Raw genomic sequence first — 56101 nt, 5'->3', positions numbered from 1 at the left:
CCGGGCGGCGGCCGTGCCGGCGGCGCTGTCCCGACGTCGGCGGCTGCTCGGCTTCGGCCTCGCGGTGCTGGGCATGCCGCTGCTCACCCTGCTGCTCAGGACCCTGCCCGACCTGACGCTCACCAACGACATCCTGCTGTTCCTCGCCGGGGTCGTCGGGGTCGCGCTTGTCGGCGGGGTGTGGCCGGCCCTGGTCGCCGCGCTCGGCGGAAGCCTGCTGCTCAACTGGTTCTTCACCCCGCCCTACCGGACGCTCACCATCGCCGAGGCCGACAACCTGCTCGCCCTGGCCGTCTTCGTCGGCGTGGCCCTCGCGGTGAGCTGGATCGTCGACGTGGCCGCCCGGCGTACCCGGGAGGCAGCGCGGGCAGCCGCCGACGCGCAGACCCTCGCCGCCGTCGCCGGTGGCGTCCTGCGCGGCGAACGTCCGCTACCGGCCCTGCTGGACCAGCTCCGGGAGACGTTCGGGCTGCGCGCGGTGAGTGTGCTGGAGCTGGCCGAGGAGGCTGGGGGTCGCCCAGAGCGGGCACGCGAGGAGCACGCCTGGTGCGTCGTGGCGAGCGTCGGCGACCAGCCGGCCTGCACACCCGACGGCGGTGAGACGGCGGTACCCGTCGACGACCGGATCACCGTCGTGCTCAGTGGTCGACGACTGGAGGCCGCCGACCGGCGGATCGTCGAGGCGTTCGCCGCCCAGGCCGCAGTCGCGCTGCGCCAGGAACGCCTCGCCGAGGAGGCCGCCACCGCCCGGCCCCTCGCGGCGGCGGACCGGATGCGCACCGCGCTGCTCGCCGCGGTCAGCCACGACCTGCGTACGCCGCTCGCCTCGGCCAAGGCGGCGGTGACCAGCCTGCGCAGTCACGATATCGAGTTCGACGAGTCCGACCGTGAGGAGCTGCTGGAGACCGCCGAGGAGTCGCTGGACCGGCTCGCCCGGCTGGTCGGCAACCTGCTGGACATGAGCCGGCTCCAGGCGGGCGTCCTGGGCATCTCGGCGACGGCCATCGGCCTGGAGGACGCCGTACCCCTGGCGCTTGACGAACTTGGCCCGTCGGCCGCGACGGTCGCCACGGACATCCCGGCCGACCTGCCGGCCGCCACCGCCGACCCGGGCCTGCTGGAACGGGTGCTCGTCAACATCGTGGCAAACGCGCTGCGGTACAGCCCGCCCGACCAGCCACCGACGATCACCGCAAGCGCCCACGCCGGCCAGGTGGAGCTGCGCGTCATCGACCGGGGGCCGGGCATCCCGGAGGACCAGTGGGAGCACGTCTTCCTGCCGTTCCAGCGCCTCGGCGACCGGGACAACCAGACAGGTGTCGGTCTCGGGCTCGCCCTGTCCCGGGGGCTGGCCGAGGCGATGGGTGGCAGCATCACCCCGGAGACCACGCCCGGGGGTGGGCTCACCATGGTGCTGCGGCTGCCCGCTGCCGCGCAGACCAGCTCGGAGGGGCCGCAGGAATGACGCGCATCCTGGTCGTCGACGACGAACCGCAGATCCTGCGCGCTCTGCGGATCAACCTGCGTGCCCGCCGGTACGACGTGGAGGTCGCCGCGACGGGTGCCGCCGCGTTGAAGGCCGCGGCGAGCCACCCACCGGACCTGGTGGTGCTGGACCTCGGTCTGCCCGACATCGACGGCGTGGAGGTGATCCGGGGCCTGCGCGGCTGGACGACCGTGCCGATCATCGTGCTGTCCGGCCGGGCCGGCAGCGAGGACAAGGTGGCCGCGCTCGACGCCGGTGCGGACGACTACGTCACGAAGCCGTTCGGGGTGGAGGAGTTGCTGGCCCGCATCCGCGCCGTCACCCGGCGGCTGGGCGCGCCAAGCGAGGCCGTGCCCGCCCTGCGGATCGGCCGGCACACAGTCGACCTGGCCGACCACCGGGTGCTGCGCGACGACGGCGCCGAGGTCAAGCTGACCCCCACCCAGTGGAGTGTGCTGGAGAAGCTGCTGCGGCACCCCGGCAAGCTGGTCAGCCAGCGCCAGCTCCTGCAGGACGTGTGGGGGCCGGAGTACCAGAACGAGACCAACTACCTGCGGCAGTACCTGGCGCAACTGCGGCGAAAGCTGGAGGACGACCCGGCCCGCCCCCGGCACCTCATCACCGAGCCGGGAATGGGTTACCGCTACCGCCCCTGAGCCCGTCAGTCCGGGGGCCCTACCCGTTCACGGCGGGGACCGACGGGAGCGTGCCTATCCGTACCGGGGACGCCAGCGGCCACGTGATCGTCGACGCGGTGCGCTTCGTCCGCGCCTGAGCGACGCGGGGCGCCGGGTCGAGCGGCGGTGCGACCAGCAGCGGGTCGACCTGGATCATGTCGATGCCGAGGGGGCGGAGCATGCCGCGCAACGCGGACTCGCACAGCTCCTCCCACAGCTGGTCCGCGCCCATCGCGGCGACCAGCAGGTCCGCTCGGGTGAAGGCGATGCCCACCCGCTGGCCCTGCGGCGAACGGCCGGTCCGCACCGTCCGCACCAGCCGTCCCGGGATGTCGCGCACCGGAACGGCGTAGATGATCGGGGCCTCGGCCATGGTCGGGTCGGTCCTCTCCACTCGTGCCGCCCGTGCGGCGGTCGTCGGCAGGTGCCTCATGCAGCTCATGCGGCGGGCTCCGCCCACGCCGGTGCGCTGCCGCGTGCCGTGTCCAGATCGAGCGCGCGGAGGATGTGATGCGCCACCACCACCTCCACACCGGCACGACGGCGCAGATCCGCCACGGCGCGGTGCAGCACGGTGATGCTGTCGGCGGAGAGTCGCACCACCGCGTCGACGTCGGCGGCGATCCACCACGCGGCGACGGCGCACGGCTCGTGCCGCAGGTACTCCACCAGGTGGCTGCCCGGCGCGGACGGGCCGAGCCGGACGCTGACCAGCGCCTCGTGCCGGCGTTCCGGCCCGGCTGGGATGGTGACGGGCTCGTCCGGGCCGCCCGCCGGTTCGTCGCCGGTCGGAAGGTTCCCGCGTTCCCAGCGCGTCGACCGCCAAGGACTCATGGACCCATCGTCACCACCGGAGGGCGGTCCGGCCCCCGTCGATACGCCGTTTCGACGGCCCACCGCCGATTCTTGACGCCCCGTTCACACGGCTGCCGGCCGGGCACACCGGCACGGCGGGTAACGTGCCAGACGGACCAAGATCGGCGTACGAGGAGGCTCGGTGCAGACGACGATTGTGGACATCCCCACCAGCGACGGAGCGGCGGACGCGTGCCTCACCCGGCCCGACGGCGACGGCCCGTTCCCGGCGGTGCTGCTGTTCATGGACGCCTTCGGACCCCGACCCCGCCTCGTGGAGATGGCGGAGCGGATCGCCGCCCAGGGCTACCTGGTGCTGACGCCCCACCTGTTCTACCGGGCCGGCCGGGCACCCCTGTTCGACCTGTCCCGCCTCGGTGACGCCGACCAGCGCGGCGCGCTCTTCCAGAAGATCATGCCTCTGGTCGGCGCGTTGACCCCCGAGGTGATCAGCCGGGACACCGCCGCGTTCCTGGACTTCCTGGCCGCCCGCGACGACGTCCGGCCCGGCCCGGTCGCGATCACCGGCTACTGCATGGGCGGCACGAACGGGTTGCGGGCCATCGAGGCCCATCCGGACCGCATCGCCGCGGTGGCGAGCTTCCACGGCGGGTGGATCGTCACCGACGCGCCGGACAGCCCGCACCTGGGTGTCGGCCCGATCACCGGTGAGCTGTACTTCGGTCACGCCGACGCCGACCAGTCGATGACGCCCGAGCAGATCGCCACGCTGGAGAAGGCGCTCGACGCCGCAGGTGTGCGCTACCGCTCCGAGGTGTACGCGGGCGCCCACCACGGCTACACCATGTCCGACACCCCGGCCTACGACGAGCAGGCCACCGAGCGTCACTGGGCGGCGCTGTTCGACCTGCTGGGCCGCGCCCTGCCGGTCGACTGACACCGACCCGGGCCGCCCGTCAGCCGAGGTGGCCCGGGTCGTCCAGGTCGTCCCGAGGGCGGCCGGGCGTACGGGTGGTGACGCTGAAGGCGCCGTCGGACTCCATCCGCACCTCGCGGACCCTCGCGAGGTCGGCGATGCCCTGCTTGCGGAGCAGGGCGTGCAGCTCCTCGTTCGTGATCAGCTCCCGGCGCATGTGGTGGCGCAGGATCTGCCCGTCCCGCACCAGCACCAGCGACCCGGGCCGGATCAGTCGGGCCGCGGCCTGCCAGCGGTAGGCGATCGCGTTGAGCAGGTACGACCAACCGACGATCACCCCGACCAGCAGCACACCGTCGGTGATCGAGTTGTAGCCGCCGGACATGCCGTTCTGGGCGGCGTCCGCGAGCAGCACGATGACCAGCAGGTCGGTGACGCCTGTGGTGCCGCTCTCCCGCTTGAGGATGACCCGCAGCAGCGTGAAGAGCGCCAGGTACATGACGCTGCCCCGGACCACGATCTCCAGCAGCGGCGTGTCCGGGACGAACACCTCTTGCCAGTCGGCCACCTGAGGGGCTACCCGCCGCCCGGCCGGCCATGCCTACCGGGTCAGCGCAGCAGCACCGGTCCGGCGTCGATGCGGGTGCGGAACAGCGCGTACGGGCGGCGCCGCAGGTCCTGGCCCCGCTGGTACTGCGCCTGCCGGTGCAGCTGGTTGGCGGTGACGTAGAGGTAACCGTCGGTCGCCACCGACATGGTGTCCGGCCAGAGCAGTCGCGGATCGTGGACCAGCGTCTCGTACCCGCCGTCGGGCAGTCGCCGCAGCACCGCGTTGTGCTCGTACGAGGTGAGGTAGAGCCGCCCCGCGTCGTCGCTCTCCAACCCGTCCGAGGCGGTGCCCTTGTCGCCCTCGTCGACCACCGTCGCGGCGACCGCCTCCTGGGTGGCCGACGGGTCGGCCAGCGCCTCGGCGGAGACGCTGTACCAGTGCCGGGACGCCAGCGGGCAGTAGTACAGCCGGCTGCCGTCGGCCGAGATGGCGATGCCGTCGGAGCCCATGGAGACCGGCTTCGGCGGCCCGTCCGCCGGGCGTTCGAGGAACGGGCGGCCCTCGACCACGGGGCGGAACGTCGTCAGCGGCTCCGCCTTGGTCGACGGGTGGTCGTGCAGCCGCCGCCAGGAGGCCCCGCTGGCCAGGTCCACCACGATGATCCCGTTCGGTCCGGCGTTCGCCGAGTCGGTGATGTACGCGACCCCCGACTCGCCGCGCCGCAGGTCGAAGCGGACGTCGTTGAGGTACGTCGTCGGCAGCGCCACGTCCGGCGGGAAGGTGATCACCTGGGCGACCGTGTCGGTGTCCAGGTCGACCCGGACCAGCTTCGGGCCGCCCGGCTTCGTCGGCTGGAACATCGGACTGCCGGTGTCCAGCACCCAGAGCCGGTCCGCCGGGTCGACCACGATGCTCTGCACCGACACGAACGCGCCCGCGTCGTCGTCACCCGACGGGTCGTTCCACGCCTGGTCGGGGAAGGGCACCTCCCGGCCGTCGCGCAGCTCGACGACCGTGGCGGGCACCTCGTCGCCCCACTTGGGGAAGTTGACGAAGATCCGACCGGAGTGCGAGACGCTCACCCCGGTCGGCATCGGGCCGGTGAAGGTGTGCACCAGCTCCAGCTCGCCTACCGGTTCGTCGCCTACCGGCCCGTTCATGACGCCCGTCCCACGGTGCTCATCGTCCCGCCCCCTGCCGGTCGGCTGCCGTCCTTGGGCGGACTATTCCCGCCCCGACGTCCGATATGCCTCCGGTCAGCTCGCGTCGGGTGCGGTGGCGTACGCGGCGGGCAGGCCGGGGGCCTCGACGTCCACGGCGAGCAGCGCGCCGTCCGCCTCGCCCGGGGCGTCCAGGCCCACTCGGGCGGTGCCGATGAAGAGTCGGCGCAGGTCGGGGCCGCCGAGGCAGATGCCGGCCGGCTGGGTGGCGGGTAGCCGGATCTCCCGGTCGAGGGTGCCGTCGGGCCGGTAGCGGCGTACCGCCGAGCCACCCCACAGCGCGACCCAGAGGTGACCCGCCGCGTCGACAGTCATCCCGTCGGGGCCGCCGTCGGCCGGGGAGAGCCGCACGAACGGTTCCCGCCCGCCCAGGGCGCCGGTGGCGGGGTCGACGGTGAACCTGTCGATCTCGCCGCGTGGTGTGTCGGCCAGGTACATGGTGGTGCCGGAGGCGTCGAACGCCGGCCCGTTCGGGATGGTCAGCCCGGTCACCGCGGGCACCGGCTCGGCGCCCGGGGTCAGCCGGTACAGCGTGCCTCCGCCGGGCACCGCGGCGTACGTCATGCTGCCGGCCCAGAAGCGGCCGTGCCTGTCGGCGACCGCGTCGTTCATCCGGGTCGGCTCGGGCGCGTCACCGACGAGGTCGGCGACCGGTCGGGGGTCGCCGGCGGCGGGCAGCACCGTGACGCCGGTCCCGGCGGCGGCCAGCCATTCGCCCGGGCGGTCGGCCACCGGGGCGACGGCGCCGAGCGGGACGTCGAGGCGGCGCAGCTCGCGCAGTGTGCCGGGGGCGTCGCCGCCGGTCTCCAGCAGGTGCCCGGCGAGCAGGTCGACCAGGACCAGCCGGTCGTCGACCCAGCGCAGCCCTTCGCCCAGCTCAAGCCTGTCGGTGCTCCAGACGGTCGGCTCGGTCAGCTCCATGGTGCTCCTCCAAAGGGGATCGTCAGCGGACCGTACCGCCGGGGCCGTGGTCGAGCAGCCCCAGTTCGGCACGGTCGGGCAGGCCCTCCCAGTCGCCCCTCGTGGCGACCGCGAACGCGCCAGTGGTGACCGCGCGGTCCAGTCGCGCCGGGCCGTGGAGGCCGTCCAACCAGCCGGAGAGCAGGCCGGCCACGAACGCGTCACCGGCGCCGACGGTATCCACCACGGGCACGGTCCGGGCCGGCCGGTGCACCGCGCCGGTCCCGCTGTGGCTGGTCGCCCCGTCGGCGCCGTGCTTCACGACGACCTCGCGGACGCCTGCCGAGAGCAGCGCCGCCACCGGGTCGGCGGCGTCGGTGAGCACGGCGAGTTCGTCGTCGGAGGCGACGACCAGGTCGATCGAGGGCAGCAGCGGTCGTAGCGCGGCGGCGGCCTCGGTGACCGACCAGAGCCGACTGCGGTGGTTGACGTCCAGACAGACGGTGCCGCCGGCCGCCCGGGCACGCCGCACGGCCTGCGCCACCGCCGCGTACGGCTCGGCGCCAAGCGCGCAGGTGATGCCCGTGACGTGCAGCAGCCGAGGTGGAGCGTCGAGCGCGTCGAAGGCGTGGGTGACGTCGGATGGGCGCAGCCGGGAGCCTGCGGAGCCGGCACGGTGGTAGGTGACCCGGTTGATGTCGGCGACCCGGGCCTCGAAGAGGATCAGCCCGGTGGGCGCGGCCGGGTCGACCCGGGCCCAGGTCAGGTCGACGCCCTCGGCGCGCAGCGTACGACGGACCAGCTCACCGGGCTCGTCCGCGCCTGTCACCCCGACCCAGGCCGCCCGGTGGCCGAGCCGGGCTAGGCCGATGGCCACAGTCGACTCGGACCCGGCGACGGAGATCCCGGCGGTGCCGCCCAGCCGCAGCGGCCCGGTGGTGCGGAAGGCAGCCATCGTCTCGCCGAGGGTGAGCAGGTCGGTCACTGCCGTACCGCCGCGAGGAAGGCCGCGGCGCGCTCGCGCAGCGCCGCCTGGTCGCCGCCGCGGACGGCGTCGCCGAGCAGCGGGGAACCGACGCCCACCGCCACCGCCCCCCGGTCCAGGTAGCGCCGTGCGCCGTCCGCGTCGACCCCGCCGACAGGTACGAAGGCGGTGCCGGGGAACGGGTCGCGCAGCGCGCCGAGGTAGTCGGGGCCGCCGAGGGAGGCCGGGAAGAGCTTGACGGCGGCGGCCCCACCGCTTGTCGCCTGCACCACCTCGGTGGGGGTGAGCGCGCCGGCGAGCACCGGCAGCCCGAGACGGCCGCCCTCGGCGAGGCTCGGCGCGAGCGCCGGGGTGACCAGGAATCCGGCGCCCGCGTCGGCCGCCGCCCGGGCGTCCTCGGCGCTGAGCACGGTGCCGGCGCCCAGGGCGTAGTCGGCCCCGAGGGCCGCCCGGGCGCGCCGGATGACGCCGAGCGCGTCGGCGCTGGTCAGGGAGACCTCGACAAGGGCCACGCCGCTCTCGGCGAGGGCGAGCACGGCGGTCAGGGCGGCGGCCGGGTCCGGGCCGCGCACGATGGCGAGCAGTCGATGGGTACGCAGCTCGTCGAGCAGGTTCATCCGGGTGTCCTCAATGGAAGCGGTGGGCGGAGATGACGAGTCGCCAGGCGACCTCACCGGTGGGCGGGACGACCGCCGCGTCGGCGGGGCCGGCGTCGGCCAGGTCGAAGGCGGCGCCGAGCATCGGCTCGATCCCGAGGCTGCGGTACGGGGCGTCGGCCGGCCAGCCGCCCAGGTTGCGCCAGAGGGCGGTGCTGCGGGGCTGGCCGTCGCACTCCAGCTCCAGGGTCAGCCGGTCGGCCTCGTCGACCACCTGGACGCGGGGGCAGTCGAGCAGCACCGCGCCGACCGCCGTGCCGTCATCCGCGCCGAGGGTGTCCAGGGTCAGGCCGGCCGGGGACGGCCACGGCCCGGTGAGCCACGGGGCGCCGACCGGCCAGGTGCCCGGTGGCAGCAGCGCGGCGGCCTCCGGGTGCAGCCGGGTCGGCGTGCCGGTGGGCGCGACGAGGCGAGCCTCGGGGGAGAGGCCGAACAGGGCGTGCGCGGCCCACACGAACCGGTACCCCGGGTCTGCGGACAGCCGGTAGTCGGCGACCACCACGCCGTGGGAGTCGCTGATCCGGCGGGTCAGGACGAACGTCGGCCGCTCGATGACGACGGTGCCGGGGCCGGTGCTGTGCCAGGGGCGCGACCACACCTCGCCGTGGTCGGGGAGGCCACGCACGGTGGGCAGGCACTCCTCCAGACCGCCGGCGTCGACGAACGTGTCGTCGGGGCGTACCTCGTTGCGGCCGGGCTGCGGGCCGCGCCAGAGCCACTGGCGGTCACCACCGCGCAGGCTCGTCCACCGGCCGCCGTGCGCGGCGTCGTACGCCACGCGCAGCGGCACCGCCTCCGCACCGGTCACCATTCGGCGAACGATCCGTCGGCGTGCTGCCAGACCGGGTTGCGCCAGGCGTGCGGGGTCTGCGCGGCCTCGCGGACCGCCGTCTCGTCCACCGTGATGCCCAGGCCGGGCCTGTCGAAGCGGACGATGTGCCCGTCGACGAACCGGAACGGCTCCCGGTCGACGAGGTAGTCCAGCAACTCGGAACCCACGTTGTAGTGGATGCCGATGCTCTGCTCCTGGATCAGGAAGTTCGGCGTCGCGAAGGCCACCTGGAGGCTGGCCGCCAGGGAGATGGGCCCGAGCGGGCAGTGCGGGGCGAGCAGCGCGCCGTACGTCTCGGCAAGCGCGGCGATCCGGCGGACCTCGGAGATCCCACCGGCGTGGGACAGGTCCGGCTGGACGACGGCGACCCCCGCCTGCAACGGGGTGAGGAACTCGGAGCGGCCGTAGAGGCGTTCGCCGGTGGCCACCGGGATCGGCGTGCTGGCGACGATGTCGTGCAGGTGGTGGGCCTGGTCGGGCAGGACCGGCTCCTCCACGAAGAACGGGCGCAGCGGTGCCAGTTCGGGCAGGATCCGGCGTACGGCGGCCAGCCCGGCACGGCCGTGGAAGTCCAGCGCGATGTCCCGGTCGGGGCCGAGGACCTCCCGGGCGGCGGCGACCCGACCGACGACCGCGTCGACCTCGGCGGAGGTGGGGATCGGCGAGAGCCGCCCGCAGGCGTTCATCTTGACGCCGGTGAGGCCGGCGGCGACCTGCGCGGCGGCGGCGTCGGCCACCTCGTCGGGCTCGTCCCCGCCGATCCACGAGTAGATCCGCACCCTGTCGCGTACCGGCCCACCGAGCAGGGCGTGCACCGGCGCGCCGTACGCCTGTCCGGCGATGTCCCAGAGGGCCTGGTCGAGGCCGGCGACGGCGCTGGAGAGGATCGGGCCGCCCCGGTAGAAGCCGCCCTTGGTGAGCACCTGCCAGTGCTGCTCGATGCGCAGCGGGTCCGCGCCGATCAGGTATTCGGAGAGCACCTCGACGGCGCTGCGCACCACCTCGGCGCGCCCCTCCACCACCGGTTCACCCCACCCGACGAGTCCGTCGTCGGTCTCCACCCGGCAGAACAACCACCGTGGTGCGACGAGGAAGGTCTCGATCCTCGTGATCTTCACTGACTGCCCCTTCGTCCCCGTGCCTTCTCGACGTCGCGGACGGCCTTGTCCAGCAACTCGCGCATCGCGGTCTCGGCCGCCGACTCGTCCCGCTCGCGCAGCGCGTCGACCACCGCGCGGTGACTCGGCACCGGGTCGTCGTGCGCGGCACCGCCGTGCACCAGCCGGTCCCGTTCGGCGAGCCCGGTCTCCATCACCACCTCCATCCGCTCCAGCAACTCGTTGTGCGTGGCGGCGAGCAGCGCACGGTGGAAGGCGAGGTCGGCCGCGACGGCGGCGGCCGGGTCGCCGTCCGCCTCGGCCATTTCGGCGAGCGCCCGGTCGAGCGCGGCCACGTCGTCGTCGGTGGCGCGGCTGGCGGCCAGTCGGGCGGCGGCGGGCTCGATGATGGCGCGTACCTCGTGCAGTTGGTCGAGCAACCGCTGGTCGGCGCCCTCGGCGAACTGCCACCGGATCACGTCGCCGTCGAGCAGGTTCCAGTCGGCGCGGGGGCGGACGAAGGTGCCGCGTTTCTGCCGCGCGTCGACGATGCCCTTGGCCGAGAGGACCTTCAGCGCCTCGCGGAGCGCCGTCAGGCTGACGTCGAACTCCTCCTGCAACGCGACGATGTTCAGTGTCGCGCCGGCGGGGATCTCACCGGTGAGGATGCGACGGGCGATCGCTTCGACTGTCTGCCCGTGGACGCCGCGGCGTGCGTACTGTGCCAATGCTCTCCTGGCCTTCTCGCTGGTCGGTATCGATCTCTCAGGCCGAGGCTTTCACCGCGGTCCATCCACCGTCCACCACGAGGCTCGCGCCGGTGACGTAGGAGGCGTCCGGGGAGGCGAGGAAGGCGACGGCGGCGGCCACCTCGTCGGGCGTGCCGAAGCGCTTCGCCACCGTCTCGGCGACACTGCGCCCACGGTCCTCTTCGGACACGTCGGCCCAGGCGGCGGTGAGGATCGGGCCGGGCAGCACGGTGTTGACCCGCACCTGCGGGCCGTACTCGACGGCGAGCTGACGGCCGAGCGCGACCAGGCCGCCCTTGGCCGCGGCGTACGCCGGTCGGCCGGGCAACCCGACGAGCGCGTGCACCGAGGAGATCAGCACCACCGCGCCCGCGCGCTCGCGCAGGTCGTCGAGGCAGGCGCGGACACCGAGGAAGGTGCCGGTGAGGCTGACGCCGAGCTGGTGGTCCCAGGACCGCCTGGTGGTCTCGTGGGCCGGGGCGACCTGCACGGCGTACGCGGTGCTGACCAGGATGTCGACAGGGCCGAGGCTCGCCCGTACGGCGGTGACGGCAGCGGTCCAGTCGGCCTCGTCGCTGACATCGCCCATTACGGACAGTGCTCGGTCGCCGCGTGCAGTCAGTTCCTCGGCCAGCGGGGCCGGGTCGATCACGTCGAGTAGTGCGACGGCGGCGCCCTCGGCGGCGAGCCGCCGGGCGATGGCCGCGCCGATCCCGCCCATCGCGCCGGTGACCAGCGCGTTCTTGCCTTCAAGCCGGCGCATAGGCTGATCCACGTGACCCTCGCCTTGATCTCGTCTAATCATTAATTACGAAGATATCTTGACAGCCGGCGACGGCCGATGCAACCTTCTCGTCACAGCATTCACATGGACGACACATCGCGCGGTGACGCTGCGTGTCGTAAAGGAAGGGATACCTCCGTGAGCGACTTCGACCCCGGTCGCCGGCGATTCCTTGGCCACCTCGGGCTCGCCGGCCTGGGCGCGCTCGGCGCCAGCTCGTTCCTCAGCGCGTGCGCCAGCTCCGCCAGCGGACCGACGACGGGCAACGGCTCGGGCGCGGTCACCATCCAGTCGAACCTCTCCTCGCCGCAGGCCAAGGCGGCGATGGAGAAGCTGATCGCGAACTTCAACGCGCAGGGCAAGGGCACGGCGAGTCTCAACACGATCGCCTCGGAGACCTTCCGCACCCAGCTGCCGACGTACCTCACCTCGGCCAACCCGCCGGACCTCTACACCTGGTACGCGGGCTCGGTCGCCAACGACTACGCCAGCAAGAACCTGCTGCTGGACGTCTCCGAGGTCTGGAAGTCGATGGGCGACTACCCCCAGTCGCTGCGCACCCTCTCCACCGACGGCAGCGGCAAGCAGGTCTTCGTGCCGATGAACAACTACTGGTGGGGCTTCTTCTACCGCAAGTCCAACTTCGCCAGGTGGGGCGTGCAGGAGCCGAAGACCTGGACCGACTTCCTGGCGCTGTGCGAGACGCTGAAGAGCAAGGGCGTACCGCCGATCGGCATCGGCCTCGGCGACACCCCGTGGGTGGCGTCGGCCTGGTTCGACTACCTCAACATCCGGATCAACGGCGCGCCGTTCCACCGCGAGCTGCTCGCCGGCAAGCAGCGCTTCGACGATCCGAAGATCAAGGCGGTCTTCACCCGCTGGCGCGAGGCCCTGCCCTACTTCGACCCGAAGGGCAAGGCGTACCCGTTCCAGGAGGCGACCACAGCCCTGCTGGCGGGCAAGACCGGCATGTTCCTGATCGGCACGTTTTTCGCCGACGCCGCCCCGAAGGACGCCCTCGGTGACCTGGACTTCTTCAGGTTCCCGATCATCGACCCGGCGGTGCCGCTGGCCGAGGAGGCGCCCACCGACGGCTTCTTCGCCAGTGCGAAGACCGCCAACCCGACAGGTACGAAGGCGCTGCTCACCTACCTGGCTGGCGTCGAGGCCCAGGAGGCGTACGTCAAGGCCAGCTCCGGCATCGTGCTGCCGGCCAACCCGAAGGCCAAGGCGTCCGACTCGCCGCTGGTGGCCAAGGGCAAGGCGATGCTCGACGAGGCCAAGGAGCTGACCCAGTTCTTCAACCGCGACTCCAGCGACGCGCTCCAGCCGACCGCGGACACCGCGCTCACCAAGTTCCTCGACAAGCCGGACCAGATCGACGCGATCCTGCGGGAGTGGCAGGCCGGCGCCGAGAAGGTCTTCAAGGGCTGACGTGACAGCAACGATCTCCACGACTTCGGTCACCCCCACCCGGCGGCGGCGACGGTCGGCCCGACTGTCGCCGCTGCTTGTGGCGTTCGTCCTGGTGCCGTTCGCGGTCGAGAGCATCTGGGTGTTCTGGCCGGCGCTCCAGGGCTTCTGGTTTTCCCTCACCCGCTGGGACGGCATGTCGTCGCCGGCCTTCGTCGGTGCTGACAACTACGTCGCGCTGGCCGGTGACGCCACCTTCCGGGGCGCGCTGGTCAACACGGTGATCTGGCTTGTGCTCTTCGGCGGCCTCTCCGTGCTGGGCGGCTTCGGCATGGCGCTGGTCCTGCAGAAGGAGCGACGCGGTGTCGGCTTCTACCGCGCCGCCCTGTTCACACCCGTGGTGTTCTCGCTCGTGGTGACCGCGCTGGTCTGGCGGGTCTTCTACCAGCCTGACGGCATCGCCGACACGCTGCTGCGGGCCGTCGGCCTGGAGCAGCTGATCCGGCCGTGGCTCGCCGATCCGCATACCGCCCTGTACGCGGTGATCCTGCCGGCCCTGTGGCGGCAGATCGGCTACGTGATGGTGCTGTTCCTGGCCGGGTTGAAGGCGATCGACCCGGCGCTGCACGAGGCGGCGCGGATGGACGGCGCCAACTCCTGGCAGCGGCTGCGGCACGTCACCATTCCCCAGCTCAGGGGGGTGAACGCCGTGGTCCTGTCGGTCATCGTGATCGACTCGCTGCGCTCGTTCGACATCGTCTGGTCGCTGACCAAGGGCGGCCCGTACCACTCGTCGGAGCTGCTCAGCACGTACATGTACTCGACGGCGTTCCAGAGCCTGCGGCTGGGCTACGCCTCCGCCATCGCCGTTGTGATCTTCGTGCTCGCGCTTGCCGTCATCCTCGGCTACCTGGTCCGCGCGTTCCGGGAGGAGGCGTGATGAACAAGCTCCGTACCGGGGCCTTCCACACCTGCATGGTCCTGCTCTCGCTGCTCTGGCTCGGGCCGGTGATCTGGGTCGTGCTGATGTCCACCCGGTCGTTCGACGACATCGCCGCGCACGGGGTGGGCAGCCTGCCCCGCTCGTTCACGCTCGACACCTACCGGCAGGCGTGGACCGACGGCGGTGAGCTGCGCGCGCTGATCAACAGCATGCTCGTCACCGTCCCGTCGGTGCTGTTGAGCCTGGGGCTGGCCGCGATGGCCGCGTTCGCGCTGAGTCGCTTCCGGATCCCCGGTCGGCGGACCATCCTGCTGCTGATGCTCGCCGGCAACCTGCTGCCACCGCAGATCCTGCTGATCCCGGTGGCCAAGTTCAGCGAGCTGACCGGCCTGTACGACACGCTCTGGGCGTTGATCGCGGTGCAGGTCGGCTTCGGGCTCGGCTTCTACACGTTCGTCCTGCACGGCTTCATGCGGGATCTGCCGGGCGAGATCCAGGAGGCGGCCACCATCGACGGCGCCGGCACGGCGCAGATCTTCACCCGGGTGATGCTGCCGCTGACCCGTCCCGCGCTTGCCGCTCTCGGCGCGCTGTCCTTCACCTGGATCTTCAACGACCTGCTCTGGGCGATCACCGTGCTGCGGACCGACGACCACATGCCTGTCACCCCGGCGCTGCTCGGCCTCCAGGGCCAGTTCGTGTCGTCGTGGAACGTCATCGCCGCCGGCACGGTCATCGCGGCAGTCCCCACCGTCGCGGTGTTCCTGCGCTTCCAGCGGCACTTCGTCTCCGGCCTGGCGCTCGGAGCGGTCAAGTGACCGGGCGTCGGTGGACGCTGCGCGGCGCGCACACGGAGTACACGGTGACCGTGCCGGCGCACGGCCGCTGGCTGGAACTCGTCGCGTGGGGGCCGCACGGCGTCTCCGACGGGCCGTCGCCTGTCGCCTACGACGGCCCGGTCCCGTTCCTCACCCCCGGCGACGCGGCCCCCGTCGAGTACGCCACCGACGCGGATCGCCCGTTCACCGGCGCGGACCTGCTGGTGGAGACCGCGAACGGGCAGCGCCGGGTGGGCTTCACCAGCACCGGCGTACGTGCCGACGCCGACGGGCGGGAGCTGGCAGTCGACTTCGCCGACCCGGTCACCGGTCTGCGGGCCACTGTGCACTACCGGGTGCCCGCCGGCACGGACGTGGTGCAGCGCTGGGTCGAGCTGACAAACGACGGCACCGGCCCGCTACGTGTGGTCCGCGCCGGCTCGGGTGGTTTCTGCGTACCGACGCCGCACGGTGCCCTGCTCAGCCACCAGTGGGGGCAGTGGGCGCAGGAGTTCCAGCTGTCCCACGTCGAGCTGGGTCACGGCACGTTCACCATCGGCAGCTCCCAGGGCGTACCCGGGCATCTGCACGTGCCCTGGCTGGCAGTGCGGGACGCCGCCGACCCGGCCGGCGCGGCCTGGGGAATGGCTCTGGCCTGGACCGGCTCGTGGGAGATCAGCGCCGAGCGGGACACCGGCGGCCTGACCCGGGTCCGGGCCGGCCGCCACCTGGCCGACGGCCCGCTGGAACTGGCCGCCGGCGAGCACCTCAGCCTGCCGGTGGTCACAGGGGCCTACAGCCCGGACGGCCTGGACGGGCTGGCCCGGGTCTGGCACACCCACCAGCGGCTGCTCGCCGGGGACCGGCTCACCCCTCGCCCGGTGCTCTACAACTCCTGGGAGGCGACCTACTTCGCCGTCGAGGCGCAGAGCCAGTTGGCGCTGGTCCGGGTCGCCGCCGAGCTGGGCGTGGAGACGTTCGTGGTCGACGACGGCTGGTTCGTCGGCCGTGACGACGACACCGCCGGGCTGGGGGACTGGACGCCCGACCCGGCGAAGTTCCCGGCCGGCTTCGACGCGTTCATCGCCGACGTCCGCGCCCTCGGGCTGAACTTCGGACTCTGGGTCGAGCCGGAGTGCGTCAACCCGAAGTCGGCCCTCTACGCGGAACACCCGGAGTGGGTCTACTCCGTCGACGGCCGGCCGATCACCCCGGTGCGCAACCAGTACCTGCTCGACCTGGGCCGGCCCGAGGTGGCCGAGTTCGTGCACTCCACTGTCGACGGTCTGCTGCGCCGGTACGACATCGACTACCTGAAGTGGGACTTCAACAGGCCGCGTACCGAGCCGGGACGCCCGGGCGGCGTCGGCCCGCTCGACCTGGACGGCGCGCACGTGGCAAACCTGCACCGGATCTACGAGCGGCTGCGCCACGACCACCCGGGCGTGCTCGTCGAGGCGTGTGCCGGTGGTGGCGCGCGGACCGACCTGGCCATGGCCGCCCGCGCCGACGTGTTCTGGCCCAGCGACAACACCGGCCCACTGGACCGACTGGCCATCCAGTACGGCTTCCTGCACGCCAACGCCCCGCACCTGCTCAGCTCCTGGGTCACCGACTCGCCAGGCCTGTTCGATCCCCGGCCCCGGACGCTGGCGTTCCGGTTCGTCCTGGCGATGGCCGGCGTGCTCGGCATCGGCGCGGACATCCGCGCGTGGACCCCCGCCGAGCGGGCCGAGGCGGCCGGCTGGATCGCCCGTTACAAGGAGATCCGGGATGTCGTCACGACCGGTCAGGTGCACCTGATCGGTGGCCCCGACCAGGCCCGCTGCGCGGTGCAGTACACCGCGCCGGACGACAGCCGGGTGGTCGTGCTGGCCTGGCACACTGGCCGGCTCGACGGCGCCGGGCTGCTTCCGTCCCGCCCGGTCCGGTTGCCGCTGCGCGGCCTCGACCCGGCAGCCCGCTACGCGCACGGCGAGCGGCACTACTCCGGCAGCCACCTCGCCGCCGTCGGCCTGCCCGTGCAATGGAGCCCGACCCACGACGCCGACCTCATCGTGCTGTACCGCGGCTGAGGCCGGAGCACCACCGCCCCCACCCCCGAAGGGACAGGAGTACCTCCATGCGCCTGAACCGACAGCTGACCGCCACCCTGGCCGTTCTCGGCCTGGGCCTGGCCAGCCCTCTGCCGGCCATGGCCGGCCCGCCGCATGCCGACCCATCCCCGGTCGGTCGTGGTCCCGGCCGCCCCGGCCACGCCCCGGCGGCCGGCGGCGCGGAGGACCAGGGCGCGCCCACGTTCTACGACAGTGGGCTCGCCCCGACGCCCTACCAGGGCTGGAACACGTACTTCGGCCTCGGTGGCGATCCCACCGAGGCCGAAGTGCGGTCGGTCACCGACTTCATGGTCCACAGTGGCCTCCGGGACGCCGGCTACACCTACGTCTGGATCGACGGCAACTGGGCCGCGCCCACCCCGCGCAACGAGGCCGGCAACCTCGTCGCCGATCCGGCCCGCTTTCCCGGCGGGATGGCCGCGCTTGCCGCGTACATCCACAGCAGGGGCATGAAGGCAGGTATCTACACCGACGCCGGGCCGTACCTGCCGGGGCAGTGCGGCCTCGGCAGCAACGGCCACTACGCGGCGGACGTCGCCCAGTTCGCCGGCTGGGGCTTCGACGCTCTCAAGGCCGACTGGCTCTGTGGACGGGCCGCCGGCCTGGACCCGGAGGCCACCTTCCGGGAGCTGGCTGAGGCGGTACGACAGTCACCTCGACCGATGCTGCTGAACATCTGCAACCCGGTCAGCTCCGACTGGGGTGGCGGCCCGTACACCCCGGAGCAGCTCTCCACCTGGAGCTACACGTACGCGCCCACCATCGCCGACTCATGGCGGACGTACACCGACGTGGGCCTGACCGACCCGACGCCGCAGTGGGCGTACCAGTGGGTGCTGCGCAACATGGACGTCAACGCGTACCACCCGGCGGCCACCGGGCCGGGGCACTACAACGACCCGGACTACCTGCTGCCGATGCGTCCGCTGCCCGACGGCGGGTACGAGCTGAGCCTTGACGAGTCGAAGACGCAGCTCGGCATGTGGGCCATCATGGCCGCGCCGCTGGTGATCGGCTCCGACCCGCGTGGCCTACCGACCGAGATGATCTCGGCGCTGACCAACCCGGAGATCATCGCGGTCGACCAGGACCCGCTGGTCCGCCAGGGCGTCAAGGTCGCCGACACCGGCACCGACGCGCAGGTCTGGAGCAAGGTGCTCGCTGGCTCCGGCAAGCGGGCCGTCGCGCTGCTCAACAGGCACGACACCGCCCAGCAGATCACCGTCACCTTCGCCGACGTCGCGCTCGGCGGCCAGGTCCGGGTCCGTGACCTGTGGGCCCGGGCCGACGTGGACGCCCAGCCCGGCACCGCCGGAGTCCAGCCGTTCACCGGCTCGTACACAGTCGAGGTCCCGGCGCACGGGGTGGCCATGCTCGCCCTGACCGGCACCGACCAGGTCGCCGGGGCCGACCTCGGCGGCACCCCGAGCGCCAGCCCGGCGCTGGTCCGGGTGGACGACACGCACGCCACCGCCTTCGTCCGCGACGCGCAGGGCGCGCTGGCGGTCAACACCCGCACGGGTACGACGTGGGGAACCAACTGGACCGCGCTCGGCGGCCCGGTCGGCGGCCGCATCCTCGGTCAGCCGGCGGCGTACGGCTCGGCGGACGGGCGGATCGACGTCTTCGTCAGGGGCACGGACAACGCGGCCTGGCAGCGCAGCTTCGTCGCCGGGAAGTGGGGACCGTGGCGCAGCCTCGGCGGCACGCTCACCGACGCGCCAACTGTTGCCTGGGCGAGCCCTACACAGTGGACGCTCGTCGCCCGTGGCACCGACGGCAAGCTCTGGTCGCGTACGCCCACCGGCGGCTGGACCGGCGTCGGCACGCCCGACGACCGGCCGTTCTACGGTCGGCCGAGCGCTGTCGTCGACGACGCGGGCGTGCTGCACGTGGCCGTCCGCGGCCGTACCGACGAGGTGTGGTGGCGCAGCCGGACCGGCACCACCTGGTCGGCCTGGACCAACCTGGGCGGCACCACAAGTGGCAGCCCGACCCTGCTCGCCACGTCCGGCCGGGTCTACCTGTTCGCGTTGGCAGCCGACAACCGGCTGTGGCAGCGCAACCTGAGCGACGGCGCGTGGGGCGGCTGGTTCCGTCGCGGTGAGTTCGCCACCGACGCGTTCCGGGGCGCGCCCGGTGCCGCCGCCGGCGCCAACGGCAGCGCGTGGCTGGCGGTACGCGGCCTGGACGACCGGGTGCACCAGATCGTCCTCTGACCTGAGGTGGCGGGCCGTCGACCGGCGGCCCGCCACCGCACCATCCCGGCCCGCCACCGCACCGGCCAAGATCCGCGCAACTTCAGGGATGTTGCTGTCTCGCGTCGTCGGGAGCCGGCACTTTCCCGGAAGTTGCGCCATCGCGGGTCCGGCGCGTGGCGTCAGGCGCGGCGGATCAGGCCCGGGCCGGCGGTGATGTCGATGTCGCCGCTCTCGACGTCGTGCCCGGCCTCGCAGCGGAGCACCGCCCGGACCGGCTCACCGCAGTCGTGGTGACGCGCGATGATGGCGGGGCCCGCGTCGTCGGCGCTCCAGGTGTCGCCCCAGTTGCGCAGCGCGGTGATGACGGGCAGCAGTTCGCGGCCCTTGCGGGTGAGTTGGTACTCGTGCCGGGTGCGCTGGCCCGGCTCCCGGTACGGGATCCGTTCGAGCAGGCCGGCGGCGACCATCTCCTTGAGCCGGGCCGCCATGGCGGGCTCGCCGATGCCGACCCTGCGGACGAACTCGTCGAAGCGGCGCGTGCCGAGCAGCGCGTCTCGCATGATCAGGATCGTCGACCGGCTGCCCACGACGTCCATCGCCCGTGCCACCGAGCAGTTCGTCATCGACCAGGATTCGCGGTCTTCGCGGAGGTCCTCCATGCCGTCCAGCGTACCTGGCTTGCGTTGCAGCTAGCCAGGTGATTCACTGGGCGGCTGCTGGCTTGCTCTAACCAAAGTCAGCCGACCTCATACCTCAAGGACGCCCCGTGACCACCGACACCACCGCGCCGGCCGCAGCCGGATCGCCAGTCACCGCCCGCACGCCCCTTCGCGGCTCCCGGCCAGTGACTCTGCTCGCCATGTGCCTGGGCGCGATGATCACGTTTCTCCAGATCACCGCCACGGTCTCCGCCCTGACCACCATCCAGCGCGACCTCCGGGTCGACCCGACGACCGTGATCTGGATCCCCAGCGCCTACACCCTGGTCGTGGCGAGCGTGGTGCTGTCCGCCGCCACGCTGGGCAACCGCTACGGGCGCAGGCGGGTGTTCGGCGCCGGTGTCGTCGCCATGATCATCGGCGGCGCCGTCGTGGCCGGTGCCCCCACCGTCGCCTGGGTGATCGCCGGGCAGCTGGTCGCCGGCCTCGGCGGCGCGCTGATCCTGCCGAACAGCCTGGCGATCCTGGGCGCCACATTCACCGACCCGCACCGCCGCACCGAGGTCATCACCGCCTGGTCGGCCGCCTCCGGCGTCGGGCTCGCCGTCGGCCCGCTCATCGCCGGTGCGCTGCTGCGGCACCACCAGTGGCACAGCGTCTACGTGTCGACAATCGTCCTGGGCGTTGTCACCCTCGTCGTCACCGCCGTCGGGGTGGCCGAGTCCCGGCCGGACGCGGGCCGGCTCGACCTGCCCGGCCTGCTGCTCGGCACCGTCGCCATCGCCGCCGCCGTCTACGCCATGATCCAGGGCGGACGGGACGGCTACACAAGCCCCGTCGTGGCGACCACCTGGGTCGTCTCGGCCGTGGCGCTCGTCGCGTTCGTGCTCGTCGAGTTGCGCACCAGCGCGCCGATGCTCGACGTACGGCTGCTCCGGTCGCCGTCGTTCAGCGCCGTCCTGGTGGTCGCCGCGGTGTCACTGTTCGGCTTCACAGGCGTGGCGATCCTGCTCGTCCTCTTCCACGAACGAGCCCAGGCGCTCAGCCCGCTGGACACCGGCTGGCGGATGCTCGTGCTCTTCGGCACGTACGCGCTCGTGGCGTTCGCCGCCGGGCGGACGATCCGCCGTACCGGATTCAAGGCACCCTCTCACCCTCGGCCTGGTCCTCGGCGCGGTGGCCAGCTTCGGGCTGGCAGCCCAGGGGCCGACCACGACGTTCGCGCACCGGTGGGCGCTGTTCGTGCTGTTCGGTGCCGCCTCCGCCCTGGTGGTGGCCCCGGCCACGGCGGCGGCGATGGCAAGTGTCGCGCCCACCCAGGCCGGCATGGCCTCCGGCGCGGTCAACGCGGCCCGCCAGGTGGGCTCCGTGCTCGGCTCGTCCCTGCTGGGCACCCTGCTCACGACCACGATGCTTGCCGACCTGCCCGACCGCCTCGCCGCACACCAGGTCGGCGAACCGACCCGCAGCGCCGTGCGGACGGCGGTGGCCGCCGGCGCGACGGGCGACCAGCCGCTGCCCGATCCGGTCCGGTCGGCGATCGCCGAGGCCATGACCTCAGGTGTCCAGGCAGGTCTGCGGGTCAACGGCATCGTCTTCCTGGTCACCGCAGTCCTCGCGCTCGCGCTCATCCGCAACCGGCCGCACCAGCCCTAGGCTCACCCGCCGATGGCGTTCAACTCCTCGATCGCGTCGGCCGGAAGCTGCAGGTCGGCCGCGGCCATGTTGTCCCGCAGGTGCGCCACGCTCGACGTGCCGGGGATCAGCACTGTGGTGGGGGAACGCTGGAGCAGCCAGGCGAGGGCGACCTGCTGCGGCGAGGCTTTGAGCCGTGCGGCGACGTCGTTGAGCGTGTCAGACTGCAACGGCGTGAACCCGCCGAGCGGGAAGAACGCCGCGAACGCGATGTTCTCCGCGGCGCACCTGTCGACCAGGGCGTCGTCCTTCCGGTTGGCCAGGTTGTAGAGGTTCTGCACGGTGACCACGGGCGCGATGGCCTGTGCCTCGGTGAGCTGCTCGGGCGTGACGTTGCTGAGCCCGAGGTGCCGGATGAGCCCCTCCTGCCGCAGTTCGGCGAGGGCGCCGAACTGCTCGGAGAGGGGATCGTCGCCGGTGCCCTCCGCCACACCGACCCGCAGGTTGACCACGTCGAGGACGTCCAGGCCGAGGTGCTTGAGGTTGTCCCGGACCTGGGCCTTCAGTTCGTCCGGCTCCAGCGCCGGGATCCAGGACCCGTCGGCGCCGCGTCGCGCGCCGACCTTGGTGACCAGGTGCAGATCCTCGGGGTACGGGTGTAGGGCCTCGCGGATCAGCTCATTGACCACCACCGGCCCGTAGAAGTCGCTGGTGTCGATGTGCCGGATGCCCCTGTCGACCGCCTCGCGCAGCACGGCGAGGGCGCCGTCGCGGTCGACGGGCGGGCCGAAGACGCCCGGACCGGCCAACTGCATCGCCCCGTAGCCCATCCGGCTCAGGGTGAGGCCGTCGGCGGGGGTCACGGCGCCGCCGGGCAGGTTCTCGCTCATGTCGTCCTCTATCCGAATTCGGAGTTGGTATGCGTCTCCGAACGACTGTGCGCGGTGCCCGGCCGGCGCGGCAGGGCGAGCCGTTCCTGGTAGTGACACGACCAGTCACCGGCTGGCGAAGCGGCATACCGTCGTGGGCATGGACGCGACGAACCCGCTCGGCGACTTCCTGCGTGCCCGCCGGGAGCAGACCAGGCCCGAGGACGTCGGGCTCGGCCCCGGTGTGGGCCTGCGCCGGGTGCCCGGTCTGCGGCGCGAGGAGGTGGCGATGCTGGCCGGTATCAGCGCCGACTACTACCTCCGGTTGGAGCAGGGCCGCGAACGGCACCCCTCGGTGCAGGTCCTCGATGCCCTCGCCGGGGTGCTGGGACTGGACCCGGAGGCGACCGCGTACATGATCGGGCTGAGCCGTGCGCGGTCGCGGCGGGCGGCCCGACCGGCCGCCGACCGGGTGCCGGCCAGCATCCTGCACCTGCTGCGGCAGCTCGACATGCCGGCCTTCGTGCAGAACCGCTACCTCGACATCCTGGCTTCGAACCCGATGGCGAGGGCACTGTCTCCGAATCTCGCACCGGGGTCCAACCGACTCCGCGCGGTGTTCCTGGACCCGGCTGAGCGGGAGCTGTTCCGCGACTGGCGGCAGGCGATGCAGAAAGTGGTGGGGCAGATGCGTGCCGACTCGGGCGGGGCTGCCGACGACCCACGGTTGACGGCGCTGGTGGGGGAGCTGTCACTCAAGAGCGATTGCTTCCGCCAGCTGTGGGCGCGGCACGAGGTGCGTCGGCGGGAGGGCGTGATCAGCCGGCTGCGCCATCCCGAGGTGGGTGATCTCGACCTGTACTGCGACAAGCTCGCTGTCGCCGGCGCCGACGGGCAGCTCCTGGTGATCTACCACGCCGAGCCCGGTACGGAGTCGGCGCGTTCGCTGGCCCTGCTCGGCTCGATCGCCGCGAGCACGCGGGACGATGTCCCGGACAGTGTCCGGCCAGCCGATCCGGCCCGTCTCTATCCGTCGGAGTGAGCAGTGCGGATGCGCTCGTAGCGTCTGCGCATGGTCTCGCTCGCGGCCGGACCGGCGGCGAAGACGAAGTCGCTGTCGCCGAGGCGCGCAGCCGGGCGGGCAAGGTCGTGCTGGAGCCCTGACCTCGGCCGGGTCGAGGGCGCTGGCGCGGCGGCCCACCCCGAGGGCGTACGGTGGGCATGTCGCCCGGGGCTGCCGACGCCGTCGCCACCAGCCCGTCCGGGGCGTTGCCGATCGTCGTGTTGATCTCTCCACGCCGCCGTTCATCGCGTACGACCGCACGCCCAACCAGGGGAGCACCCACGTGACAATCGCCAGACACAGGATCGTCAGCGCACTTCGCGACCGCGGCCAGCAGGCCAGGGCCGACTGGGTCGAGCGGGAGTTGCCGGAGCGGGTCGACCCGGCCAAGCACTCCGGTCTGCTCGCCACCCTGCACCTCGACCCGGCTGACCTCGCCGACGCGCCGTCCGCGTGAGGGTGGCGCTGCCCGGCCCGCCGATCGGGTGAGCACGCCGCGCCGACCCGCTGTGGCGGGGGTGCCGTCATGCTCCTACGGTGGTGAGGCCCGGTCTGCTCGTCTCCGTTGCCGGAGAAAGCGGGAGGTGGAGTGTGGTTGACGCCGCCAGCGCGGTGCGGTCGTTGCAGCTCAACGCACCCCAGGGCGGGCCGGACGACCTGCCTCTGCTGATCACCGGTGCCGCGTCGGCGATCAACGCCACCGAGATCGTGGTCTATCTGGCCGACTACACGCAGTCCCTGCTCGTGCCGCTGCTCGACGCGGGTCTCGTCCGGGACGAGCAGCCGATCGAGACGACCCTCGCCGGCCGGGCGTTCACCACCCTCGACATCCAGCGCGCTCCGGACAAACCCGACCGGATCTGGGTGCCGCTGCTGCTCGGTTGTGAGCGGATGGGCGTGCTCGAGGTCGTCACGCCGGCCGCCGCCGACCCCGCCATGGAGGGGCCGGCCTGGGAGGTGGCGGTCACGGTCGCCCAGCTCCTGGTGAACCGCCGGCTCTACGGCGACGTGGTCGAACGGATGCGCCGTCGGCTGCCGATGCAGGTCGCCGCCGAGATCGTGTGGGGGCTGCTGCCGCCGCTGACCTTCGCGACCGACGACATGGTGGTCACCGCCATCCTGGAGCCCTGTTACGACGTCGGCGGGGACATCTTCGACTACGCGTTGAACGGTGACGTGCTCAGCGTCGGGCTCTTCGACACGTGTGGGCACGGCATCAAGGCGAGCACGCTGGCCTCGCTTGTGGTCAGCGCGTACCGCAACGCCCGCCGGTGCGGCCTCGACCTGGTCGACACCGCCATCAGCATCGACAGGTGGGTGCGGTCGGAGCATCCGAACCTCTTCGCGACGGGGCTGCTCGCCGAGTTGGACCGGACCACCGGGCGACTACGGATGATCAACGCTGGTCATCCCGGGGCGATGCTGCTGCGCGACGGCAAGGCCATCCGCGAGCTGCCGGGGCCGACCGCGCTGCCGCTGGGCCTGGGTCACCTGTCGGGCCGACGCCCCCGGGTGCACGTGGAGGACCTGCACCCCGGCGACCGGATCCTCGCGTACACCGACGGCATCACCGATGCGCGGAGCGCCGAGGGCGAGCAGTTCGGGCTGGACCGGCTCGTCGACTTCGTCAACCGCGCGCTCAACGACGGTCTGCCCAGCCCGGAGACGATGCGCCGGCTGGTGCGTGCCGTCGTCGCGTACCAGAAGGACGAACTGGACGACGACGCCACTGCGGTGTTCCTGGAATGGCGGCCCCCACACACCCCGCTGGCCCACCTGCGGGATCTCAGCGCGCTGACCACCGGGTCACCGTAACGAGTGGGATTTTGCACTCCCAGTGCACTTGTCTGCGTACCCGGGGCTGTCTAGCGTCAGGCCATGGCTCCCTCCTGGACGTTCGCCGTGGCCCGCGCGGACCTCAGCCGATGCACGCTCGCCGACGGCGCGACCGCCGACCCGTCCGAGGGGGAGGCCCTCCTGCGGGTCGACCGCGTCGGCCTCACCGCCAACAACGTCACCTACGCGGTGCTCGGCGACGCGATGCGCTACTGGGAGTTCTTCCCGCCAGGCCCGCGCGGACTCGCGCCGGAGTGGGGGCTTCCCCCGCTCTGGGGCTTCGCCGAGGTGGTCGCGTCGACAGTCGCGGGCGTCGAGGTGGGCCAGCGGGTGTACGGATACCTGCCGCCCGCCGGCCACCTGCTGGTGCGGCCGGACCGGGTGGACGCGTCCGGATTCCGCGACGCGAGCCCACACCGGGCCGAGCTGCCCTCGCCGTACAACGCGTACCGCTCGACTGGCGGTGACCCGGCGTACCGGCCGGACCAGGAGGACCTGCTGATCCTGTTCCGACCGCTGTTCTTCACCTCGTTCATGCTTGCCGACCAGGTCGTCGACAACGGCTTCTACGGCGCGGAGTCGTTGCTGCTGTCGTCGGCGTCGAGCAAGACCGCGTACGCCGCGGCCTCCGAACTGCACGGCCGTGGCCCGCGCCTGGTCGGGCTCACCTCACCCGGCAACCTCGAGTTCACCAGGTCGCTCGGCTGCTACGACCAGGTCGTCGCGTACGACGACATCGGCTCGCTCGACACCGTCCCGAGCGTCTACCTCGACCTGTCCGGAGCGCCGTCGACCCGCGCCGCCCTGCGTCAGCACCTCGGTGACCACCTGATCCGGGACATCGCCGTCGGCCTCACCAACCAGACGCCGAACGCCGAGGCCGCCGAGGAGGTGTTCTTCGCGCCCGTCCAGATGCGCAAACGCAGTAAGGACTGGGGGCGCGACGGTCTCGACAAGCGGTTCACCGAGGCGTGGCGGAGGTTCACCGCAGTGGTGGACGGGTGGCTCGACGTCCAGGTCGGCACCGGGCCGCAGGCCCTACGGGAGGCGTGGCTCGATGTCCTCGCCGGCCGTACGCCGCCACGGGTGGGTCACGTCGTGCAGTTCTGACGACCAGCCGTCACGGGACTATCGCGTCGACGTACCCGCCGTCGACACGGACGGCGGCGCCTGTGGTGGCGGAGGCGAGCGGCGAGGCCAGGTACGTGACCATGTTGGCGATCTCCTCGGGCTCGATCAGCCGCTGGAGCAGCGACTGTGGCCGGTGCAGCCGCATGAACTCCCGCTGCGCCTCCTCCCACGGGAGGCTGTCGCCCACGAGTTCGGCGACGAAGTCCTCGACGCCGCCGGTGTGGGTCGGCCCGGCGAGGACCGAGTTGACTGTCACGCCGGTGCCGGCGGCGGCCTTCGCGAAGCCACGGGAGACGCCGAGCAGGGCGGTCTTCGAGACGCCGTAATGGATCATCTCGGTCGGGGTGACGACCGCCGAGTCACTGCCGATGAACTGCACCCGCCCCCAGCCGCGTTCCATCATGGCGGGCAGGTACGCGCGGGTCAGCCGGACGCCGGCCAGCACGTTCACCTCGAAGTAGCGACGCCACTCGTCGTCGGAGATCTCCAGCGCGGGGGTGGGTCCGAAGATGCCGAGATTGTTGACCAGGATGTCGACGGTGGGCAGCAGGTCGAGGGTCCGCGCCGCCCCCTCCTCGGTCGAGACGTCCGCGTCCACCTCGACCACGTCCGCGCCGGTGACCTCCGTGCGCAACGCGTCCGCCGCGCGTGTGACGCTGGCGGCGGTACGACCGTTGACTGCCACCCGCGCGCCGGCGCGGGCGAGGCCGGCGGCGATGGCCGCCCCGATCCCCTGGGTCGACCCGGTGACCAGGGCGGTCCTGCCGGAGAGGTCGAGGTGCAGGGTCATTCGTCGTCCTGTTCCTAGGAGGCGCTGTCGTCGGAGAGGTGGCGTCGCAGGGTAGCCAACGATCGGGTGATCAGCCGGGAGACGTGCATCTGCGAGACGCCGATCTTATCGGCGATCTGGGCCTGGGTCAGGTTGCCGTGGAAGCGCAGGCTGAGGATCTCCTGTTCGCGCTCCGGCAGCGTGGCGAGGGCGGGACCGAGGGCCACGCGGATGTCGACGAGGTCGAACTCGTGGTCGTCGCCGCCGAGGGTGTCGCCGAGTTCCCGGTTGCCGTCGGTCCCGATCGGGGTGGACAGCGACGTGGCCCGGTAGGCGCGCGCGCCCTCCAGCCCTTCCAGGACGGTCTCTTCGGACACGTCGAGGTAGGACGCGATGTCCGCCACCGTGGGCAGGCGGCCGAGGGAGTGGGTGAGGGTGCTGTTCGCCGCGCTTATCGAGATGCGCAGCTCCTGGAGGCGGCGGGGCACCCGTACGGCCCAGGTGCGGTCCCGGAAGTACCGCTTGATCTCGCCGATGATCGTGGGGATGGCGTACCCGCTGAAGTCGACGCCCCGGGTGGGGTCGAAGTTGTCCACGGCCTTGATGAGCCCGACCGCGGCGGTCTGGATCAGGTCGTCGTCGGGTGCGCCGCGGCCGGCGTAGCGGCGTGCCAGGTGCCGGGCGAGCGGCAGCCACGCCTCGATGGTGCGGTCCCGCAGGGCCGGTCGGCGTGGATCGTCGGAAGGGGTAGCCGCCAGGGAGGCCAGGAGGTCCTCCGGGCTCTGGCTGGTGCTTCGCTGGCCGACGCGTGTGCTGATCGTCGATCCGAAGGTGGTGGACATCAGGTGGTCCCTCCCGCACGTGCCCGTCGATCGTGTCGACCGGAGGATCTCCGAACCGGCTGTCGCCGGGGCGCACGGACGGGCAGATGCGCTGTCGCAAGGCCACGAACACGGGCCTCACCACCGCGTCATGTCGTTCACCTAACGACCTCGACACTACCCAAAATATTGAGTTATTACTAGCCGAAAGTACGATGTCGCGCTGGTGGGGAGGCCCACATGTGCCAGCGGGGCGCCGTGGTCAGTCGCGGTGATCCGCGTCGTCGCCGGTGGCGCTGATCGGCCCGGCCGGCGTCACCGCGAACGGATGGCGGAGTCGGCGCATGGCCTCCTCGCTGCCGTCGACTGTCACCGCCGACCCCTCGGTCCCGTCGCCGTTCGACGTGGCGAGAAACAACGCGGACCGATCGTGGTCATTCGAAGTCATGCAGGAGTCCTGTCTTCCGCGAAGGGAGTGTGTGTCCGGGTCTCGGCAACTCGCCGCACGACCTGGTGACGAAGGTGTGCACACCGGCGCCCGATCTGGGTGTCTCGTTCACGGGCGAGCGCCCGGCGACACCGACACACCGCACCATACCCGGCGTCGGCAACCGTCATGCGTCGCCGCCGGAGGGACCTGACGACCGCCCGGGGTCGCACCCGGCCCACGGCGACCCGGAGAATTTCGTAATCCGCCCGGCCCGCCCGCGTCTCCGATCAGGGGCGACCAGCACGCACCCCTCCCACCCTCGACGATGAGCGCAGAAGGAGTGAGGCCCATGTCGTCAGCCGGTCGGCAACTACCCGACGTCAGGTCGGTCGTCGCCGCCCGCCAGGGCGACCAGCGCGCTCTCGACGACGTCGTAGCGGCCTCGCTCCCGCTGGTCTACAACATCGTCGGGCGTGCGCTGCGCGGCCACGCCGACGTCGACGACGTGGTCCAGGAGACGCTGGTACGGGTCATCAGGCACCTGCCCGGGCTCAACGACCCGGCCGCGTTCCGGTCCTGGCTGGTGGCGATCACCATCCGCCAGGTGCGCGACTGGGAGCAGCGCAGACGTGTCGCGCTCAGTCGCGACGCCGGGCTGGACGCGATCCACAACGTGCCCGACCCGGGCTCCGACTTCGCGGCGATGACGATCCTCCGGCTGGGTCTCACCGACCAGCGGCGTGAGGTCGCCGAGGCGACCCGCTGGCTCGACCCGGACGATCAGGAACTGCTCTCGCTCTGGTGGCTGGAGGAGACAGGCGAGCTCGACCGCACCGAGGTCGCCGACGCGCTCGGGCTCTCCCCGGGACACGTCGCGGTGCGGGTGCACCGGATGAAGGACCAGATCCAGACGGCCCGCGCCGTGGTCCGTGCGTTACGGGCGCGCCCGGGCTGCCCGGACCTGCGTACCGTGACCGACGAGTGGGACGGCGTCCCCAATCCACTGTGGCGCAAACGGCTGGCCCGGCACGTGCGGGACTGCGCGGTCTGCGCACGGCTCGGCACGAGTCTCCTGCCGATCGACCGGCTGCTCGCCGGCCTGCCGATGCTGCCGCTGCCGGCCGGCCTTGGCGCGCACCTGCCGGGTGCCGCCCTTTCCCCGGACGCGTCGCCGGTCGCCGCGTACCAGCCTCCGGACCCGGCGACCGGGGGCGTCGCCGGAACGGCGCCGGCCGGTGGTGTGCCCACCGACGGCGACGGCGGGAACGCCCTTGTCGACCTCGCGTTGAACCGCCCCCGCGGCCTGCTCCCGGCGCTCGCCGTCGGGGCCGCCGCCGTCGTCCTCGCCATCACCACGCTCGTGGTGGTCCGGCCGGACGACCCGCAGGCACCCTCGTGGGCCGCCCCGCCGTCGGCGGCACCCGCCGCCGTCGCCACTCCGGGCGTCACGCCCACGCCGGGCGCGCGGCCGTCGTCACGGGTCCCTGTCGCGCCCGCGGTCAGCTCGGCGCGCAAGGGCGTCGGGGTGTGGGCCTTCGACGGGGTCAACCGGGCGCTGGCCGGTTCGAGGGCCGGCTGGTACTACACCTGGGGCACGGAACATCAGGGCATCACCACCCCGCCGGGGGTGGCCTTCGTGCCGATGATCCGGGGCGCGGAGAACGTCACCGCGCCCGAGTTGGCCCGGGCCCGAGCGGCCGGGCCGTACCTGCTCACGTTCAACGAGCCGGACCTGCCCGACCAGTCCAACCTGACAGTGGAGCAGGCGCTGGACCTGTGGCCACGGCTGATGGCCACGGGCAGCAGGCTGGGCAGCCCGGCCGTGGCCTGGGGCGGTGACGATCCGCAGGGCTGGCTTGGTCGTTTCATGTCCGGCGCGCAGGCCCGTAAGCATCGGGTCGACTTCGTCACCCTGCACTGGTTCGGCGCCGACTTCACCACCAGCACCGCCGTCGACCAGCTCCGGCGGTATCTCCAGGACGTGTACCAGCGGTACCGCAAGCCGATCTGGCTCACCGAGTTCGCGCTGATCCGCTTCGGTGGTGGCGGCCAGCAGTTCCCCAGCCAGGAGCAGCAGGCCGCCTTCCTCACGGCGGCCACCACCATGTTGGGTCAACTCCCGTACGTGCAGCGCTACGCCTGGTTCGGTCTGCCCGCCACCGACAAGGACCGGTCCGGGCTGTTCCGCGGTGGTGCCGACGTGACAGCGGTCGGCCGCGCCTTCCAGGCGGCGCGGTGACAGTTCCCCGGCGGGTCGCCGGCGTCGTCGCGATCCTGGTGGTGACGGCGCGCTGACATCGGCCACCGCTGTGGTGCGGCGGTCCGAGAGTTCGCCCGACGTACGCTGGCCGGCGGCGGTTCGTCCGTCGGCCACATAGGGTGAGCGGGATCATCGGCGTGGGGAGGCTGTTGTGGAGCTGTCGTTGTCGGTCCGTCCGGGCCGCGGCTGCACAGTGCTCGAGGTGCGCGGCGAGTTGGACATGGCGACGTCCCCGCAGCTGCGCGAGGGGCTGCAACGGCTTGTCGACGCCGGTGACCGTCAGGTGGTCGTGGACCTGGCCGGGGTGGGTTTCATGGACTCCAGCGCGCTGGGCATGCTGGTGGTGATGTTCAAGGCGCTTCGGGAGGCCGGCGGCCGGCTGAGCCTCGCCTCGGCGCAGCCCGCCGTGCAGAATGTCCTGACCGTCACATCTGTGGACCGGGTCATCCGCGTCTATGAGAGTGCGGAGGCGGCCGAAGCCGATGTGGCGGACGACCCGGCAGGCAGGTGATCAGTCGGGCAGTGCGAGGCTGGCGCGCGCCTGGTCGGCGCCGGCACTGGTACGCCGGTCCTCGCTGTGTCCGTCGTACCAGTCGAGGATGAACAGGGTGGCGTCATCGGCCAGGGTCGGTCCGCTGACCTCGAGCACTGCGTCGGCCAATGCCCGGACGGCCTCGCGCGGGTGCAGACCGCCTGTCGACCGCAACACGTCTGGCAGATCCAGGCTGGCGGCGTTGCGTTCCCGTACGCCGTCGGTCACCACCACCAGGCGGTCGCCGGGTCGTAGCGTGATCTCGCCCGCGCGGTAGTCGGCCTCGGCGAACATCCCCAGGGGGAAGCCTGCCGGCAGCGGCAGTGCCTCGGTGCCCCCGTCGCGCATCAGCATCGGCGGTACGTGCCCGGCGTTGAGCAGTGCGCACACCCCGGTGCGGAGGTCGAGGCGACCGAGGACCGCGGTGATGTAGCTGCCGGGCACCGGGGCGTTGTGCACCAGGTCGGCGTTGGCGGCGTCGGCCTGCTCCGCCAGCCCAGCCCCGCGGCGGCGGCTGTTGCGCAGGCTGCCCACGCCCAGGGTTGCCGTCAGCGCGCTGGCCACCCCGTGGCCCATCGCGTCGGTGACGCTGAAGTGCAGCACGTCGCGGGCGAGGCTGTAGTCGAAGGTGTCGCCGCCGATGCTGGCGGCTGGTTCGAGCCAGCCGGACAGGGTGAACGCACTGCCCTCGCACGTGAACGAGCCCGGCAGCAGGCGGCGCTGAATCTCCCCGGACAGGGTGAACGGGGTCGTGCGCTGCCCCCACTCGAACAGGTCGGTGTACCGCCGGTTGGCGATCACCACGAACGCCAACGCGTGCGCCGTGCGGCCGATCTCCTCAAGCGTGGGCGCGGTGGGTTCGTCCGGCAGGATCATCTCGAGCAGGCCGATCGCCTCGCCGCGGTCGGTCACCGGCGCCAACACCACCCACCCGTCGGGTTGCGGGACGACCTGCGTCGTCTGGGTCCGGAGCGCCTGCTCGGCGGGGCCGCCGTCGAACGGCATCACCATGGCGACCTCGTCAGCGGCGCGGCGTCCCTCACCGGTGCCGTCGGCCGGCACGTGGGCCAACCGGACCAGCGCCCGGCCGCTGAGGTCCGCGATCAGGAACGCGACGCTACGCGCGCCCAGCGTCCTGCCGAGCGCACGGGTGACCGCCTCAACCGCCTCGACCGGCGAGGCGTTTTCCGCTGCTTCCAGGACATCAGCCATGATCCGCCCTCGACCACTCGTCACTGGTGAAGCCTACGAGACCTGGACGATCACCGCTGGGTACGAGGGCCAGAGTCCCCGACAACCGCCAGTGCCGTGTTAGCGCGAACTGCTTTCGCCGAGCCGCCACAGCCCTTCCTGCTGATCGGGCATGAATCGGCGTGTTATCGATAACCTGCTATGTTTGCCCGGGGAGTGAAGGGCACACTCCCGGTCACCCGAGCCTGCCGGCGAAGACGTGTCGAGGGACGCCGACCCTCCACCGCCTACCGGTCGGTGACCAGTCCGGGCCACTCCGTCGATGCCGGCGACCCCCTCGGTCGCCGGACGACGTCGCTTCGGCCGCATGCCCAGCTTCCGACGCCCCGCCGTGGGGCAGCACTCCTCGGCGTGACCAGGCATCCGGGTCCAGGTGGCCGCAGGCGACAGGCATCGCACCCCCACCACCGGCACCTGACGCCCAATCGCAAGGAGTCACGCAATGCCGAAACGAAGGCATCTCCTCACATCCATCGCTGCCGCGGCGGTCCTGCTCGCGGCCACCACCGGCGGAGCGCTGAACGGCGGCCTCCGCGAGGCGGTCGCGGCGACGAACGGCACCCTCGCGGCGACCGCCGGCTGCGGCAAGGCCCCCACGCTGGCCAGCGGCACACGCACGATCCAGAGCAGCGGACAGAGCCGTACCTACAACCTGCGGATCCCCGACGGGTACGACCGCAACCACCCGTACCGCCTGGTCTTCGCCTTCCACTGGCTGAACGGCTCGGCCAACAACGTCACCTCGGCGGGCTACTACGGGCTCCAGCCGCTGTCGAACAACAGCACGATCTTCGTTGCGCCGCAGGGTCTCAACGCCGGCTGGGCCAACACCAACGGTCGGGACCTGACCCTCTTCGACGACATCTCCCGGCAGATCGAGAACGACCTCTGCGTGGACACGACCCAGCGTTTCGCCCTGGGCTGGAGCTACGGCGGAGCCATGAGCTACGCGGTGGCCTGCGCCCGGCCCGACATCATCCGCGCGGTGACAGTCCTGTCCGGCGCAAACCTCAGCGGGTGCAACGGCGGTACGCAGCCGGTTGCCTACTTCGGCATCCACGGCATCTACGACAGCGTGCTGAACATCTCCCAGGGCCGGCAGCTGCGCGACACGTTCGTCCGGAACAACGGCTGCACCGCACAGAGCCCGCGCGAGCCGAGCCGGGGCAGCCTGACCCACATCACCACTACCTACTCGGGCTGCCGGGCCGGTTACCCGGTGCAGTGGGCGGCGTTCGACGGCGACCACACGCCAAGCCCGGTCGACGGGTCCGGCAGCCCCAACGACTCGCGGACCTGGACCTCGGGGGAGATCTGGAGGTTCTTCAGCCAGTTCCAGTCGACCACGCCTCCGACGACCCCGCCGCCGACCACTCCGCCGCCCACGACCCCGCCGCCGACTGGTGAGCCGGGCACCTGCGCCGCCACCTACCGGACGATCAACACCTGGCCCGGGGGCTTCCAGGGCGAGGTGACAGTGGCCAATAACACGGCCACGACCCTGAGCGGCTGGACGGTGGGTCTGACCCTCGCCAGCGGCCAGGCCATCAGCAGCCTCTGGAGTGGAACCAACACGGGCACCACCGGCAGCGTCACCGTCCGCAACGCCGCGTACAACGGCAACCTGGCGCCGAACGCCTCGACGACGTTCGGTTTCACCGCCACCGGCGACGGCGCGACCTCACCGGGCAACGTCACCTGCACGAGCCCCTGAGTCAGGCGGGATCAGGGCCCGGAGCCAACGGCTCCGGGCTCTGCGCGCCGTCTCTCAGCTCATCGTGGCCAGCAGGTCCCCGGCAGACCTGCTCGCACGCCCGGCACGCCTCGGCGCAGACCCGGCAGTGCTCGTGCTTGTCCGCGTGCGCGGCGCATTCGTCCCCACACGACCTGCATGCGGTGGCACACGCCTCCAGCAGGCTGCGGCTGACATTCGCGTCGTAGCCTGTGTGCCGGGACAGCACCCGAGCGGTGGTGGTGCAGATGTCGGCGCAGTCCAGGTCCGTCCGTACGCACTTGGTCAACTCGGCGACCATGTCCTCGCTCAGGCAGGCGTCCGCGCACGCCGTGCAGGCCTGGGCGCAGTCGTTGAGCGCGTCGATCGCAGCCGCCAGCTTCGCGCGGTCCAGGTTGATCGACTCGGGGTACGTCTCCAGCATCCGCATGGTGATGTCAGCCATCAGGGAGGCCTCTCTCTCGACTCCCGCTGCCCTACCCGAACCGCCCCGACACACACCGCCAGGTGCGCGAAAGCGTCCTCATGCTGCCGAAAAGGGGTGTTTGGTGTTGCGGCCGGGCGGGCACGTCGTCGACAGACGCCGATGAGAGGAGCGACGATGCCGACTCGGAAGGACATGCCCGGCACCCTGAAGCGATCGCCCAAGAAGGCACAGGACACCTACGCGGAGGCACACGACTCGGCGGTCGACTCGTACGGTGAGGGCGAACGCGCCCACCGTACGGCGCTCGCCGCCGTCAAGCACTCCTTCGAGAAGGTGGGCGACCACTGGGAGCCGAAGAGCCGGAAGGGGCCGAGCGACAAGAAGGCCTCCGGCGGTCGGGGCTCCTCGGGTAGGACGGCCGGTGGGGTCGACGCGAACGCCAGCAAGGAGCATCTGATGGACGTGGCGAAGAGGCTCGAGATCCGTGGTCGGTCACGGATGACGAAGGCCGATCTCGTCGAGGCGATTCAGAAGGCCAACAAGAGCAGCACCCGCAAGGCTGGCGGGAAGTAGCGCGGTCGGTCAGTCGGTGACGACGAGCGCCTGGGGTGCGGCGGCCTTCATCCGCGTACGCAGCCATGTGAGCTGGATCGCGGTCTCTCCCTCGCCGCACGACCGCGAGCAGCTCGTCGTCGCGGGCGCCGTAGGCGGCCTGGCCGACGACGGTCCAGGTGATGTCGCACTCGGCCGCCATCAGGTAGAGGTCCTGGAGGTCCCGAAGGAGGCCGATATCGCCGGTGCGGGTGCACGTCCGCCTTGGTGTGGTCACCGTCGAGGAAACGGTCCACCCGCACCGGCCACTCCTGCCCCGGCCCGTACGGCGTCCGGGCACCCCACGGGTCGGCGATCCGGTCCGCCATGCGCCCTCCCTCCGGCGACTGCCTCGATGCTGCTCCTGGCGGCATCGGCTGGCCCGACACGCCGCCGGTACAACCAGTCAACGACGGTACGCAGCAGGCTGGCTCGTCTCGGAGTTATTTCTCCAAGCGCCGGCCCTTGACACCTTCCACGTCTCTGGAGCCAGGGCCAGCGCGATGTCCTGATCATCATTGCAATGTGCCGGGGTAGGGGCCCTTAATCTGCTCGCACCGCGGCTCAACAGGTTGGGTATCTGGAGCCAATCTTGGCCCACGGCGAAAGCAACCTCGGCTTCGCGGCCTTGCGAGTCACGCTCGACTGAGCGGCTCTTCTCGCCACAAGCTACGGTGACGGATTAAGACGACAACTACATTCCCCGACAGGTGACCAATCAACTGCTTATTTGGTCCTGCTGGCTGAAGGGTGGCGAGATGGCACGTCACAGAGGGCGTCGCAGCGCCCGCGTAGCGACGCGTCGGCTTCTCGACAGCATCGCGATCGCTGCCGCCGTCAGCGGTCTCGTCTACCTCGTTCTGAGCGGGCTGATTGACGGCGTGGATGCTGCCATGATCGGTACCGCAGCGGGCCTGCTCAGCTTGTTACTCAATGTCCGGCACCAATGGCGTTCCACATCCCGGGAATCGGCTGTCGCGGCCGGTACGCTCTCGACTGCCCGCGCGGAGATTCTCCGGCTGTGGTCCGACGAGGCTCAGGATCGCAGGCTGCTCACCGGTCTACTGCTCCCGGCAACCGTGGGTAGCCAGGATGCGCAACTGTGGCCGACTCCACTGCAACCCGGCGATCTTGAAACCGCGGTCGAGGTCGCCGAGCGGTCACCACGTGGCTTCGGGAACATAGGAGTTCGCTTTCGCCGCCTCCTGCCGTGGGCGGTGAAACGTCGGCCGGACATCACCGTTCAGCCCCATCGCGAGCCTCCGCCGGAAGGGCGGGGGGACCCGGCCGCGGATCTGTGGAGTGCGGGACATTTCCAGTCGAGCTGGGCGCGGTTCATCCTTGACCGCCGGGACGAACCCATCAGGCTTGTCGTGCATGGAGCCGGCGGCACCGGCAAGACCACTCTCGCCCTAATGATCACCATCGGTATAGCGGCATGGCCGGCCACCGCAAGCACAGGCGGGGATCCCGGCGTGGACACGACGCCTCTGCCCTTGTTGGTTCCGTTGGCCGGCTACGACGGTGGGGTCCCGTTCGCCGACTGGGTCAATCGAAAGGTCCTGCGGCTGTACCCCAGTATTGATCAGGTCGTCCCAGGTTCCGGCAACAAGCGTGGCCAGGTCGGTGAACTGTTGGACCGCAAACTAGCCATCCTCATCCTCGACGGCTTTGATGAGATGCCGTCCGAGACCCGCCTGAAGGCGGCGAAGGAGATCGACGGATTCCTACGCCACAACGAACCACTTCTGCTGTTCAGCCGTGCTGACAAGCCGGCGAAGGTCCGGGCGCGAATCGGCGTGCTAGCCGCGACCATGACGCTGGCACCAGTCAACCGCCCTTTTATTCGTCATCGGCAGGCGTACCTGTTGCACCGGGCCGAGCTCGAAGACGACGACCCTGCGGCCCGAGATCGGTTGGAACGGTTCGCCGAGGCGTTGCCGGGCCTGCCGGCGCTCCGCGACGTGCTGGCGACTCCGCTCCTGCTGGAACTGGCCAGCCAGTCGATAGCCCGCGGCACCGACACGGTCGACCACCTCGCGGATCTGGCCGGCAACAACCAGGCGAACGCCTTACGGGGCCGACTGCTCGCCTCTCACATCGATTGGGCGCTGCACAAGGACCGGCCTTGGCGGACGCTGCGCGGTCGGCGGGGTGCGCGTTGGCTGACGTCGTTGGCCCGGATGATGATCGACCACGACAGCCACCAACTGGAATGGTGGCAGGTGGTCGGCACAGTGAACCGGCCCCTCCTCGCGGTGACCGCCGCACTTTCGGTGACGCCCGCGTACTACTTCGCCTTACAGATGCCGGTGGGGCTGACACGTGGGCTCGCGATCGGTTGTGTCGTCGGTGTCGGTGCCGCGTTCCTTCGTGGCCGGCGTATCCCCGCCGTGGCCGCACCAGCCGTGCTCGTGGCCACCGCTGCCCCGGTCGTGGCTATCGGAACGACCATGCGCGGTTGGCAGCAGGGCGTCACAGATGCCCTGGAGATCGGATTCGCGGTCTGCGCTGCCTTCCTGCTGCTCGACGCGCTTCTGCGTTCCGAGTACCCGCGCACGTTCCTGCGAGGTCGCGAAACCGAGGTCCGAACGCGGAGGCGAGGCCCAACCAGGATCGGAGTGCCGGTAGTCGCTGTCGCCGTGGCCGGGGTGATCGGCACCGGGCCGCCGGTGCTGTTCCGCCTGCTGACCGGATTTCCGGACCCGGAACGTTCGCCGTTCATGGTCTTCGTCGGGGTCACTTTCGGCGTCGGTCTGGCGACGGTCGCCGCCCGTGCCTACATCAGGAGCGATGAGATACAGCCGGCCGTCGTGCGTTTCACCCTTGCGGAACGCGCCGAGCCGTTGATCATTCCATTCGGTGTCGCACTGCTGTTCGTCACCTCGATCGGCCTCGGTGGCGCGATCGGTGGCGCGATGCGCTACGGCTTCGACTATGGCGTAGCTGTCTTCGGGGTATTCGCCTTCGCCGTCGGCGTGCCGGTCGGACTGGTCGGTGGAGCAGTTAAGTGGCTCTGCGCGCCGTTGGCCCCAAAGGGCTCCTTCGTGTCCGAGCAGGGAGGATCGGTTGAGGCGGGGGTTGATCGACCGGCTGACGGCCCCCGTGAGCTGGTGGACCATGATGTCGAGCCGCCGGATGGCGCTGGTGGCGCCGAGGATGGGGAGCCGGAACTGGTGCCGGCCGCGACGACGCTGCGAGCGGACCGGGCCCTGGCCGGTGGAATCCTGTTCACGACAGCTGCGGTGGCAGCACTATCGATCTGGATAATGAACACGAGATTCCCCTGCATCGTTGATACGGTGCGCGTGCATGCGCCCCTGTATTCGATCGGCCCAGAGGATGGCCTCCTAATCGCCTTCACGCTGGGCATCATCGTCACCTGCACGTACACGGCGTGGCCGGTTTTCTCCGCTGCTCATATCTGGCTGGCGGTACGCCGGCAACTTCCATGGCGGCTGCGCCTGTTGGACGAGGAACTCCAACATGCACTCATCACCATCCGCGACGGAGACGTGTACCAGTTCCGCTACGCCGGCCTGCGGACCTATCTTGGCGAGACCCTCTACCAGGCTCTGCGCAGCGGCGACAACGACCCAGTCCTGACGGACGGTGAGCCCCGGCGCCCGGAGGCGCCTGTCGCCTCCCGGTGAGGAGCGCCTCCTATCAGCCAGGAGGCGCACCCTTCTCGCGAGCCTCTGAGGACGTGTCGGCAGAGCGTGACGAATCCCGCACCTTGGAGGCGGCGCTCGTCGCGAGAACGCTGCGCGAGCCGCGATGCCTACATAGGGCGTTGGCTGAGCGACGGGTCGTCACACCTTGGCAGGGGCGAGCGCCTCCGCTACCGTCATGGGAACGCTCCCATTAACTTAGATACGTCAATGTGATCAGGAGGAAACACGTCGTGGCTATCCTCTCCCACCGGCGCCGCAGATCAACGGCCATCAGTATGTCGGCCATCGCCGGTATCGCGGCCGCAGGCGTCTGCTTCGCCGTCGGCGGCGCGTCCGCCGGCACGGTGTCCGGTTCGCTCTACCGCGACCCGAGTTCGGCAGTCGTCCGCTGGGTCGCCGCCAACCCCGGCGACTCGCGCACCGCAGTCATCCGCGACAAGATCGCGAGTCAGCCGCAGGCCCGCTGGTTCGCCAACTTCAACCCGTCCACCGTGCAGTCCGAGGTCTCCGAGTTCATCGGCGCCGCCAACGCGGCCCAGCAGATCCCGGTGCTGGCGGTGTACGAGATCACCAACCGGGACTGCGGTGGCGCCAGCGCCGGTGGAGCCCCTGACCTCAACCAGTACCAGACCTGGGTGTCGAACTTCGCCAGAGGGCTGGGCAACCGGACGGTCCTGATCATCCTGGAGACCGACTCGCTCGCCCTCCAGACGTGCCTGAGCGGAGCGGAACTCAACGCGCGCAACCAGGCGATCTCGACGGCCACCCAGACCATCAAGTCGGCCAACCCCAACGCCAAGGTGTACCTCGACGGCGGCCACTCCACCTGGAACAGCGCCAGTGAGACGGCCAACCGGCTCCGGGCAGCCGGCGTGCAGTACGCCGACGGCTTCTTCACAAACGTGTCGAACTACAACTCCACCTCCGGTGAGGCGAACTTCGGCCGCTCGGTCATCTCCGCCCTGAACGGCATGGGCATCTCGGGCAAGCGCCAGATCATCGACACCAGCCGCAACGGCGGCGCCAGCGGGGACTGGTGCGGCGACGACAACACCGACCGGCGCATCGGGCAGTACCCGACGACGAACACCGGCGATGCCAACATCGACGCGTACCTGTGGGTGAAGCCGCCGGGGGAGGCCGATGGCTGCCGCTACACGGCCGGTTCGTTCCAGCCCGACCTGGCCTTCAGCCTTGCCAACGGAGCGCCGAACCCTCCCACCACGGCACCGCCGACCACCACGCCGCCGACCACGACCCCGCCGACGACCACCCCACCGACCACCACGCCGCCGACCACGCCCCCCAACAGCTCGCCACCGGCCGGTGACGGCTGCTACGCGGACGTGGCGATCAACCAGTGGGCCGAGGGCTTCACCGCCAGCGTGACTGTCACCGCCGGAAAGTCGGATATCAGCGGCTGGACCGTCAGCATCGTGCTGCCCAGCGGTGCCGCCGTCACCGGCGTCTGGAACGCCCAGGCCACCGGCACCAGCGGAACCGTTCAGTTCCGCAATATGAGCTACAACGGACGCGTCCTCGGTCGGCAGTCGACCAACTTCGGCTTCCAGGGCACCGGCACTGGCCCGGGAGTGTTGGCCAACTGCGTGACCGCCTGACCCCACCCGATGGCGAGGCCCGGCGCGGAGAGCACTGGGCGCCGGGCCCCGCCGAGTCCGCTCGTCGTCGCGTGGCGGCGTCGCGACCGGAGGTCACTCGTGCACGGCTTTGTCGACGTCGCCACGACGCGCGCCAGGCCCGCAAGGGCCGCGACTGATTCAGGAACTGCTGTTTGTACGAGCGTTCGTCCTGGGGCAGCGGGAACCGTCGATCAGAGTCACGCCCGGACGACTCGCCGTGCTCTCTTCAGGTTGAGAGCCAGCTCCTCGCGATTCTGCTGCGCGTGTCGGATCCACGCGGGTTGGCCCGGGCCGGTGCGCCAGGATTCGCTCAGCGGGCTGTTGTCGACGGTGTCGAAACCGAACTGGTCGTACAGCCGCGTCACGAGATCAACGGCCTCGGGGTAATTGCTGGAGACAGATAGTGCAAGCCGGTCGGGGGCGCCGGCAGGTCGACCAGAGGTGAGAAGTCGGGGAGCCTGGATGTGGGTGAAGGCCTTGGCGACCTTCGAAGTGGGGAGATGTTCCTGGCGTAGCTCGTGGACCGTCTTCTCGCCCGAGTCGATGATCGGGATATTTCCGTCGCGCCAGACCATGTAGTTGTTCGTATCCAACACCACTTTGTTCGCAAGTTCCTCGACTGGCATGTTGTTGACGACTTTGAGGGGCACGGCGACAATAGCGAAATCACCGGCTGCCGCGGCGTCCCTGGCGTGCGCTGCGCGTGCCGAGGGGCCTAACTCAGCGACAAGGCCTTCCAGTGTGCCGGGCCCCCGCGAGTTGGCGATGACCACGGTGTATCCGACCGAAACTGCCGCGCGCGCGAGCTGGCTGCCGACCTCGCCTGCGCCGATGATGCCGATGGTTGTCATGGGTTGCACCTCAAGGGTTGTCGGGGTTCCATCAAGCGGCCAACTGGCGAAGCATCTCGGCCGATCTCGGACGAGGCACCGGAAGGAGGAACGCCGAGTCATTCCTTCACGGGGGTGCCGGTGTTGATCGCGCGCACAGCGATTCGATCACGCTCGAACAGCAGTTCCTTGACCTCCCAGCGAAGGTCTGGCCTGTACGCCTTGGTGGGCGTTGCGCGCTCCGGTGTAGACGGTGTGGCCCTGCTCAACGAGCTGGCTGGCGGTCGCGAAACCGATGCCCTTATTCGCGCCGGTGACCAATGTGACGGGTCATGCGTGTCCTCTCGGTTTGCGGCTCAGGCCGAGCCGCTGATCTGGCCAGGAGCGGCCACGGGTCCCGCTCGCGGTGCGAGCGGCAACCGCCGGGGCCTGGCAGCCGGACAGTCCCGCTGGATTCAATTTCTCGCCGCCGAGCGCGGAGGGCGGGCCCGGCTGGCCAGCGCCCTCCGCGCGGGTGGAGTCGATGCGAACGGTGCGAGGACGGTTGACGGGTCAGCCGGCGAGCTGCCGCCGCACCGTGTCGGTGTCCATCAGGTACGACATGACCTTGAACTTGCCGTCCTCGACCTGGTAGAAGGCGGTCTCGACGAACGACACGGACGCCCCGGTGGCGGCCAGCCCGTTCCACTCCTGGACCGGCGTTCCCGTGTCGATCAGGCGGGCGGCCACCCGGTCGCCCTCGACGACGAGGTCCTGGATCTCCCAGTGCAGGTCCGGCACCGCATCGACGTGCCGGTAGAACTCGGCGACCATGTCGGCCATCTTGACCGAGGTGCCGTTCATGATCACTTCCTCGTGGGCGAAATCGGCCATGCGGTCGAACTCGCGCTTGTTCGCCAAAGCGACGTACTGCAGGTAGAAGTCGCGCAGTTCCTCAGTCGACATACCCGAACTGGTCTTCGTGGCGCTCATGATCGATCTTTCCATTCTGCTGATGGCGGCTGGCGGCTGGCGGATCGGAGGCCGGCTGTTCGGCCGGAGCGGACGGGACGTCCGCGTTTTGTACCGCTCGGTTGCGACGTAACCGTACCACGTTCTGTACCGATCGGTTCGTGGGCTGGGTCACCTTATGTACCGAGCGGTAAGATGGGCTCATGCGCACTGAACCGCCGACGGTCGGACGACCGCAGGCCTTCGACGAGGAGACGGTCCTCGACCGGGCCGCCGAGGTCTTCTGGCGACACGGCTACGAGGGCGCCTCACTGACCACCCTCACCCGCGCGATGGGCATCAACCGGCCGAGCCTCTACGCCGCGTTCGGCAGCAAGGAGCATCTGTTCGAGCGCGCCTTCGCGCGCTACCGCGAGACCCAGGTGACAAACGTCCGCGAGGTGCTCGAGCAACCCACCGCCTACGCCGCCGTCGAGGCATTCCTGCGCACCAGCGCCGATGGTCTGAGAGCCAACGGTGACCACCTGGGCTGCCTGTCCATCCAGGGAGGTCTGGCCTGCTCGCCCGAGAACGCCCGCATCACCCAGGTCTTGGCCGCCGGCCGGGCCGCCAACGAAGCCGCCCTCGAAGAACGGCTGTCGCGTGCGGCGAGAGAAGGAGACCTCACTCCGGGCGTGGACCACCGGGCACTGGCACAGGCGGCGTTGGTCATGGTCCGATCGCCTACCGGCTACGCCCTTCGCGGCTCCAGTTGCGGCGGCGGGCCGAGAGGCGGAACGAAGACTCCGCAGCCTGCATTAGTCATTCGATCTCCGCGTCGAAGGCCTTGCGGGCGTGTTCGATCTGCGGCAGGTAGGTGTCGGCCCACTCGAGGAGGGCGTCGACCGGAGAGCGCAGGGTTTTTCCTAGCCGGGTGATCCGGTACTCCACCGCGATCGGGCGGGTCGCCACGACGGCCCGTTCGATGATCCCGTTGCGCTCGAGTCGTCGCAGGGTCGCGGTGAGCGATTTCTGCGTCACTTTTGGAACCGCCCGGCGCAGCTCGTTGAACCGGCGCGGGCGCTCGCACAGTTCGTTGAGGACGCTGAGTGACCACTTGTCCAGCACCTGGTCGAGCAACTCGCGGTGCGGCGCATCGATACGCATCTCCTCGACGAGGGCGGTGTTGGTATCGCGCATGAAACCAGGTCTCCTTGAAGTGTCCTTCAGCAACTAGGTATCAATGGTAAACCGAGTGGTTCCCGTAGAGGAGAAACGATGCCTGTCACCCGCTTCAGTCCCGACGGCCTCCAGCCGCACACGCCCTACGAGCACGTTGCGGTGGCCACCGGGTCGCGTCACATCCACGTCAGCGGTCAGATCGCCCGCTTGGGCGACGGCACGTCGGTTGCGGCGGGCGACCTGGCCGGGCAGGTTGCGCAGACGTTGCGCAATACCGGTCGGGCCCTCGCTGGAGCCGGCGCATCATTTGAAGACGTGGTCCGGTTCACCTTCTACGTCACAGACTGGGCACCCGAGAAGATTGGGCCGTTCATGGCCGGGATCGAATCGGTCGTCGAGGAACTCAATCTGCCGTGGCCCCTTCCGCCGGCGTCGCTGATCGGAGTGGACCATCTCTTCGAGCCTGACGTGCTCGTGGAACTGGAGGCGACCGCAATCTCGCAGTAATACCTCCTGCTCCATCGCGGGATTGAGGCAGCGGTCCGTACGCCACGCGTCGGTGTCGCCACCTCCCCGTCCTGTGTCATCGGGCCCAGCATCAGGCCGGCTCCGGTCTGATGCTGGGCAGGCACCGCGCCAGTTCGTCCATGCCCTCCGGGTATAGGTCCGTGAGCTGTGCCCTGAGCGTCGTACGGGACCCATGTCGAACGCTGACAACCGTTCGTCAGCTGCGTGACCGAGCCGCCGCCCAAAGCTCGCGGAGAGGGCCTAGCGCATTCCGCCTGCTGGCGAGCCCTGGCAGAGGAATTGCGAGACGATGACCATCGATGTTGTGCGCGGTGTCTGCTCTCCAGCGGGTGCCAACCCGGGTGAGCCGGTGCCAACGCGGGTCACCGCGGCCGACCCCCGGTCGCATACCGGGGCTCGTGTGCTCGGTGTGTGGTCCTGGGCTGGGAGAACAGGGGTACGGGTGACGTGGGAAACGAGGGCCACTCCCTGCCACCGCGGTCAGCGCGCAGGTCGTTACACTGACCACTCGCGCCCTCGTAGCTCAGGGGATAGAGCATCGGTTTCCTAAACCGTGTGTCGCAGGTTCGAATCCTGCCGGGGGCACCAGTCACAGTCCTGTCTTCGATCATCGCCCAGCATCACCGTGCTAGTTCCGGCGGTACGACGCCATGCCGGAACGACGGGAACCGCTAGAAGACGCGATGCGGGCCAGCGGAGCCAGTGTCGTACGGGGTGCCGCTGTCGTGCTCGATCATGTGGCGCCCAAGTTCGGGAGCGACATCGGGCCGGCAGTAAGAAGTGATGTTGACTCCGCCAGGGCCACGAATCGGAAGTCCACCTGGTGGTCTACAGCCGCGACCGCGTCCTGCCACCACGTTGCGAGTGGGGCGGCGAGTTCGATGAGGGCCGCCAGTTGTGGGCCGGTAAACCACACGACGTTTTTCGACCGATGCACCTCGATGCCGCGCATCCGCACCAAGGGTGCAGGTGTCACCCTGCCCATGGCCGGTGAGCCCTGCTCGCCCTGACCGGCGAGATATGAACTGTGCCGTCCGGGCCACGTCGATAAGACGGAGCCGCGACGGCACCGAGATCCGTACGAAGGTCATCAACAGCCCTACGGCGAGCTGGTGAGGGCACGGACGTCCGTAGGATCTGGATCGGGCGAAATGTGTCACCGGGTGCGCGGCGGATAGGCTCGAGGGCTGTTGTCATTCGGACGGAGTACATCGATGTTGACCATGCAAGACGCGCTCGCGCGGCTCTCTGAGTACTGGGCGGGGCAGGGCTGCCTGAGCGTCCAGCCGATGAACACGGAGGTCGGAGCCGGCACCTGGAACGCGGCCACCTTCCTGCGTTCTCTCGGTCCCGAGCCGTGGCGGGTCGCGTACGTGGAACCGTCGGTACGGCCAGATGACTCCCGCTACGGTGACAACCCGAACCGCCTGCAGACCCACACCCAGTTCCAGGTGGTGCTCAAGCCCGAGCCGGGCAACGCCCAGCAGCTCTACCTGGACAGCCTCGCCGCGCTCGGTATCGACGTCGCCGCCCACGACGTCCGTTTCGTCGAGGACAACTGGACCTCGCCGGCGCTCGGCATGTGGGGGCTGGGCTGGGAGGTCTGGCTGGACGGCCTGGAGATCACCCAGTTCACCTACTTCCAGCAGGCCGGTGGCATCAACCTCGAGCAGTCCGCGGTGGAGATCACCTACGGCGTCGAGCGGATCATCATGGCCCTGCAGGGGGTGACCTCCTTCAAGGACATCGAGTACGCCCCCGGCGTCAGGTACGGCGAGATGATCGGCCAGGCCGAGTACGAGATGTCGCGGTACTACCTGGACGACGCCGACATCGAGACCAACCGTTCGCTGTTCGAGCTGTACACGGCCGAGGCCAACCGGATGCTCGACGTCGGGCTGCCCGTGCCCGCCCACGGCTACCTGCTCAAGAGCTCGCACGCGTTCAATGTGCTGGACGCGCGTGGCGCGGTGGCCACCGCCGACCGGGCTGCCGCGTTCGGTCGGATGCGCCGGCTCTCCCGGCGCATCGCCGACCTGTGGATCAGCCGCCGTGAGGAGCTCGGCTACCCGCTCGGCGTTGCCCCGGTGGTCACCGCCGCCGTCCCGGTCGCGACGGAGCAGACCGAGACGTCCGGGGTCCGCCGGTTCGTGCTGGAGGTCGGCTGCGAGGAACTGCCTCCCGCCGAGGCGCCCGCCGCGGCCGCCGCCCTGGGTCGCGAGGTGGCGGCCCGACTCGATGCCACCCGGCTCGCCCACGGCGCGACGCGTGTGTACGCGACGCCCCGCCGGCTCGTCGTCGTGGTCGATGACGTCGCCGCCAGGGAGGAGGACTTCACCCGTTCGGTGAAGGGGCCCAAGCTGGCCGCCGCGTACGACAAGAACGGTGAGCCGACCGGCGCCGCTAAGGGCTTCGCCCGCTCGCAGGGCCGTGAGGTCGCCGAGCTGGACCGGATGGATCTCGACGGTGTCACCTACGTGGCGGTCACCCGGCAGGAGCAGGGCCGCACCGCCCTTGAGGTGTTGGCCGAGGTCACCGGCCGTGCGGTCGGCACCCTGCGGTCCGCCAAGAACATGCGATGGAACGACCCCGCCCTGACCTTCAGCCGCCCGATCCGCTGGCTGCTCGCGCTCTGGGGCCCCGACGTGGTGCCGATGACCGCGTCCGGTCTCGCCTCGGACCGGCAGACCCGCCTGCTCCGTACGAGCGAACAGCCGGTCGTGTCTGTCGCCACCGCCGAGGAGTACCTGGACGTGGTGGCCGCCGCCGGGATCGTGGTGGATCCGGCCGAGCGCCGGCGGATCATCAGCGAGCAGTGCGCCGAGTTGGCCGCCGCCGTCGGCGGTACCGTCGACCTGGCCGGCGAGTCACGGCTGCTGGACCAGATCACCTACCTCGTCGAGCAGCCGACGCCACTGCTTGGGGCGTTCTCCGAGGGCTACCTGGAACTGCCCGAGGCGGTGCTCACCACGGTGATGCGCAAACACCAGCGCTACCTGCCGGTCCGGGACGCCAGCGGCGGCCTGCTGCCCTCGTTCGTCGCGGTGGCCAACGGCCCGATCGACGTCGGTCTGGTCCGCGCCGGCAACGAGGCGGTCCTGCGCGCCCGGTACGAGGACGCGGCGTTCTTCTACCGTGCGGACCGCGGTACCCCGCTGCCCGCGCTGCGTGACCGTCTGGAGAACCTCACCTTCACCGAGCAACTCGGCTCGATGGCGGACCGCGCGTCCCGGGTCGGCGCGTTGGGTATGCGGCTGGCCGGCCTGGTCACCATGAGCGACGACGAGCGCAAGACACTGGAACGCGCGGCCGGCCTGGTGAAGTTCGACCAGGGCTCGCAGCTCGTCACCGAGCTGACCAGCCTGGCCGGCATCATGGCGGAGGACTACGCCAGGCACGGCGGCGAATCGGAAGAGGTCGCCGTCACGATCGCCGAGGCGGAGATGCCACGGGCCTCGGGCGATGCGCTGCCCGCGTCACTCCCCGGCGCCCTGCTCTCCGTGGCCGACCGGCTCGACCTGATAGTCGGCCTGGCCGCCACCGCGGGACTGCCCACCGGGTCCAGCGACCCGTTCGCCGTCCGGCGTGCGGTGCTCGGCGTGCTCGCCGTGCTGCGTTCCCAGTCCGCGCTTGCCGCTCTGGACCTTCGCGCGGTCCTCGCCCTGGCGGCCGAGCAGCAACCGGTGCCGGTCGCGTCGGAGAAGCTCGACGAGGTGCTCGAATTCATCAGCCGGCGTTACGAACAGAGCCTCACCGAGGCGGGCACCCCGACCCACCTGGCCCGCGCCGTCGCCGTACGGGCCGGGCGCCCATGGCTGGCCGACCTCACCCTGAGGCAGCTCGGGGCGGCCATGACCGACGAGGACTTCCAGGCCCTGGCGACAGCCCTCGGGCGGTGCAGCCGCATCGTTCCGGCCGGTCACCCCGCCGGATACCAGCCCGATGACCTCGTTGAGCCGGTCGAGCTCGACCTGCACCGGGCCGTCACCCAGGTCCGCTCCGAGCTGGACCCGGCGGCCGACCTGGACACGTTCCGGCGCGTCGCCGGCCGCCTGGTCGTACCGGTGAACGCCTTCTTCGACGAGGTGTTCGTGATGGCCGACGCGCCGCAACTCCGGGCGGCCCGGCTCGGTCTGCTCGCCTCCATCCGCGACCTGGGCGAGGGCATCCTGGACTGGTCCCAGCTGCGCGGCTGAGGCGGTGACGTGCGGGATTCCGGCTAGTCCGACGACCTGTCACGCACGACGGCCCCAGCTGAAGGCAGACAAGATCCGCGCAACGGCAGGAAAGGTGCCGCCTCACCATTGCCGGAGGCGGCACCTTTCCCGAACCGCGCGGATCTCGGAAGACGCGGCGAGCGGCGTCAGAAGTACTTGTACATCTCCTCGGCGGCCGCCTCGGTGTCCTTGGCGGGCGGGGCGGTCACGGTGACTGGTTCGCCGAAGCCGCTCATCTTCATGTCGGTGACGAGGTCCCCGAGGCTCTTCGTGGCGATCGTGTAGGAGAGCCCGGTCAGGCGGCCGTCGGCGTCGACAGTGGCCTCGAACGGAATCGCCGCCGGATCCTTCGCGAGCTTCGCGGACGACTCGAGGCCCTCGCGCATTCCGCCGTCGGTGCCGGCGGCCGTGGCTGCCTTGTTCAGGTCGGCGGTGCCCTTGTAGCGGCCGTCGCCGGTCTCCTCGGCGGAGACGATGCCGCCGACGATGCCGGTCTGCGTCTTCAGGTCGAAGGACTGCCGCAGGGAGCTGCCCGGCTTGAGTTTGGTGAGGTCGAGTTTCTGCCACGGCTTCCCGCCGTCGCCCGAGTCCATCTTGATGTAGGCGGTGTCGCCGATCAGCCGGGCCTCCATCGGCTCCGGTGCCTCGCCGGTGACCTGGAGCGCCTTGGCTGCCGGGTCCATCTTGCCGCTGAGGGTGAGGGACTTGGTGCCGGCCTTGACCGAGGCGTCCATCGTGACAGTGCCGGCGAAGCTGCGGTTCATGGCCTGCTGGATGGTGGCGACCGGGTCGAGCTTGGACGGGGTCGCGTTGGGTGCGGTCGCTGCGGAGTCGCCCGAGGTGGTGGTGCCACAGCCGGCTACGAGAGCGGCGAGGGCTATCGACAGGACAGGAATCAATCGACGCATGGGGGTGACCCTAACGGGCCCCCGCCACTTATTTTGCCCGCCGGATCGGCACGTCAGACCCCCGGCAACTGTTCGGCCCGGGCGAGCACCTGGTCGATGAGCCCGTACTCCCGGGCCTGCTCGGCCGTGAACCAGCGGTCCCGGTCCCAGTCCCGCTGGATCTCGTCAAGCGTCCGTCCACTGTGCTGGGCGATCAACTCCTGCATGGTCCGCTTCACGTGCAGCATGTTCTCGGCCTGGATGGTGATGTCCGAGGCGGTGCCGCCCATCCCGCCGGACGGCTGGTGCATCATGATCCGCGAGTGCGGCAGCGCGTACCGCTTGCCTGCCGCTCCCGCGCACAGCAGGAACTGTCCCATCGAGCCGGCGAACCCGAGGGCCAGCGTGGCCACGTCGTTGCGGACGTAGCGCATCGTGTCGTAGACGGCCAACCCCGCGCTCACCGAACCGCCAGGCGAGTTGATGTAGAGGTAGATGTCCCGATCGGCGTCCTCGGCGGCGAGCAGCAGGATCTGCGCGCAGATCTGGTTGGCCGACTCCTCGGTCACCTCGGTGCCGAGGAAGACGATCCGCTCCCGCAGCAGCCGCTCGAACACCTGATCACCGAAGGACGGCTGCCCGCCGTCAAGCATCCGCACGCCGTACCCGATCATTGTCGCCGCCCTCCACCGTGCCGGCGGGCGGGGGAACCGCCCGGGGGACCGGCTCCTCCAGCCTCCGGCGGCGGCCGGCGCCCGGCCAGGGATTCTGCCGCCGGCAGATCCGCCGACGGCAGAACCCGGCCGACCTACACCAGGGTTAGCCGCCGTCGGCCCGCCCGGGCCTGACGGCAGGCCAGCATCTTGGAGGTACGCGGGCCGGGGCGCCCGGCCGGCGCGGAGGCGATCAGCCGGACCCGCAGCCCTGCCCCGCCGACGGTCGACCCGACCGGCGATGCCGGACCGCCGACGTGCAGGATCGGCCCGCCCAGCCGCAGTACCGGCCCGGCCGGCTGCCGGACGGGGGCCGGGACGGCGGCCACGGGTGGCGTCGACCCACTCGGCTGGAAGCCGATCCGGAAGGCCGAACCGGTCTCGGTGCGCGCCGACGGCACCCGTTCGAGGTGGGTCAGCGCGGCCCGAGGGGCGCTCGGAATGCGCGGCTCGACCCGGCGCAGGTCGTCGCGGGCCTGTTCGAGCAGGTCGGAGAGGCGGATGCCGAGCGCCCGGCAGATCGCCGCGAGCACCTCCGAGGACGCCTCCTTGCGACCCCGCTCGATCTCGGACAGGTAGGGCACGGAGACCCCGGCGGACGCGGCCACCTCACGAAGGGTGCGGCCCTGGCTCTGGCGGAGTCGGCGCAGCACTCCGCCGATGACTCGTCGCAGCAACGACATGCCGGCCTCACTTTCGCGGTCGCCGTCGGGGAACACCCCCATCATGCCCGTCTCGGGCGTTCCGGACCGACCCCTGCGGCCCCGGCGTGCGATGTGCGGCGTACCCGCTATGTTGTGGGCGTGCAGGCGACGGCGGGGGAGCAGGTTCGACGGTGATCCATTTTCCCGCGCAGCGCCGGGGCCCACTGAGCGCGCTGAGCCTCCGGCTCGCCGCTGCCCTGGGCCTGGTCTTCGCCGTGGTCGCCGCGGTCTATCTGGGCCGGGACGGCTACCGTGACGTCAACGAGGACGGGCTGACCCTGCTCGACTGCTTCTACTACGCGGTCGTGTCGCTCTCCACCACCGGCTACGGCGACATCACGCCGGCCTCCCAGTCGGCCCGGATGGTCAACGTCCTCTTCGTCACGCCCGCCCGGGTGCTCTTCCTGATCATCCTGGTCGGCACCACCCTTGAAGTCCTGACCGAGCAGTACCGGACCGGCCGTCGCCTGTCGCGGTGGAGGAGAACCGTGAAGGACCACGTCATCATCTGTGGGTACGGCACCAAGGGGCGTAGCGCGGTCTCCGCCCTGCTGGAGAACGGTCTGGACCGCTCCCGCATCGTCGTGGTGGAGCGCAGCGCAGCCGCCCTGCGGCAAGCCACCTCCGCCGGTCTGGTGGCGATCGAGGGGTCGGCTACCCGGTCGTCGGTGCTGAACGAGGCGCACGTCAAGAACGCGAAGGCCGTGATCATCGCGACCGACAGCGACGACGCCTCGGTGCTGGTCGCGCTGACGGTACGGCAGCTCACCGCCGGGCAGGTCCGGATCATCGCGGCGGCGCGTGAGGCGGAGAACGCGCCGCTGCTCAAGCAGAGCGGCGCGCACCACGTGATCGTCTCCTCGGCCACCGCCGGTCGCCTGCTCGGCCTGTCCACCTCGGCGCCGCCGCTGATCGACGTGGTGGAGGACCTGCTCACTCCCGGTCAGGGCATGGCGTTGGCGATGCGCTCGGCGGAGCGGGACGAGGTGGGTCGTTCGCCCCGCGAGCTGGAGTCGCTGGTGATCGCCCTGGTACGCCGGGGCAAGGTGGTCACCCTCGCCGACCGGGCCGGTGCGGTGATCGAGACCGGCGACATGCTGGTGCACGTACGCGACGACCGCCCTCAGGCCAGCACCACGGCCTGACCTCGGCCGACGTCAGCAGGCGTCGAGGTCCCTCTGGAGCGTTTCGGTGCAGATGGCCGACGAGGTGTTGGCGGCTCGCCGGAGCAACTCGTAGAGCGTCTTCCGCTCGGCGGGATCCAGTGCTCCCAGCACCTCGTCCTCGGCGCCCGCCAGGGCGCATTCCGCCTCGTTGAGGCGTTTCATCCCATCCTCGGTGAGGTCGACGACGTGCCGGCGGCGGTCCTCGGGTGAGCGGCGTCGCTCGACCAGGTGCTCGGCTTCGAGGTCGTTGAGCAGCCCGACGATGTTCGTGCTGTCCATCGCGAGGATGGTGGCCAGTGCCTGCTGACTGGTGCCGCCGCCGTCGCGCAACACGGTGAGCGCGACGAGGTGCCGGGGGCGCAGGCCCAATGGTGCCAGCACCGACTCCGACCGCAGCCGCATCCGCCGGGCCAGATGGTCCAGCAGGGCGCCTGATCGGTGCTCTGCGGGATGAAGGGGTGGGGCGGACATGTGAGCCAGTCTACCGACACCAGGGAACATCGGCCTGCTATAAATAGTTGACCCATCGCAGACGATCCTTGAGGGAGAAACCATGCACCTGCTGCATATCGATTCGAGCATCCAGGGTGAGCTGTCGGTGAGTCGGCGGCTCACCGCCCGCGCCGCCGCCGTCTGGCGTGCGGCTCACCCGGACGGAACGGTGACCTACCGCGACCTCGGGGCCGAACCGCTGCCGCACCTGGACCCGATTGCCGCCCAGGCCCGGGTGACGCCGCCAGACCAGCACACCCCGGCGCAGCGCGAGGTCTGGCAGCTCAGCGAGCGGCTGATCGACGAGGTGAAGCAGGCCGACACGGTGCTGCTCGGCCTGCCGCTCTACAACTACGGCGCACCCAGCAGCGTCAAGGCCTGGGTCGACCACCTGATCATGGCCGGCCTGTCGTACGACCCGACGACCCAGCAAGGCCACCTCAGCAACTGCAACTTCATCGTGCTGGCCAGCCGGGGCGGCGGCTACGGCGAGGGCACCCCGCGCAACGGTTGGGACCACGCCGAGCCCTGGCTGCCACACGGCCTGTCCCTGACCGGCCTGCAGCCGCGCTTCATCACCGCCGAGCTGACCCTGGCCCCCGTCGTCCCGGCGATGGCCGAGCTGATCCCGCTGCACGAGGCGAGCCTCGCGGCAGCCGAGAAGGAGATCGACAACCTCTGGGTGCCCGCCTCCGCCCAGCGCTGACCAGCACCTGGCACAACGAAACGGCCGCCCCCGCTTTCCGGGGACGGCCGTTTCGTTGTGCCGTACGGGTCAGACGATGGTCCACGTGTCGCCGCTGCCCAGCAGACCGGCGAGCTGCTGCTCGGGAGTCTCGGTGACCTTCGCCTTCGCGGCGGCCAGCTGGCTCTGCACGACGCTGTCGTAGGACGGCCGGTCCACCGAGCGGAACACCCCGATCGGGGTGTTGCGCAGGTCCAGACCCGGCAGCCGGGACAGCGCGAACGCGTACGCCGGGTCGGTGACCGTCGCGTCGTGCACGACGATCTCCTCCGGACGGACCGAGCTGGTCTCCCGGACCTCCAGGCCGAAGCCACCGGGCGGGTGCACCACGCAGAACCGCCCATCGGCACCGAACGTGATCGGCTGGCCGTGCTCCAGACGGATCAGGTAGTCGTCCCGGGTGGTCGGGTCCTTGAGCTGGTCGAACGCGCCATCGTTGAAGATGTTGCAGTTCTGGTAGATCTCCACGAACGCCGAGCCCTGGTGCTCGGCGGCGGCCCGCAGCACCGACTGGAGGTGCTTGCGGTCGGAGTCGATGGTCCGGCCCACGAAACTTGCCTCCGCGCCGAGGGCGAGGGAGAGCGGGTTGAACGGGGCGTCCGCCGAGCCCACCGGGGTCGACTTGGTGATCTTGCCGACCTCGGAGGTGGGCGAGTACTGACCCTTGGTCAGACCGTAGATCCGGTTGTTGAACAGCAGGATCTTGAGGTTGACGTTGCGCCGCAGCGCGTGGATCAGGTGGTTGCCACCGATGGAGAGGGCGTCGCCGTCGCCGGTGACCACCCAGACCGACAGGTCCGGACGGGACACCGACAGGCCTGTCGCGATCGCCGGGGCACGCCCGTGGATCGAGTGCATCCCGTACGTGTTCATGTAGTACGGGAAGCGCGACGAGCAGCCGATCCCGGAGACGAAGACGGTCCGCTCGCGGGGGATGTTCAGCTCCGGCATGAACTGCTGGATCGCCGCCAGGATCGCGTAGTCACCGCAGCCGGGGCACCAGCGCACCTCCTGGTCGGACTTGAAGTCCTTGGCGGTGAGCTTGAGGGCGACGGGCTCAGACATTCTTCAGGACCTCTTCCAGCGTCGTCTCCAGCTCGGCGGACGTGAACGGCAGGCCGCGGACCTGGTTGTAGCTGATCGCGTCGACCAGGTAGCGGGCCCGGATGACGTGGGCGAGCTGGCCCAGGTTCATCTCCGGGATGACCACCCTGTCGTAGGAGCGCAGCACCTCGCCGAGGTTGGCAGGCATCGGGGCCAGGTGCCGCAGGTGCGCCTGGGCGATGGACAGGCCCCGCTGGCGCAGCTGCCGGCAGGCCGCGCCGATCGGCCCGTACGTCGAGCCCCAGCCGAGCACCAGCACCCGGGCGTCACCGTCCGGGTCCTCCACCTCGATGTCCGGCACCGGGATCGTCTCGATGCGGGCGGCCCGGGTACGCACCATGAAGTCGTGGTTGGCCGGGTCGTACGAGATGTCACCCGTCTTGTCGGCCTTCTCCAGACCGCCGATCCGGTGCTCCAGCCCCGGCGTGCCGGGGATCGCCCACGGGCGGGCAAGCGTCTCCGGGTCGCGCAGGTAGGGCAGGAAGGTGGTGCCGTCGTCGCCGTTGGGCCTGGTGGCGAACTCGACCCGCAGGTCGGGCAGCGACTCCACGTCCGGCAGCAGCCACGGCTCGGAGCCGTTGGCGACGTAGTTGTCGGACAGCAGGATCACCGGCGTGCGGTAGGTGAGCGCGATCCGCGCCGCCTCCAGCGCCGCGAAGAAGCAGTCCGACGGTGACTTCGGCGCGATCACCGCGATGGGCGCCTCGCCGTGGCGGCCGTAGAGCGCCATGTTGAGGTCGGCCTGCTCGGTCTTGGTCGGCATCCCTGTCGACGGGCCGGCGCGCTGCACGTCCACGATCACCAGCGGCAGCTCCAGGGCCACCGCGAGGGAGATCGTCTCGCTCTTGAGCGCGACGCCCGGGCCGCTGGTGGTGGTCACGCCCAGCGAACCGCCGTACGACGCGCCAAGGGCTGCGCCGACGGCCGCGATCTCGTCCTCGGCCTGCATGGTGAGCACGCCGAACCGCTTGTGCTTGCTCAGCTCGTGCAGGATGTCCGACGCCGGCGTGATCGGGTACGCCCCGAGGAAGACCGGCAGGCCGGAGCGGACCCCGGCGGCCACCAGACCGAGCGAGAGCGCCGCGTTCCCGGTGATGTTGCGGTAGGTGCCCGGGTGCATCTTCGCCGGCTTGACCTCGTAGCGGACCGCGAAGTCCTCGGTGGTCTCGCCGAAGTTCCAGCCGGCCTTGAACGCGGCCACGTTCGCCGCGACGAGTTCCGGACGGGACGCGAACTTGCGCTCCAGGAAGCGAAGCGTCGACTCGTACGGACGGGAGTACATCCAGGAGAGCAGGCCGAGCGCGAACATGTTCTTCGAGCGCTCGGCGTCCTTCTTGGACACCTGGTACGCGGCCAGCGCGCCGACGGTCATCGAGGTCAGCGCCACCGGGTGCACGACGTAGCCGGCCAGCGAGTCGTCGTCGAGCGGGCTGGTCTGGTAGCCGACCTTCGCCAGGTTGCGCTTGGTGAACTCGTCGGTGTTGACGATGATGTCCGCGCCGCGCGGCAGGTCGGCCAGGTTGGCCTTGAGCGCCGCCGGGTTCATCGCCACCAGCACGTTCGGCGAGTCGCCAGGGGTGAGGATGTCGTAGTCGGCGAAGTGCACCTGGAAGCTGGACACGCCGGGCAGGGTCCCGGCGGGGGCCCGGATCTCGGCGGGGAAGTTGGGCAGCGTGGAGATGTCGTTGCCGAGCTGCGCCGTCTCCGAGGTGAACCGGTCGCCGGTCAGCTGCATGCCGTCGCCGGAGTCACCGGCGAACCGGATGACCACCCGGTCGAGTTGACGGATCTGCTTGGTCACTGTGCCTGCACCTCGCTTCGCTGCGCGCGGTCGCGCGGGCGGCTGAACATGATGGTGACCTCGCCTTGCCCGGCCACGGGACCTCCTTGACGCAACGTTGCACCGCACCGCCCCAGGTGGTCCGGTCGCTGTCGTTCCTCACCTGAGAGCCTACGTCGAACAGACCCCCGAGCTTCCCCGGAGGTCCGCCGACTGGGACCGGAATGGGCCATGATTTGCGCAGTATTGCGACGTTTCGCCCGGCACGCCGTAATCCAGATCACCCGGATCCCAGGTCGAGCGACGCCCGTCAGTCCGTGGGCGTGGGGCTCGGATCCGGCGC

At 70.7% G+C, this 56101-nt stretch carries 54 protein-coding genes, 1 tRNA gene and 1 pseudogene (2 of these 56 only partly in view); 26 read left to right on the top strand and 30 right to left on the bottom strand.

What is annotated here, in order from left to right:
• Together AB0N27_RS14870 and AB0N27_RS14865 are read left to right on the top strand one after the other, a co-directional pair.
• Nucleotides 1–1465: the 3' portion of a DUF4118 domain-containing protein gene (locus tag AB0N27_RS14870; RefSeq protein WP_364368727.1), read on the top strand. 1088 nt of this gene lie to the left of the window's left edge; only the last 1465 of its 2553 coding nucleotides appear in the window; the start codon falls outside the window, past its left edge; its stop codon occupies nt 1463–1465.
• Complete coding sequence (locus tag AB0N27_RS14865) at nt 1462–2142, top strand: response regulator (RefSeq protein WP_354816600.1); 681 nt, start codon at nt 1462–1464, stop codon at nt 2140–2142. Before AB0N27_RS14870 ends, AB0N27_RS14865 begins: the two co-directional genes overlap by 4 nt.
• Nucleotides 2143–2161: 19 nt before the next feature.
• Here the strand turns inward: AB0N27_RS14865 and AB0N27_RS14860 are convergent, their stop codons facing one another.
• Nucleotides 2162–2605 (bottom strand): SAV_915 family protein, encoded by a 444-nt coding sequence (locus AB0N27_RS14860; RefSeq protein ID WP_364368724.1) that lies wholly within the window; start codon nt 2603–2605, stop codon nt 2162–2164.
• The gene (locus tag AB0N27_RS14855) at nt 2602–2997 is read right to left on the bottom strand and encodes a hypothetical protein (protein ID WP_364368721.1); all 396 of its coding nucleotides are present in this window, start codon (nt 2995–2997) and stop codon (nt 2602–2604) included. Before AB0N27_RS14855 ends, AB0N27_RS14860 begins: the two co-directional genes overlap by 4 nt.
• Before the next feature lie 163 nt (nt 2998–3160).
• Between AB0N27_RS14855 and AB0N27_RS14850 the strand changes: the two genes are divergently transcribed.
• Nucleotides 3161–3916, top strand: coding sequence for a dienelactone hydrolase family protein (locus AB0N27_RS14850; RefSeq protein ID WP_364368718.1), 756 nt, complete (start codon nt 3161–3163; stop codon nt 3914–3916).
• Between the two features lie 19 nt (nt 3917–3935).
• Here the strand turns inward: AB0N27_RS14850 and AB0N27_RS14845 are convergent, their stop codons facing one another.
• The 9 genes from AB0N27_RS14845 to AB0N27_RS14805 all read right to left on the bottom strand — a co-directional run bounded on the left by AB0N27_RS14845 (nt 3936) and on the right by AB0N27_RS14805 (nt 11647).
• Nucleotides 3936–4463 carry a YetF domain-containing protein gene (locus AB0N27_RS14845; RefSeq protein WP_364368715.1) on the bottom strand — a complete coding sequence of 176 codons (528 nt, stop codon included), beginning with the start codon at nt 4461–4463 and terminating at the stop codon, nt 3936–3938.
• A gap of 41 nt (nt 4464–4504) precedes the next feature.
• The gene (locus AB0N27_RS14840; RefSeq protein ID WP_364368712.1) at nt 4505–5605 is read right to left on the bottom strand and encodes an L-dopachrome tautomerase-related protein; all 1101 of its coding nucleotides are present in this window, start codon (nt 5603–5605) and stop codon (nt 4505–4507) included.
• Between the two features lie 96 nt (nt 5606–5701).
• On the bottom strand, nt 5702–6586 hold the full coding sequence (locus AB0N27_RS14835; protein WP_364368709.1) for an SMP-30/gluconolactonase/LRE family protein: 885 nt from the start codon (nt 6584–6586) through the stop codon (nt 5702–5704).
• Between the two features lie 22 nt (nt 6587–6608).
• A complete protein-coding gene (locus tag AB0N27_RS14830; RefSeq protein WP_364368707.1) occupies nt 6609–7550 on the bottom strand; it encodes a sugar kinase in 942 nt (313 codons plus the stop codon).
• Nucleotides 7547–8167, bottom strand: coding sequence for a bifunctional 4-hydroxy-2-oxoglutarate aldolase/2-dehydro-3-deoxy-phosphogluconate aldolase (locus AB0N27_RS14825; RefSeq protein WP_364368704.1), 621 nt, complete (start codon nt 8165–8167; stop codon nt 7547–7549). The genes AB0N27_RS14830 and AB0N27_RS14825 overlap by 4 nt, the downstream gene beginning before the upstream one ends.
• A 10-nt stretch (nt 8168–8177) precedes the next feature.
• Nucleotides 8178–9017, bottom strand: a complete 840-nt coding sequence (locus AB0N27_RS14820) for a hypothetical protein (protein ID WP_364368701.1) — start codon at nt 9015–9017, stop codon at nt 8178–8180.
• Nucleotides 9011–10156: a galactonate dehydratase gene (gene dgoD / locus AB0N27_RS14815; protein ID WP_364368699.1), complete on the bottom strand. Its 1146-nt coding sequence runs from the start codon at nt 10154–10156 to the stop codon at nt 9011–9013. The genes AB0N27_RS14820 and dgoD overlap by 7 nt, the downstream gene beginning before the upstream one ends.
• Nucleotides 10153–10863, bottom strand: a complete 711-nt coding sequence (locus tag AB0N27_RS14810; RefSeq protein WP_364368696.1) for an FCD domain-containing protein — start codon at nt 10861–10863, stop codon at nt 10153–10155. The genes dgoD and AB0N27_RS14810 overlap by 4 nt, the downstream gene beginning before the upstream one ends.
• Nucleotides 10864–10900: 37 nt before the next feature.
• Complete coding sequence (locus AB0N27_RS14805; RefSeq protein ID WP_364368693.1) at nt 10901–11647, bottom strand: SDR family oxidoreductase; 747 nt, start codon at nt 11645–11647, stop codon at nt 10901–10903.
• A gap of 159 nt (nt 11648–11806) precedes the next feature.
• Between AB0N27_RS14805 and AB0N27_RS14800 the strand changes: the two genes are divergently transcribed.
• From AB0N27_RS14800 to AB0N27_RS14780, 5 genes are read left to right on the top strand one after another with little or no spacing between them, the layout of a single operon-like run.
• The gene (locus AB0N27_RS14800; RefSeq protein ID WP_364368690.1) at nt 11807–13102 is read left to right on the top strand and encodes an extracellular solute-binding protein; all 1296 of its coding nucleotides are present in this window, start codon (nt 11807–11809) and stop codon (nt 13100–13102) included.
• A 1-nt stretch (nt 13103) separates the two neighbouring features.
• Nucleotides 13104–14021, top strand: a complete 918-nt coding sequence (locus AB0N27_RS14795; RefSeq protein WP_364368687.1) for a sugar ABC transporter permease — start codon at nt 13104–13106, stop codon at nt 14019–14021.
• On the top strand, nt 14021–14842 hold the full coding sequence (locus AB0N27_RS14790) for a carbohydrate ABC transporter permease (RefSeq protein ID WP_364368684.1): 822 nt from the start codon (nt 14021–14023) through the stop codon (nt 14840–14842). Before AB0N27_RS14795 ends, AB0N27_RS14790 begins: the two co-directional genes overlap by 1 nt.
• Nucleotides 14839–16917, top strand: coding sequence for an alpha-galactosidase (locus AB0N27_RS14785; RefSeq protein WP_364368681.1), 2079 nt, complete (start codon nt 14839–14841; stop codon nt 16915–16917). Before AB0N27_RS14790 ends, AB0N27_RS14785 begins: the two co-directional genes overlap by 4 nt.
• 47 nt (nt 16918–16964) lie before the next feature.
• Nucleotides 16965–19178, top strand: a complete 2214-nt coding sequence (locus AB0N27_RS14780) for a glycoside hydrolase family 27 protein (RefSeq protein WP_364368678.1) — start codon at nt 16965–16967, stop codon at nt 19176–19178.
• A 161-nt stretch (nt 19179–19339) separates the two neighbouring features.
• Here AB0N27_RS14780 and AB0N27_RS14775 read toward each other — a convergent pair whose 3' ends face one another.
• Nucleotides 19340–19819, bottom strand: a complete 480-nt coding sequence (locus AB0N27_RS14775; RefSeq protein WP_364368675.1) for a helix-turn-helix domain-containing protein — start codon at nt 19817–19819, stop codon at nt 19340–19342.
• 200 nt (nt 19820–20019) lie between these two features.
• Between AB0N27_RS14775 and AB0N27_RS14770 the strand changes: the two are divergent.
• Both AB0N27_RS14770 and AB0N27_RS14765 read left to right on the top strand, forming a co-directional pair.
• Nucleotides 20020–20898: pseudogene (locus AB0N27_RS14770) on the top strand (MFS transporter); the annotation flags it as partial.
• Nucleotides 20899–20995: 97 nt separating this feature from the next.
• A complete protein-coding gene (locus tag AB0N27_RS14765; protein WP_364368672.1) occupies nt 20996–21475 on the top strand; it encodes a hypothetical protein in 480 nt (159 codons plus the stop codon).
• 2 nt (nt 21476–21477) lie between these two features.
• On the opposite strand, the gene AB0N27_RS14760 is transcribed toward AB0N27_RS14765, so the two are convergent.
• The gene (locus AB0N27_RS14760) at nt 21478–22344 is read right to left on the bottom strand and encodes an oxidoreductase (protein ID WP_364368669.1); all 867 of its coding nucleotides are present in this window, start codon (nt 22342–22344) and stop codon (nt 21478–21480) included.
• A gap of 139 nt (nt 22345–22483) precedes the next feature.
• Between AB0N27_RS14760 and AB0N27_RS14755 the strand changes: the two genes are divergently transcribed.
• The 4 genes from AB0N27_RS14755 to AB0N27_RS14740 all read left to right on the top strand — a co-directional run bounded on the left by AB0N27_RS14755 (nt 22484) and on the right by AB0N27_RS14740 (nt 26332).
• Nucleotides 22484–23365: a helix-turn-helix transcriptional regulator gene (locus AB0N27_RS14755; protein WP_364368666.1), complete on the top strand. Its 882-nt coding sequence runs from the start codon at nt 22484–22486 to the stop codon at nt 23363–23365.
• A 304-nt stretch (nt 23366–23669) separates the two neighbouring features.
• Nucleotides 23670–23843: a hypothetical protein gene (locus AB0N27_RS14750; protein ID WP_364368663.1), complete on the top strand. Its 174-nt coding sequence runs from the start codon at nt 23670–23672 to the stop codon at nt 23841–23843.
• Nucleotides 23844–23977: 134 nt separating this feature from the next.
• Nucleotides 23978–25201: a PP2C family protein-serine/threonine phosphatase gene (locus AB0N27_RS14745; RefSeq protein WP_364368659.1), complete on the top strand. Its 1224-nt coding sequence runs from the start codon at nt 23978–23980 to the stop codon at nt 25199–25201.
• 63 nt (nt 25202–25264) lie between these two features.
• Entirely contained in the window at nt 25265–26332 is a 1068-nt protein-coding gene (locus AB0N27_RS14740; protein WP_364368656.1) for a DUF2855 family protein, read from the top strand.
• 10 nt (nt 26333–26342) lie between these two features.
• Here AB0N27_RS14740 and AB0N27_RS14735 read toward each other — a convergent pair whose 3' ends face one another.
• The 3 genes from AB0N27_RS14735 to AB0N27_RS14725 form a co-directional block, all read right to left on the bottom strand.
• The gene (locus tag AB0N27_RS14735) at nt 26343–27143 is read right to left on the bottom strand and encodes an SDR family oxidoreductase (RefSeq protein WP_364368653.1); all 801 of its coding nucleotides are present in this window, start codon (nt 27141–27143) and stop codon (nt 26343–26345) included.
• Nucleotides 27144–27157: 14 nt separating this feature from the next.
• A complete protein-coding gene (locus AB0N27_RS14730) occupies nt 27158–27964 on the bottom strand; it encodes an RNA polymerase sigma factor SigF (protein ID WP_364368650.1) in 807 nt (268 codons plus the stop codon).
• Between the two features lie 241 nt (nt 27965–28205).
• Nucleotides 28206–28391, bottom strand: a complete 186-nt coding sequence (locus tag AB0N27_RS14725; protein ID WP_364368647.1) for a hypothetical protein — start codon at nt 28389–28391, stop codon at nt 28206–28208.
• A 331-nt stretch (nt 28392–28722) separates the two neighbouring features.
• Between AB0N27_RS14725 and AB0N27_RS14720 the strand changes: the two genes are divergently transcribed.
• Both AB0N27_RS14720 and AB0N27_RS14715 read left to right on the top strand, forming a co-directional pair.
• Nucleotides 28723–30612 (top strand): sigma-70 family RNA polymerase sigma factor, encoded by a 1890-nt coding sequence (locus AB0N27_RS14720; protein WP_364368644.1) that lies wholly within the window; start codon nt 28723–28725, stop codon nt 30610–30612.
• A 172-nt stretch (nt 30613–30784) separates the two neighbouring features.
• A complete protein-coding gene (locus AB0N27_RS14715) occupies nt 30785–31144 on the top strand; it encodes an STAS domain-containing protein (RefSeq protein ID WP_364368641.1) in 360 nt (119 codons plus the stop codon).
• On the opposite strand, the gene AB0N27_RS14710 is transcribed toward AB0N27_RS14715, so the two are convergent.
• The gene (locus AB0N27_RS14710; protein ID WP_364368638.1) at nt 31145–32401 is read right to left on the bottom strand and encodes a PP2C family protein-serine/threonine phosphatase; all 1257 of its coding nucleotides are present in this window, start codon (nt 32399–32401) and stop codon (nt 31145–31147) included.
• Nucleotides 32402–32858: 457 nt separating this feature from the next.
• Here AB0N27_RS14710 and AB0N27_RS14705 point away from each other — a divergent pair, with 457 nt between their 5' ends.
• Nucleotides 32859–34130 carry a cellulose binding domain-containing protein gene (locus tag AB0N27_RS14705; protein WP_364368635.1) on the top strand — a complete coding sequence of 424 codons (1272 nt, stop codon included), beginning with the start codon at nt 32859–32861 and terminating at the stop codon, nt 34128–34130.
• 1 nt (nt 34131) lies between these two features.
• Here AB0N27_RS14705 and AB0N27_RS14700 read toward each other — a convergent pair whose 3' ends face one another.
• On the bottom strand, nt 34132–34593 hold the full coding sequence (locus tag AB0N27_RS14700) for a four-helix bundle copper-binding protein (protein WP_364368632.1): 462 nt from the start codon (nt 34591–34593) through the stop codon (nt 34132–34134).
• A gap of 156 nt (nt 34594–34749) precedes the next feature.
• Here AB0N27_RS14700 and AB0N27_RS14695 point away from each other — a divergent pair, with 156 nt between their 5' ends.
• From AB0N27_RS14695 to AB0N27_RS14685, 3 genes are all read left to right on the top strand, one after another.
• Complete coding sequence (locus AB0N27_RS14695) at nt 34750–35148, top strand: ChaB family protein (protein WP_364368629.1); 399 nt, start codon at nt 34750–34752, stop codon at nt 35146–35148.
• A 728-nt stretch (nt 35149–35876) separates the two neighbouring features.
• The gene (locus tag AB0N27_RS14690) at nt 35877–38819 is read left to right on the top strand and encodes a hypothetical protein (protein WP_364368627.1); all 2943 of its coding nucleotides are present in this window, start codon (nt 35877–35879) and stop codon (nt 38817–38819) included.
• 251 nt (nt 38820–39070) lie between these two features.
• Complete coding sequence (locus tag AB0N27_RS14685; protein WP_364368624.1) at nt 39071–40459, top strand: glycoside hydrolase family 6 protein; 1389 nt, start codon at nt 39071–39073, stop codon at nt 40457–40459.
• Nucleotides 40460–40677: 218 nt separating this feature from the next.
• Here the strand turns inward: AB0N27_RS14685 and AB0N27_RS14680 are convergent, their stop codons facing one another.
• The 3 genes from AB0N27_RS14680 to AB0N27_RS14670 all read right to left on the bottom strand — a co-directional run bounded on the left by AB0N27_RS14680 (nt 40678) and on the right by AB0N27_RS14670 (nt 42282).
• On the bottom strand, nt 40678–41331 hold the full coding sequence (locus AB0N27_RS14680; RefSeq protein ID WP_364368621.1) for an NAD(P)-binding domain-containing protein: 654 nt from the start codon (nt 41329–41331) through the stop codon (nt 40678–40680).
• A 147-nt stretch (nt 41332–41478) separates the two neighbouring features.
• On the bottom strand, nt 41479–41631 hold the full coding sequence (locus AB0N27_RS14675) for an SDR family NAD(P)-dependent oxidoreductase (protein WP_364368618.1): 153 nt from the start codon (nt 41629–41631) through the stop codon (nt 41479–41481).
• Between the two features lie 231 nt (nt 41632–41862).
• Entirely contained in the window at nt 41863–42282 is a 420-nt protein-coding gene (locus AB0N27_RS14670; RefSeq protein ID WP_364368615.1) for an ester cyclase, read from the bottom strand.
• Nucleotides 42283–42464: 182 nt separating this feature from the next.
• Here AB0N27_RS14670 and AB0N27_RS14665 point away from each other — a divergent pair, with 182 nt between their 5' ends.
• Nucleotides 42465–43178: a TetR/AcrR family transcriptional regulator gene (locus tag AB0N27_RS14665; protein WP_364368612.1), complete on the top strand. Its 714-nt coding sequence runs from the start codon at nt 42465–42467 to the stop codon at nt 43176–43178.
• Here AB0N27_RS14665 and AB0N27_RS14660 read toward each other — a convergent pair.
• Nucleotides 43063–43473, bottom strand: a complete 411-nt coding sequence (locus AB0N27_RS14660; RefSeq protein WP_364368609.1) for a helix-turn-helix domain-containing protein — start codon at nt 43471–43473, stop codon at nt 43063–43065. The two genes, AB0N27_RS14665 and AB0N27_RS14660, sit on opposite strands and share 116 nt — an antisense overlap.
• A 45-nt stretch (nt 43474–43518) precedes the next feature.
• Between AB0N27_RS14660 and AB0N27_RS14655 the strand changes: the two genes are divergently transcribed.
• Both AB0N27_RS14655 and AB0N27_RS14650 read left to right on the top strand, forming a co-directional pair.
• Nucleotides 43519–43929 (top strand): RidA family protein, encoded by a 411-nt coding sequence (locus tag AB0N27_RS14655; RefSeq protein WP_364368606.1) that lies wholly within the window; start codon nt 43519–43521, stop codon nt 43927–43929.
• Between the two features lie 533 nt (nt 43930–44462).
• Nucleotides 44463–44538, top strand: a tRNA-Arg gene (locus tag AB0N27_RS14650).
• Between the two features lie 145 nt (nt 44539–44683).
• Here the strand turns inward: AB0N27_RS14650 and AB0N27_RS14645 are convergent.
• The gene (locus tag AB0N27_RS14645) at nt 44684–44902 is read right to left on the bottom strand and encodes a hypothetical protein (protein ID WP_364368603.1); all 219 of its coding nucleotides are present in this window, start codon (nt 44900–44902) and stop codon (nt 44684–44686) included.
• A gap of 262 nt (nt 44903–45164) precedes the next feature.
• Here AB0N27_RS14645 and AB0N27_RS14640 point away from each other — a divergent pair, with 262 nt between their 5' ends.
• Nucleotides 45165–48146 carry a glycine--tRNA ligase gene (locus AB0N27_RS14640; protein WP_364368601.1) on the top strand — a complete coding sequence of 994 codons (2982 nt, stop codon included), beginning with the start codon at nt 45165–45167 and terminating at the stop codon, nt 48144–48146.
• A 167-nt stretch (nt 48147–48313) separates the two neighbouring features.
• Here AB0N27_RS14640 and AB0N27_RS14635 read toward each other — a convergent pair whose 3' ends face one another.
• The 3 genes from AB0N27_RS14635 to AB0N27_RS14625 all read right to left on the bottom strand — a co-directional run bounded on the left by AB0N27_RS14635 (nt 48314) and on the right by AB0N27_RS14625 (nt 50450).
• Nucleotides 48314–49075 carry a hypothetical protein gene (locus AB0N27_RS14635; protein WP_364368598.1) on the bottom strand — a complete coding sequence of 254 codons (762 nt, stop codon included), beginning with the start codon at nt 49073–49075 and terminating at the stop codon, nt 48314–48316.
• 53 nt (nt 49076–49128) lie between these two features.
• Nucleotides 49129–49728 (bottom strand): ATP-dependent Clp protease proteolytic subunit, encoded by a 600-nt coding sequence (locus tag AB0N27_RS14630; RefSeq protein WP_364368595.1) that lies wholly within the window; start codon nt 49726–49728, stop codon nt 49129–49131.
• A 134-nt stretch (nt 49729–49862) separates the two neighbouring features.
• A complete protein-coding gene (locus tag AB0N27_RS14625; protein WP_364368592.1) occupies nt 49863–50450 on the bottom strand; it encodes a helix-turn-helix transcriptional regulator in 588 nt (195 codons plus the stop codon).
• A 152-nt stretch (nt 50451–50602) separates the two neighbouring features.
• On the opposite strand from AB0N27_RS14625, the gene AB0N27_RS14620 reads away from it, so the two are divergent.
• Nucleotides 50603–51616, top strand: a complete 1014-nt coding sequence (locus tag AB0N27_RS14620) for a potassium channel family protein (RefSeq protein WP_364368589.1) — start codon at nt 50603–50605, stop codon at nt 51614–51616.
• Between the two features lie 12 nt (nt 51617–51628).
• On the opposite strand, the gene AB0N27_RS14615 is transcribed toward AB0N27_RS14620, so the two are convergent.
• Nucleotides 51629–52108, bottom strand: a complete 480-nt coding sequence (locus AB0N27_RS14615; RefSeq protein WP_364368586.1) for a MarR family winged helix-turn-helix transcriptional regulator — start codon at nt 52106–52108, stop codon at nt 51629–51631.
• A gap of 82 nt (nt 52109–52190) precedes the next feature.
• On the opposite strand from AB0N27_RS14615, the gene AB0N27_RS14610 reads away from it, so the two are divergent.
• Nucleotides 52191–52835 carry an NAD(P)H-dependent oxidoreductase gene (locus AB0N27_RS14610; RefSeq protein ID WP_364368583.1) on the top strand — a complete coding sequence of 215 codons (645 nt, stop codon included), beginning with the start codon at nt 52191–52193 and terminating at the stop codon, nt 52833–52835.
• A gap of 69 nt (nt 52836–52904) precedes the next feature.
• On the opposite strand, the gene AB0N27_RS14605 is transcribed toward AB0N27_RS14610, so the two are convergent.
• The 3 genes from AB0N27_RS14605 to AB0N27_RS14595 form a co-directional block, all read right to left on the bottom strand.
• Nucleotides 52905–53939, bottom strand: coding sequence for a 2-oxoacid:ferredoxin oxidoreductase subunit beta (locus tag AB0N27_RS14605; RefSeq protein WP_364368580.1), 1035 nt, complete (start codon nt 53937–53939; stop codon nt 52905–52907).
• Entirely contained in the window at nt 53932–55779 is a 1848-nt protein-coding gene (locus AB0N27_RS14600) for a 2-oxoacid:acceptor oxidoreductase subunit alpha (RefSeq protein WP_364368577.1), read from the bottom strand. The genes AB0N27_RS14605 and AB0N27_RS14600 overlap by 8 nt, the downstream gene beginning before the upstream one ends.
• A gap of 289 nt (nt 55780–56068) precedes the next feature.
• Nucleotides 56069–56101, bottom strand: partial view of a hypothetical protein gene (locus tag AB0N27_RS14595; RefSeq protein WP_364368574.1) — the 3' end only. It continues 1326 nt past the right edge of the window; 33 of the gene's 1359 nt are visible here — the last part of the coding sequence; the start codon falls outside the window, past its right edge; its stop codon occupies nt 56069–56071.

Origin of the sequence: Micromonospora sp. NPDC093244 (assembly GCF_040683695.1) — a bacterium.
GTDB lineage: Bacteria > Actinomycetota > Actinomycetes > Mycobacteriales > Micromonosporaceae > Micromonospora.
This window is presented reverse-complemented; position numbering and strand designations above follow the sequence as displayed.

Excerpts from the sequence above, each read along its gene's own strand:
- AB0N27_RS14865 (WP_354816600.1), top strand. The coding sequence starts at position 1,462 with ATGACGCGCATCCTGGTCGTCGACGACGAACCGCAGATCCTGCGCGCT.
- AB0N27_RS14860 (WP_364368724.1), bottom strand. The coding sequence starts at position 2,605 with ATGAGCTGCATGAGGCACCTGCCGACGACCGCCGCACGGGCGGCACGA.
- AB0N27_RS14855 (WP_364368721.1), bottom strand. The coding sequence starts at position 2,997 with ATGAGTCCTTGGCGGTCGACGCGCTGGGAACGCGGGAACCTTCCGACC.
- AB0N27_RS14840 (WP_364368712.1), bottom strand. The coding sequence starts at position 5,605 with ATGAACGGGCCGGTAGGCGACGAACCGGTAGGCGAGCTGGAGCTGGTG.
- AB0N27_RS14835 (WP_364368709.1), bottom strand. The coding sequence starts at position 6,586 with ATGGAGCTGACCGAGCCGACCGTCTGGAGCACCGACAGGCTTGAGCTG.
- AB0N27_RS14825 (WP_364368704.1), bottom strand. The coding sequence starts at position 8,167 with ATGAACCTGCTCGACGAGCTGCGTACCCATCGACTGCTCGCCATCGTG.
- AB0N27_RS14820 (WP_364368701.1), bottom strand. The coding sequence starts at position 9,017 with ATGGTGACCGGTGCGGAGGCGGTGCCGCTGCGCGTGGCGTACGACGCC.
- AB0N27_RS14805 (WP_364368693.1), bottom strand. The coding sequence starts at position 11,647 with ATGCGCCGGCTTGAAGGCAAGAACGCGCTGGTCACCGGCGCGATGGGC.
- AB0N27_RS14790 (WP_364368684.1), top strand. The coding sequence starts at position 14,021 with ATGAACAAGCTCCGTACCGGGGCCTTCCACACCTGCATGGTCCTGCTC.
- AB0N27_RS14780 (WP_364368678.1), top strand. The coding sequence starts at position 16,965 with ATGCGCCTGAACCGACAGCTGACCGCCACCCTGGCCGTTCTCGGCCTG.
- AB0N27_RS14775 (WP_364368675.1), bottom strand. The coding sequence starts at position 19,819 with ATGGAGGACCTCCGCGAAGACCGCGAATCCTGGTCGATGACGAACTGC.
- AB0N27_RS14760 (WP_364368669.1), bottom strand. The coding sequence starts at position 22,344 with ATGAGCGAGAACCTGCCCGGCGGCGCCGTGACCCCCGCCGACGGCCTC.
- AB0N27_RS14755 (WP_364368666.1), top strand. The coding sequence starts at position 22,484 with ATGGACGCGACGAACCCGCTCGGCGACTTCCTGCGTGCCCGCCGGGAG.
- AB0N27_RS14740 (WP_364368656.1), top strand. The coding sequence starts at position 25,265 with ATGGCTCCCTCCTGGACGTTCGCCGTGGCCCGCGCGGACCTCAGCCGA.
- AB0N27_RS14735 (WP_364368653.1), bottom strand. The coding sequence starts at position 27,143 with ATGACCCTGCACCTCGACCTCTCCGGCAGGACCGCCCTGGTCACCGGG.
- AB0N27_RS14730 (WP_364368650.1), bottom strand. The coding sequence starts at position 27,964 with ATGTCCACCACCTTCGGATCGACGATCAGCACACGCGTCGGCCAGCGA.
- AB0N27_RS14725 (WP_364368647.1), bottom strand. The coding sequence starts at position 28,391 with ATGACTTCGAATGACCACGATCGGTCCGCGTTGTTTCTCGCCACGTCG.
- AB0N27_RS14720 (WP_364368644.1), top strand. The coding sequence starts at position 28,723 with ATGTCGTCAGCCGGTCGGCAACTACCCGACGTCAGGTCGGTCGTCGCC.
- AB0N27_RS14705 (WP_364368635.1), top strand. The coding sequence starts at position 32,859 with ATGCCGAAACGAAGGCATCTCCTCACATCCATCGCTGCCGCGGCGGTC.
- AB0N27_RS14700 (WP_364368632.1), bottom strand. The coding sequence starts at position 34,593 with ATGGCTGACATCACCATGCGGATGCTGGAGACGTACCCCGAGTCGATC.
- AB0N27_RS14695 (WP_364368629.1), top strand. The coding sequence starts at position 34,750 with ATGCCGACTCGGAAGGACATGCCCGGCACCCTGAAGCGATCGCCCAAG.
- AB0N27_RS14680 (WP_364368621.1), bottom strand. The coding sequence starts at position 41,331 with ATGACAACCATCGGCATCATCGGCGCAGGCGAGGTCGGCAGCCAGCTC.
- AB0N27_RS14670 (WP_364368615.1), bottom strand. The coding sequence starts at position 42,282 with ATGAGCGCCACGAAGACCAGTTCGGGTATGTCGACTGAGGAACTGCGC.
- AB0N27_RS14665 (WP_364368612.1), top strand. The coding sequence starts at position 42,465 with ATGCGCACTGAACCGCCGACGGTCGGACGACCGCAGGCCTTCGACGAG.
- AB0N27_RS14655 (WP_364368606.1), top strand. The coding sequence starts at position 43,519 with ATGCCTGTCACCCGCTTCAGTCCCGACGGCCTCCAGCCGCACACGCCC.
- AB0N27_RS14645 (WP_364368603.1), bottom strand. The coding sequence starts at position 44,902 with ATGCGCGGCATCGAGGTGCATCGGTCGAAAAACGTCGTGTGGTTTACC.
- AB0N27_RS14640 (WP_364368601.1), top strand. The coding sequence starts at position 45,165 with ATGTTGACCATGCAAGACGCGCTCGCGCGGCTCTCTGAGTACTGGGCG.
- AB0N27_RS14635 (WP_364368598.1), bottom strand. The coding sequence starts at position 49,075 with ATGCGTCGATTGATTCCTGTCCTGTCGATAGCCCTCGCCGCTCTCGTA.
- AB0N27_RS14630 (WP_364368595.1), bottom strand. The coding sequence starts at position 49,728 with ATGATCGGGTACGGCGTGCGGATGCTTGACGGCGGGCAGCCGTCCTTC.
- AB0N27_RS14625 (WP_364368592.1), bottom strand. The coding sequence starts at position 50,450 with ATGTCGTTGCTGCGACGAGTCATCGGCGGAGTGCTGCGCCGACTCCGC.
- AB0N27_RS14615 (WP_364368586.1), bottom strand. The coding sequence starts at position 52,108 with ATGTCCGCCCCACCCCTTCATCCCGCAGAGCACCGATCAGGCGCCCTG.
- AB0N27_RS14610 (WP_364368583.1), top strand. The coding sequence starts at position 52,191 with ATGCACCTGCTGCATATCGATTCGAGCATCCAGGGTGAGCTGTCGGTG.
- AB0N27_RS14605 (WP_364368580.1), bottom strand. The coding sequence starts at position 53,939 with ATGTCTGAGCCCGTCGCCCTCAAGCTCACCGCCAAGGACTTCAAGTCC.